Source organism: Dysosmobacter sp., from assembly GCF_052306735.1.
Taxonomy (GTDB): Bacteria; Bacillota; Clostridia; order Oscillospirales; family Oscillospiraceae; genus Oscillibacter.
Genome location: NZ_DAWBAJ010000008.1, coordinates 1 through 45290 on the forward strand (window position 1 = coordinate 1; position 45290 = coordinate 45290).

The following is a 45290-nucleotide window of genomic DNA, read 5'->3' on the forward strand; positions in this document are numbered from 1 at the left end:
AGCTCCGTGGACCACTCGCAGTTGTAGCACTCATCCTCCGCCAGGATGCAGGGGCGGTTGATGCAGGCGGCCAGGTCCGCGCCGTCCATCTTCTGGACGGTTTTCAGCTCGAAGAACCGGGCACCGCCGAAGTAGCTGGCGATGATGTTCTGGGCCAGCTGGGTGTTGGGACCGGCGGCGGGGCCGAAGGGGGTCTCGATGGTTTCGCCGAAGATGGGCAGCTTCTTGACGCCCGCCTTATAGGGACGGTGGACACCGAAAACGGAGCCCTCACGCTGGTACTCGGTGGTGACCCAGGTCATCAATTCCCGGAAGGGAATGGGGATCATCAGTTCAGACATACGCTTTTTTCCTCCTCAAAAATACTCCTTGTATGGGACGGCGCATGACGACTCGCCGTCTGGTTTTTCGGTTCGTTCCTGCCGGAGACTGCCGAGCTTCTCTCAATCCGGTCGGTAGCCGTAGCCCTCGACGGTGAAGTCCAGGGTGTCCTTGGCTTCCTGGGTGGCAAAAATCACCCAGTTGCCGTCGATGCGGACTTCCAGAGTGCCGTCGTGCAGGCCGGCCCGGTAGCCATATCCTGTGCCGAAGTTGGATTGGTCGTCCTCCGTGGGCGACTCCGATCCATCCACCTCGGAGGTAATGGTGCCCTCCGTCTGGGTATCGTCGGATGACTGACCGGGGACGGGATACCCGGTGGTGCCGTATATCGTGCCGTCCACCATCACCTGCGGGGGCAGGTCATAGACTTCTTTTTCCAGCCCGCAGCCTGTCAACAGCAGGCAGGTCAAGAGAAACAGGATCCGTTTTTTCATGGCAAGCGGTCTCCGTTCAGGGGCTGCTTAATATTCGCAGTGGTTGAGTTTGCCCCACAGCTTCTTGGAAGATTCCAGGATGTGGGCGTTGACGGCCTCTTCGTCGATCTCCGTGAGGACCCGGTCCTTCATGAGGATCTTGCCGTTGATCATGGTGGTCTGGCACTGGCGGCCGGTCATGCCGAAGAGCATATGGCCGTCGATGTTGGCGTCGGAGAAGGGAGTGAAGGGCTTGTAGTCCATGACGATGACATCCGCCGCCGCACCGGGGGCCAATACGCCCAGGGTGGGGAAGCCGGTGCGCTCCGCCATCTTGGCGTTGTTCTTAAAGAGCATATCCGTTACCTCGCACCAGCCCACATTGGGCATGCAGGCGTTGTGGCGCTGGATGATGAGGGCCACCTTGATGCTCTCCAGCATGTCGTTGGTGTAGGCGTCGGTGCCCAGGCCCACCAGGATGCCCTTCTTGTAGAGCTGCAGAATGGGGGAGCAGCCCACGGCGTTGCCCATGTTGGACTCGGGGTTGTTGACGCACATGGTGTCCGTTGCCTTGATGATGTCCATCTCGGCAGTATTCACGTGGATGCAGTGGCCCAGGATGGTCTTGGGCCCCAGGATACCGTGATCCTGAAGACGCTGCACCGGGCGGCGTCCGTAGTTCTGAAGGGAGTCGTAGACATCGTTCATGCCCTCGGAGACATGGATGTGGTAGCCCACCCGGCCGTTGTTGGCCGCCACCATCCGGTCAAAGGTCTTGTCGGAGATGGTGAAGAGGGCATGGCCGCCGAACATGGCCTTGAGCATATCAGAGGGATTCTTCTCGCAGTAGTCGATGAAGTCCTTGTTTTCCTGGACGGACTGGAGGGACTTTTCCTCGCCGTCCCGGTCGGAGACCTCGTAGCAAAGGCAGGCACGCATGCCGAACTCCTTGGTGACCTCGGCAATCTTCATCAGGGAGCCGGGAATCTCGCAGAAGGAGGCGTGGTGGTCGAAAATAGTGGTGACGCCCTGCTTGATGGAGTCGATCACCAGGGCCTGGGCGGAAGCCTTGGTCGCCTCCAGGTCCAGATTCCGGTCGATGTACCACCACTGGCCGTCCAGCACCTCGTAGAAGTTGGTGGGGTTGTAGCCGTTGATGCTGAGGCCCCGGGCCAGAGCGGAGTAAATGTGGGTATGGGCGTTGATGAGGCCCGGCATGATGACGCCGCCCTTGGCGTCCACAAACTCCGCCTGGGGGTACTTGGCCTTCAATTCCGCGGTGGTGCCCACCTCCACGATCTTGCCGCCGTCGGTGACCACACCGCCGTCGGGATAATAGCCGGTACCGTTGGGGTCCCGGGTGATCACCTTGCCGTTTGCCAGTAAGATCATAATCAAAAACCTCCTTCAAGTTTTCCAATGTTGAGAGTTGGTTTCAAGAAAAAGAAAAGGCGCTTCAAACCACCCGGATTTGAAACACCTAACATAAAGGAATGATAGGTGTCAGCCCGTGCGCGCAGCACTTCGTTGCAGCTATCATTCTTTGCTTGTACTTGTATTGTACCGAAAGCCCTGCTAAAATGCAAGCAGGCGGGCTGAAAAATTTTTAGCCTTGTTTTGTACACATTGCCAGAAACTGGCGGAACTTTTTCCGCCCGACTTCGTCTGAATGGATAGAAAAAGCAGGAGGTGGCAGCGATGAAAAGAGGATGGGCATGGATTTTGGCGGCATGTCTGCTGCTGAGCGGCTGTGGGGCCGGTCAAGAGGAGGAGCCCCAGGAGCCGGAGCAGGTGCCCCAGACGGAGGAGTCGGTGACGGCTCCGGAGGGACTGACCATGGAGATGGAGCACCCGGTCTATGATCCCTCCCTGGATACGTATACATATTTTATTTGTAATGACACGGACGAAACGGTGGACTTCGGGGAGAACTACACCCTCCAGCGCCGGGACGGGGACGACTGGACGGACCTGACGCTGCGGGAGGACGCCGCCTGGGTTTTGATTGGTTATTTCCTGGAGCCGGGACGGACCATGGCGCTGACCTGCAGTTTTGCCCTTTATGAGGAAGCGCCCCAGGCCGGGGAATACCGGTTGGTGAAAACCGTAGAGGACACACAGCTGACGGCGGAGTTCGCCCTGGGAGAGAGCATCTACACCGCCCGGACCCCTTACGGCTTCGGCCCCCTGGAGGAGCTGCCGGAACGCTACGGTGCCGCTGACGCAGCCGGCAGCGGCGCGGTGATCTTCACCGGCAGCGGTGAGGAAAACCTCCAGGCTGTGGAGGAATTCCTGGACAAGGTGTCTTTGGATGTGCCCTGCCAGCTGCGGACGGTACAGGATCAGGGGGAGGGCGTCCCTATGGTCATCGATGTGATCTATGAGGGAGGTAACTTCCTCTGGCGGATGCGCAGCGGCGGTACCGAGGTGACGGAGCGGCGGCTTTCCTACCTGGTTACCGACGGCACCGATCTCTATCTCTCCGACGGGGCCGATTGGGAGACCGGTGAGCAGTACGGCGACCAGAGGATCTTCCTGGTGCCCCCTCTGCGGGGGACAGCCTGGGTGGCGGATGTGGAAACCATGACGGCGAACCGCCTGGCGGGGAACGTCACCCGGTACAAGGCCTGGTCGGCGGACGGGCTCTGGAGCGCCTCTTTGGAGGAGGAGCCTACGGCGTTTTCCGCAGAGTACCACGGCTCCGACGGGAGCTGGTCCAGGAGCTACGACCTCAAGGTGTGGGACGGCCTGGAGACGGAGATCACCGGACTTTCCTGGGAGGAAGATGACATCTTGAAGATCAACTGTAAGACAGCGGAAGGCGACACGGCTGTTTTGACCTTCAATCTTCAGACCGAGCGGCTGACCGCTTCGCCGGACAATTTATAAAGACGGACGGAGGAGCGCAGGCTCCTCCGTTTTTTTGCCTGCAGCGAAGAATTGACAAGAACCACAGAAGTCTGGTATTCTAAAGCGACCCTGGATGAAAAAACAAGAGAGGAAACAGGCTATGTTCGCAACCGTTATCAATACGCTCAACGACTGGCTCTATACGTATATCCTGATTATTCTGCTGATCGCGGCAGGGGTGTATTTCACCTTCCGGACCCGCTTTGTCCAATTCCGGATGTTTGCCGAGTCCATCCGCGTGGTGGGGGAGAAGCCCCACAATGCCGGATCCATCTCCTCCTTTCAGGCGCTGATGGTGTCCACGGCTTCCCGGGTGGGCACCGGCAACATCATCGGAATCTCCACCGCCGTCTGTTGCGGCGGCTACGGCGCCGTGTTCTGGATGTGGGTCATTGCCCTTATCGGCGGGGCTTCCGCCTTTGTGGAGTCCACTCTGGCCCAGATCTATAAGCGCCGGGATCCCCACACCGGGGAGAGCTACGGCGGCCCCTCCTATTATATCGAGGCCGCCCTCCACAGCCGCACCCTGGCGGTGGTTTTCGCCGGGGCGCTGATCCTCACCTATGCCGGGGGCTTCAACATGCTGGCGGCCTACAACCTCCAGTCCACCTTCTCCGGCTATGCCTTCTACAATCCTGATACTACCCCCTGGATCATCGGCGCCGTTTTGGCGGCAGTGGTGGGGTACTGCGTCATGGGCGGCGGCAAGCGCATCATCCGCTTCACCTCCACCCTGGTGCCCTTTATGGGCGGGCTCTACGTGCTGGTGGCCATTGTGATGGTGGTGCTCAACTGGCGGATGCTGCCCCAGGTGTTCGGCCATATCTTCGCCGGGGCCTTTGATTTCCAGGCCATCTTTGGTGGCTTTACCGGCTCGGCCATGATGTACGGCATCAAGCGGGGCCTCTTTTCCAACGAGGCGGGCGTGGGCTCCGCCCCCAACGCCGCCGCTTCCGCCGACGTCAGCCATCCCGTCAAGCAGGGGCTGGTGCAGATGCTCTCCGTGTTCATCGACACGCTCCTCATCTGCTCCGCCACCGCCTTCATGCTGTTGTGCTCCGGCGTTGCCCCGGAGGAGGCTCTCCAGGGTGCTCCCTATGTGCAGTCCGCCCTCCAGGCCCAGTTCGGTGCCGCCGGGCCCATCTTCATCACCGTGGCCATGGTGCTCTTTGCCTTTACCACCCTCATCGGCAATCTCTACTATGTGGATAACTGCCTGAACTATATTGTGGGGAAGATCCCCGCCAAGGAGTTCATGGTCCTCTTCCGCATCGACGCCATGGTACTGATCTTCATCGGCGCAGGCATGGAGATCAACATGGTGTGGAACCTGGCGGATGTGCTGATGGGCGTTATGGCTCTCATCAACCTGCCGGTGATCGTGATTTTGGCCCGGCCCGCTCTGACGGCGTTGAAGGACTATACCCGCCAGCGCAAAGCCGGCAACAATCCGGTGTTCCGCGCCGCGGACATCGGCCTTGCGGGAAAAACGGAATACTGGCAATGACAAATGGGCTGCCCCTCCGGGGCGGCCCGTTTTTTTGATACTCAGAAAATGTTTCTTGACAATAACGATATTCGATAATATACTGACGGTAGAAATAGCGATATTCGATATTTGAAAGGAGAGAGACCATGCCCCGGGAGAAATTCCAGACCCTGACGGAGCAGATGTTTTACATCCTGCTGTGCCTGCGGCAGGAGCAGTGCGGCACCGATATCATGGGGCAGGTGAATGCCATGACGGGAGGACGGGTATCCGTGGGGCCCGGCACCCTCTATAACCTTTTGGAGCAGTTCGTCTCCGCCGGGATGATCGTGGAGACGAAGGTGGAGGGCCGCCGCCGCAGCTATCTGCTGACGGACAAGGGGCGGCAGACCCTGGCGGAGGAGTACCGCCGCCTGTGTGCGCAGACAGCGGACTACCGCCGCTGCTTTGGAGAGGAGGAACAGCCGTGAGAGATGTGAAGTACCGCCTGGAGACCTTTACCCTCTATGATTACCGGGGAGTGGAGCGCCATCTGGAGGCGATGGAGGCCAAGGGCTGGCGTCTGGAGAAAACGGGCAACCTGTGGAAATACCGCCGGACGGAGCCGAAGAAGGTACATTACGCCGTCACCTATGTGCCGGAGGCGTCCGAGTTCAACCCGGCCCCCACGGCGGGGCAGGAGAATCTGGCGGAGCTGTGTGCTGCCGCCGGATGGGAGAAGGCGGCGGACTGGTTCCAGATGCAGATCTTCCGCTCGGAGCAGCCGGATCCCATGCCCCTGGAGACAGAGGAGACCGTGCGGCTGGAGGTGCTGCAGCGGTCCATCCGGAAGAACTTCCTGCCCAGCAGCCTGCTGCTGACAGTGCTGGGGGCGGTGATGCTGGCCCAGCAGATCTGGTCCATCCGGCAGGACCCCATTGGGACCCTGAGCCGGACCAGCAGGCTGTTCCCGATTTTATTGTGGCTGTTGGTGGTCTTCTCCGCCGGGGGGAATCTTCTGGACTACGCCCTGTGGCTGCGCCGGTCCAAGAAGTCCGTGGCCCAGGGAGGACCCTGCGCTCCCGGCGGCGGGTACCGGTGGCTGGCTAAAGTCAGCTGGGCGGTGCTGGGCGTCCTGCTGGTGGGATATGCCGCGTCTATGCTGGGGGAGAGCAGCCCTCAAATGCTGGCCTTCGTGGGTGTGTATTTTGCCCTGACACTTCTGCTGATCGCGCTGGTGCGGGGGACCCAGAAGGGGCTCCGGCGGGCGGGAGCCTCTAAGCACTTGAACATGGGGCTGACCCTGGCGGTGGATGTGGTGGGGGCCCTGGTGCTCATCGGCGGCCTCATGGCGGTGGTCACCTTGGGGATCTTCCGGTATCACTGGTTTCAAAGGACGCCGGTGGATACCTACGACACTGGAAACTATGTCTTTCACATCTATCATGACGAATTGCCGCTGACCATTGAAGATCTCACAGGGGAAACGTACAGCGGTTATTCCTACGAACGGACCGAGGATGCCTCCTTTTTGCTGGGGCGTCTGGAGGGGGAGCAGTGGCATGTTCCAGACGGCACCGACGCCCCGGAGCTGGACTATGAGATTTTGGACGTGAAAGTGGGGTTCCTGTATGACTGGTGCCTGGAGCAGTATCTGGAGGAGTACGCAGACGATCAGGAGAGGGAGTACCGCCCGGAGGATCCGTCGCCCTGGGGAGCGGAGGCGGCCTACCGCCTGTGGTGGGACGAAGAAGGCTACCACCGCTGGATCCTCTGCTTTGATGGGCGCATTGTGAAGCTGGATCCCGACTGGACGCTGACACCGGAACAGATGGCCCTGGCGGGAGAGCGGCTGTCCGGCTGACAGAAAATTTTCACGCATAGGTGAAAAAATTGTGCATAAACTACTTGCAATGAAAAATCAAACCGTGTAATATAGTATTGCAAACTAGATTATATGGTTTTCGGACGGCTTAGCCGGTTTTTGCAAGGAGCGATCATACATGCGCAAATTCTTTTCCTATGCTCAGGACCCTGTCAGCTGCGAGACTCATGCCATTGGGGCCGCAGCGGCCTTTGCGGGAGGATTCCTGTTTTTGATTCGGGCTCTGAAGGTGGGGGCGCCCACCCTGGCCCTGGCGGCGGCCATGTGCTTCTGCCTTTCCATGATGGCGCTGTACTCCGCCAGCGCCATTTACCATTTCTATCCCGGCACCGCCCAGTCCGGCGGCGTCAAGCGCTTTTTGCGCAAGATGGATCATGGGATGATCTATGTGCTGATCGCCGGCAGCTACACACCCTTCTGCCTGGTGCTGCTGCCCCAGCCCAAGGGGACCCGGTTCTGCCTGATCCTGTGGGCGGTGGCCATCGCGGGCATCCTGGCAAAGCTGCTGTGGATCAATGCCCCCCGGATCCTCTCCACCATGGTGTATCTCATCATGGGCTGGGCCGTGGTGTTCGTGGCCAAGGATTTCGCAGTGCTGGGCCAGCCCTGCCTGACCCTGGTGGCCCTGGGCGGGGTGTGCTACTCCGTGGGCGCGGTGTTCTACGCCATCAAGAAGCCCAACATCTCTCCCCGGTGGACGTTCCATGAGATCTTCCACCTGCTGATCCTGGCGGGCTCTCTCTTCCACTATCTGGCGGTGTACTTCTACGTGCTGTGAGTGTCCGGAAGACGTAAAAAAGGAAAGGATCGTATGATCCTTTCCTTTTTTGTATATGGGGATTTATTCCGCCCGGAGGGCATTCCAGGCGGCGGTGTATTCCGCCGCAACGTCCGACGGGGTGCCGCTTTCGGTCAGTACCAGGTAGCGATACGTCTCATCCTGGTACAGCTGGATCACCACGGCGGAGAAGTCCTCCCGGAAGTCAAAGCTGTTCTGGGTATAAGGGCCCAACGCCAGCGTGGAGTGGCCACCTTGATCCAGGGCGGGGAAGTGGAAGGTCCAGCCAGCGGCGGTCACATCGTCCGGATCCCGGATCCAGAGGGTATGGGAACCGTCCAAGCCGGCTCCTTCCAGGGTGATGGTTCCGGTCATCTCGCTGGCATGGGAGCGCAGCAGGTAGCGGGTGCGGACTGCTTCCATGGAAGCGGTTACCTCCGCCCCCATGGTACTGCTTTCCGGATCCCAAATCCCGCCGGAATAGGTGCGGGACACATTGGAGCGCAGGGGAACATAGGGAATAGTCAGCAGCAGGAAGAGCAGGAACACCACAATCACAAAGGCGGTTTTCCAAAGGTTGGGAACGGATTTTGCCTGGGCCATGCCGCACCGCTCCTTTCCCTTTGATTATTTGGTGCCGAAGATCCGGTCGCCGGCGTCGCCCAGGCCCGGGACGATATAGCCGTGCTCATTGAGATGGTCGTCCACGGCGCCGCAGTAGATATCCACGTCCGGATGGGTCTCCTGAATGCGCTGGATGCCCTCCGGCGCCGCCAGGAGCACCATGAGCTTGATGTTCTTGCAGCCCCGCTTCTTCATCTCGGAGATGGCGGCCTCAGCGCTGCCGCCGGTGGCCAGCATGGGATCCACAATCATGATGTCACGGTCGGCAATGTCCTTGGGCATCTTGCAGAAGTAGACGTGGGGCTCCAGGGTCTCCTCATCCCGGAACATGCCAATGTGGCCAACCCGGGCAGAGGGCACCATGCGCAAAACACCGTCCACCAGGCCAAGGCCTGCCCGCAGAATGGGTACCACGGCAAACTTCTTGCCCTTGAGGGTGGGAGCCACCGTCTTGCAGATGGGGGTCTCCACCTCTTTTTCCGTCAGGGGCAGATCCCGGGTGGCCTCGTAGGTGATGAGCATGCCAATCTCACTGACCAGCTCCCGGAAGTCCTTGACGCTGGTGTGCTTGTCCCGCAGGATGGTCAGCTTGTGGGCCACCAGAGGATGATCCATCACGTGTACTTTCCCGTTCATTTGCGCTTCTCCTTTATATTGAAATGTTGTTTTGGAAACCCTTAGGAATGGCTCTTTGCCTTTTGCTGGCGGTCCCGCAGCCGCTCCGCCTGGGGCGGGCGCAGATAGACCGGCTGGAGAGCCTGGGCGGTGATGAGGCCGCCGTTACGGGCGATCTCCTCCGCTGCCAGGGCCACCGAGGCAGCGCTTTGCATCACCAAATGGGGAGGGGCCAGACGGCAGGCGATGCCCGCAGATTGCAAAGCCTCATAGCACATGGCGCCGCCGTCTCCCACCACGGTCTTGGGCCGGGGATCGTCCCGGAGTTCCTCCGCCAGATCCGTAAGGGAGATGGCCCGGTCCGGCGTCAGCCGGGTAAGACGGCCGTTTTCCGCGGCAAACAGGGCGTTGTAGACCTGGCTGCGCCGGGCGTCCATGGCGCACACCACCAGCCCGTCGGCGTGGGAGACATTTCGGGCCATGGCCTCCAGGGTGGAGACTGCGGCTACGGGCTTCTCCGCCGCCACTGCCAGCCCCTTGGCGGCGGCCACGCCGATGCGGATGCCGGTAAAGGAACCGGGGCCCGCCGCCACGGCGATAGCGTCACAGCTTTGCAGGGTGAGATCCGCGTTTTTCAAAATAAATTCCACAATGGGCATCAGGGTGCGGCTGTGGGTCAGGCCTGTGTCCTGGAAGCCCAGGGCCAGCAGCCGCCCGTCCTCTGTCACGGCGGCGGACACCGCCTTGGCGGAGGTCTCCAGAGCCAGGATCCTCATGGGGCTTCGCCTCCTTCTATTTCGATGATCCGCCAGTTGTCGTGATCCGGATGGCGGGAGATGGTGACATAGATGGTGTCCTCCGGCAGGGCGTCGTCCACCTGCTCGCTCCATTCCACGGCGCATACCCCGCCCCGGTCCAGGTAGTCGTCCCAGCCGATGTCGAACAGGGCATCGGAGTCCGGCAGACGGTACATATCAAAATGAAACAGCGGGATGCGGCCCTCATATTCATTGACGATGGTGAATGTGGGACTGGTGACCCGGCCTGTACAGCCAAGGCCCCGGGCCAGGCCCCGGGTGAAGGCAGTCTTGCCCATACCCAAACCGCCCCGGTAGGCCAGTACGGTCCCCGGCGACAGCGACGCGCCCAGCCGCTCCCCGGCGGCTTCCGTCTCCGCTTCGCTGTGGGAGAGAATTTCCATGGGGCGCTCCTCCTTTTCGATGCTTTTTTACCGTAGCAAATATATCACATCCCGGCCGGTTTGTAAAAACAAATTTGCGGCGTTTACACCGGCGGGCGGCTGTGGTATACTGCATTCGTTGAATTTTGCCTATATACCGGAAACGGAGAGTTTCATGCTGAACCGACTCAAAGCCATTCTGGCGGATTTTTTCCAGCAGGCGGATCTGGTGCTGCTGGGCCTTTGCTGCACTGCCAGCATCTACGGTCTCGTGCTGATTTTCAGCGCCACCAATTTCATGTCCGAGGACCGCTACCGCTATATCATCGTCCAGGGGGCCGCCATGCTCATCGGCATTGTGGCCTATATCGCCATGTCCATGGTGGATCTGGAGATTTTGATGAAGCGGTGGAAATGGATCCTGGCGTTCAATATTCTGATGTTTCTGCTGCTGATCCCCTTCGGCGTCAGCGTCAGCGGAAACCGGGCCTGGCTGAAATTTCCCGGCATGCCGGTGAATATCGGCCCGGCGGAGATCGTGAAGATCTCCTTTACGCTGCTGCTGGCCAAGCAGCTCTCGTGGCTCCGGGAGGAGAAGCAGGACCTCAAGTCTTTCCGCGCCGCCGCGTTTGTGGGGGGCCATACCTTGTTCCTGATGGGGCTCTATGTGGTGATCTCCGGGGACATGGGCAACTCCCTCTCCTTTTTCTTCATCTTCCTGGCCATGGCCTTTGTGGCGGGTTTCGCTCTGCGGTGGTTTGCCCTGGTGATCTTCGGCGGCGTCGGCGCGGTGGCGGCGGCCTTCTGGCTGGATCTGGTGCCGTCCTATGTGCGGGATCGCTTCGCCGTCCTCTTTGACCATTCCTATGACACCATGAAGGCCGGATGGCAGCAGACCCGCAGCCTCCTGACCCTGGGCGGCGGCGGATTGTTCGGACAGGGTTACCTGAACGGAACCCAGTCCCAGGCGGGGGAGGGGTCCATCCCCGCCCGATGGACGGACTTCATCTTCGCCGTCTGCGGCGAGGAGCTGGGCCTGGTGGGCTGCGCGCTGGTGATGGCGCTGCTGACTGCCATCATCATCCGGATCCTGCTGGTGGCCCGGAACGCCCAGTCGCCTTTCCACTGCTATATCTGCGTGGGCATGGCTGCCATGCTGATCTTCCAGAGCATCACCAACATCGGCATGTGCCTCTTCGTGATGCCCGTCATCGGACTGACGCTGCCTTTCTTCAGCTACGGCGGATCCTCTCTGGTGACGGTGTTTGCCGCCATGGGGGTGGTGTCCGGCATCAAAAAGCGGACGCCTACCATGCGCCGGCCCGGCAAGCCCATCCAGTAAACCGGAGGTTTGCTCCCGGGGATCTTTTGGGATCCCCGGGATTTTTTCCGTATATTTTCACCGGCGGCGGCGGACACTAGCTTTGCAAGATATTGTGAGGAGGTCCGTTGCACGTGAATATCCGTATTTTCAGACGCACTGCCGCCCTGGCGCTGGCGGCGGCGGGACTGCTGACCATCGGCGCCGGAGCGCTTTTTGGAAAGAGCAAGGAGGCGTCACAGCCGCCGGAGGGAGCGCCGGTGGCCAAGGCATTGGAGATCACCACCTACCGGGGCGTTCCCTACCGGGCCCAGTTCCTCGCCACGGACGCGGAGGGGGACGCGGTCACGTATGCCGTGGATCAGCCGCCCCAGAAGGGCACCGTGGTGGTGGATGGCGCCGACTTCACCTACACGCCGGATGAGGGTGTCACAGGTTCCGACAGCTTCACCTATACGGCCACCGACGCTGCCGGGAACACCTCCGCTCCCGCAGAGGTGACAGTGACCATTGAGAAGATCCGCTCCGGCGTCACCTACGCCGACATGGGAGACAGCGCTGCGGCTGCTGCCGCCCAATACCTGGCGGAGGAGGGGATCTTCGTGGGACAGAAGATCGGAGACCAGTACTGCTTTGAACCGGACCGCTCCGTCTCCCGCAGTGAGTTTTTGGCCATGGTGATGGAGACCGCCGACGCGGACGTCACATCCGTCACCATGACGGGTTTCTCCGATGACGATGCCATTCCTACCTGGGCCAAAGCCTACGCCGCCGCAGGCGTGGCAGAGGGCGTGGTGCAGGGCAGCGCCACACCGGAGGGAGCCGCCTTCCGGGGCGGGGATCCCATTACCTTCAGCCAGGCGGCCACCGTTTTGAACCGGGTGCTCTCCGTGGCGGATGTGGATCTTGCCGCCTGGTATGCCGACCGGGAGGCCGTTCCCTCCTGGGCTGCCCAGGCGGTGGGAAATATGGAGTCCGTCAGCGTCCTGGCAGCGGGGAGCTTTGGCAGCTCCTCCCTGGAAGAACCCGTCACCCGGGCGGATGCAGCCCAGATGCTCTGCGCCGCAGGAACGCTGCTGGCGGGAGAGGAGCCGGGCCTTCTGGACTGGCTGGGTTAAGCGCCCAGAGAATACGCCCCCGGGAAAGCCGCGGCTTTCCCGGGGGCTTTCTCCCGTTGTTTCGGAGGCAGGGGGGAGAGAAAAAACGCCCATTTTTGGCGGTTGTATTCGCAAACAGGATGTGGTAAACTAATTAAATTATAATAGCCTTTTTATGTGCATATGGATCAGTTAGAAGCTGCCGCCTGTAGGCGGGTTCAAGAAAAGAGGTACCAGTTGGGTATGAAAATCGTTGTATTGGCAGGCGGCCTTTCCACGGAGCGGGCCGTTTCTCTGGTGACGGGCACCAGCGTGTGCCGGGCGCTGCGGGAGGATGGACACCGGGCTATCCTGGTGGATGTGTTTTTGGGCGTGGAGACGCTGCCGGAGGATCCCGAGACCCTCTTTGACGCGCCGGACGGCCTGTGTCCCCACGCCAGCATCGAGACGGCAGCGCCGGATCTGGACGCCGTGCGCAAGAGCCGCCCGGACGGGGAGACGCGTCTGCTGGGGCCCAACGTGCTGGAGCTTTGCGCCCTGGCGGATATCGTGTTCTTGGGCCTCCACGGCCAGGACGGCGAGGACGGCCGCATCCAGGCGGCCCTGGACATCCTGGGCGTGCCCTACACCGGCTCCGGGTATCTGGGCAGCGGCATGGCCATGGATAAGTCCCTCACCAAGTACATGATGGAAAAGGCAGGCATTCCCACGGCGCCCTGGCGGGATATCCCCTCCTATACGGAAGCAGACATCCCCGCTCTGGCGGCGGAGCTGGAGGTGCCCTGCGCGGTGAAGATCGTCAACGGCGGATCTTCCATCGGCGTGGCTCTGCCGGATACCCGGGAGGAGCTGGAGACGGCGCTGCGGGAGCTGCTGCGCTACGGCAGCCACGTCATCGTGGAAAAGAAGATCCAGGGCCGGGAGCTGACGGTGGGCGTTCTGGGCGAGGACTATCTCCCGGCGGTGGAGATCGTGGCCAAGTCCGGCAACTTCGACTACGAGGCCAAGTACCAGACCGGGGGCTCCGAGGAGATCTGCCCGGCCCCCATCACGGCGGAACAGCAGCGCCAAATGGGCGAGTATGCCCTGCGGCTCCACCGGGCTCTGGGATTGCAGGTCTACTCCCGGACGGACTTTTTGCTGGACGAGAGGGGGCAGCCCTGGTGCCTGGAGGTCAACTCCCTGCCGGGATTGACTCCCGCCAGCCTGGTGCCCAAGGAGGCTGCCGCCGTGGGGCTGAGCTACAACCAGCTTTGTGAGAAGATCATCCAGCTGTCCCTGCCCATCAAGCGGCGGGGATGAGCGCTCCGGCATCAAAGAGAAAAGAAATTTAGAAATGCGCGATCTGCGCGTGGAGGTTTCTATGCAGCCAATGACGATCCGTGAGATCGAAGCCGCAGTAGGCGGCCGTTTGCTGACGCCGGGGGAGACGTTTCCCCCGGTGTCCGCGGTGGGCACCGACAGCCGTCAGGTGGAGCCGGGATCCCTGTTCGTCCCCTGGAAGGGGGAGAAGTACGACGGCCACCGCTTTATCGACGCGGCCCTGGAGGCAGGGGCCGCCGGGTGTTTGTGCGCCCAAGTACCGGAGCAGCTGTTGCCCGGAAAGTTTTACATCCAGGTGCCGGATACCCGTCTGGCATTGCGGGCTCTGGCAGCTTCCTGCCGGAACCGCTATGATATCCCGGTGATCCAGATCACCGGCTCCGTGGGCAAGACCACCACCAAGGAGATGATGGCCGCTGTTCTGGGGGCAAAGCTCCGGGTGCTCAAGACCCAGGGGAATTTCAACAACGACATCGGCACTCCGCTGACGCTGCTGAATCTGGGGCCCGAGCATCAGGCCGCCGTGGTGGAGACGGGGATGAACCACTTCGGGGAGATCCGCTACTTGGGCCAGATGGTGCGGCCCACCATTGCCGTCATCTCTAACATCGGCGATGCCCATGTGGAATTTCTGGGCAGCCGGGAGGGCATCCTCAAGGCCAAGTGCGAGATCTTTGAAAACCTCCAGGAGGGGGGCGTGGCGGTCCTGAACGGCGACGACGCCCTGCTCAACACCGTAGAGCTTCCCTTCCGCACGCTGCGCTGCGGCCAGTCCGAACACTGCAACGTCCGCATCAGCGATCTGGCGGATCACGGAGTGGAGGGCATCACCTGCACCGTTACCACGGAGCGGCAGACCTATCATCTGACCATTCCGGCGCCCGGCGAGCACATGGCCTATTCTGCCTCCATGGCAGTGGCGGTAGGCGAGGAGCTGGGCCTTACGGAGGAGGAGATCGTCCGGGGCGTGGCTTCCTACCAGCCCTCCGGGTCCCGGATGCGGATCCTGCGGCTGCGGGAGGACCGGCTGCTGCTGGACGACTGCTACAACGCCAATCCCCAGTCCGTCACCGCAGCGCTGGAGATTTTGGCCAAGACCGAGAGCGACCAGAAGATCGCCGTACTGGGCGACATGGGCGAGCTGGGGGAGCTGACGGAGCAGGCCCACTATAATGTGGGAGCCCTGGCCGCTATGCTGGGCGTGGATTTTGTGGCGGCCGTCGGCGAAAAAGCCGAGCTCATCGCCGAAGGGTGCATGGAAAGCGGCGGTACCGCCCTGCACTTCGACAGCCGGGAGAGCGCCCTGCGCACCCTCACTGCCCAGTTTACCCCCCATACCGCCATGCTGGTGAAGGCCTCTCACGCCATGCGCTTTGGGGAAATCGTGGAGGAGCTGCGCAAGACCTATGATTGAGATACAAGTGGAAAACCTGGTCAAATCCTTTGAGGTGGGGAACAATATCCTGGATGGCCTCTCCTTTCAGATCGACCAGGGGGAGCGGGTGGGCCTTTTGGGCAAAAACGGCGCCGGAAAGACGACCCTTTTCAAGATCCTCACCGGAGAACTGGACTATGACGAGGGGGAAGTCCATATCGGACAGGGGCGGCGCATCGGGCTCATTTCCCAGATCCCCGTCTATCCCGCCGGCTATACGGTGGAGGATGTACTGCGCACCGCCTTTTCCCGGGTGCAGGCCCTGGCGAAGGAGATGGAATCCCTGGCCGCCAAAATGGCGGCGGGAGAGAACGACCCCGCCCTGCTGCGCCGCTACGGCTCCCTCAGTGAGCGCTTCGAGGTCTTCGGCGGCTACGATACTGACGTGGCCGTCAACAAGGTGGCAAACGGCCTCTCCATCTCCCAGGCCATGCGCGCCCAGCTTTTTGACAGTCTCTCCGGCGGAGAAAAGACCCGGGTGAACCTGGGCCGCCTCATTCTGGAGGACACGGACATCCTGCTGCTGGACGAGCCTACCAACCACCTGGACCTCCACGCCACGGAGTGGCTGGAGGAGTATATCCGCTCCTTCCGGGGCACGGTGGTGGCCATCTCCCATGACCGCTATTTCCTGGACCGGGTGGTGACCCGGGTCATTGAGATCCAGGACGGCAAGGCGGAGTTTTACAGCGGCAACTACAGCTTCTACGCCGTGGAGAAGGAGCGGCGTTATCAGGAGCGCATGAAGCAGTATCAGAAGGAGCAGGCCAAGATTGCCCAGCTGGAGAAATCCGCCGAGCAACTGCGATTGTGGGCCTTCCAGGGCATGGACAAGACCTATCGCCGGGCCATCTCCATGGAAAAGCGCATCGAGCGCATGCGCACTACCGCAAAGCCCACCAAGGCCAAGAAGATGGACGCCCGGTTCAATACCGCTGAGTTCCACGGCGACGAGGTGCTCTCATTGCGGGGCGTGGCCAAGAGCTTTGGCGACAAGAAACTCTTTGACGGCATTACGTTGAAGGTGGAGGGGGGCGAGCGCATCGCCCTCATTGGAGACAACGGAACCGGAAAATCCACCCTTATCAAAATGATCATGGGGGAGCTGTACCCGGACGACGGACGTATCCGCACCGGCCCGCAGGTGAAGGCGGCGTATCTTCCTCAGATCATCCATTTTGATCACCCGGACTGGAATCTGGTGGAGAATATGATGGCGGCCAAGCGGGGCCTCTCCGCCCAGTCCGCCCGCAACCGGCTGGCCGCCTATGAGTTCCGGGGAGAGGATGTGATGAAGCCCGTCAGCGTCCTCTCCGGCGGAGAGCAGAGCCGCCTGCGGCTGTGCATGCTGATGGATGACGAGATCAACTTCCTGATCCTGGACGAGCCTACCAACCATCTGGACATCGCCTCCCGGGAGTGGATCGAGGAGGCGGTGGAGGCCTACGACGGGACGCTGCTGTTCGTCAGCCACGACCGCTATTTCATCAACCGCTTTGCTACCCGCATCTGGGAGTTGGCGGATCAGACCATCACCGACTATCCCATGGGCTTTGCCCAGTACCGGCAGGTGAAGGCCCAGGAGGAAGCGGAAAAAGTGGAGCCTCCCAAGCCCCAGAAGGAAAAGCCCGTTACCGAGCGTCCCCAGCGGGGCAACAAGGCCCAGCAGGCCGCCCGGCGGCAGCTGACCATTTGCGAGCGGGATATTGCAAAGGCTGAGGAGCATATTGCCGCCCTGGACGCAGAGATGGAGGCAGCTGCCTGTGACTATGAGAAGCTCAATGAACTGGTAAAAGAGAAAGAGGCGGCCCAGACGGAGCTGGACGCCCTGTACGAAAGGTGGGAGCAGCTCAGTGAGGAGGCAGAGGGCTAAGCACGCCCCGGTGCCTGAGGTAGCATCCTATCGGGGCCGCAGACTGCCCGGCGCTATGACGGCTGCTGCGGCAGTGCTGGTTTTTGTGGGGTTGGTGCTGATCCTGGTCCGGCCTCTGGGTATGCGCTTTTCCGGCTTTTTGCTGCTGGGGCTGACGGCCTTGCTGGTGCTGGAGCAGTTGCTGAATCAGTGGGCCCGCGGGTCCCGAAGGGGCTGGTGGTGCCGCCTGGGGTTCCGGGCGGCAGTGGCCCTGGTTTTGATCCCCTTGATCCTGATTGAGGGCGTTGTCATTGCCGAGGGACATCAGGAGCCCTCCGGCCAGGAGCCGGATGCGGTGATCGTGCTGGGAGCCGGGGTCAACGGTACCCAGCCGTCCTTGTCCCTGCAGACCCGGCTGGACGCGGCGCTGGTGTACCTGGAAGCGTATCCGGAGATCCCGGTGGTGCTCACCGGCGGGCAGGGCTACGGAGAGGAAATCACCGAGGCCCAGTGCATGTACGATTATCTGACGGAGCGGGGGGTGGACGCCCGACGGCTGATCCTGGAGGAGAATGCCACCAACACGGCGGAGAACTTCGACTTCTCCAGGGAGCTGCTGCGGCAGGCGGGCATCGATCCCGTGATGGATACCGTGGCTGTGGTGACCAACGACTTCCATATCGCCCGGGCCCGGCTCCTGGCGGCCAAGAAAGGCTATGGCTTTACTGTGGGCGTTCCGGCGGAGCTGCCCTGGCTTCACCTGGAGGTCAACTACTATCTGCGGGAGGCCTTTGCCGTGGTGAAGAGCGCGCTGTTTGACTGAGAAGATCCTGCGCCTGAGGGCAGGCGCTGAGAAAACCGGAAACGGAGGAATCCATGAAGGACGTATTATGTATCTATTACTCCCGGACGGGAAATACCAAGAAGGCCATGGAGGAGATCGCCCAGGACCTGGACGCCGAGTTGGCGGAACTCCATGACGATGTGGACCGCAGCGGTTTGGGGGGCTGGCTCCGGAGCGGCCTGGACGCTATGCGCCGTACTACCCGGCCGGTGACGGTGGAGACCCAGCGGCCTCTGAAGGACTACCGACTGGTGATTTTGGGCACCCCGGTGTGGGCCGGGCGGTGCAGCTCCGTCATGCGGGGCTTCCTCAAGTCCCGGGGACAGGAGCTGAAAAACGTTGCTTATGTGGTCACCCGCAGCAGCAACGGCCGGTTTGAGGAGGTCTATGACCAGATGGATCTGTATGTGCCCGGCGGGCGGCGTTTTGCCGTCTCCCTGCGCAGCGGCGCTGTGGGCTACGAGTTCTGGCAGGAGGATTTCCTGCGGCAGGCACGGGAGTTTTTGACTGCCGAAAAATAGGGCGGGCCATCCTTTCATCTTGATTCGGAAAGGAGAAGCCCATGGAGGAAAAACTCAAGGAGATCGTGCTGCGCTTTGACGATCTGCAGGCCCAGCTGGGAGACACGGCGGTCTATTCCGACGCGGAGCGGCTGCGGAAGGTGAATCGGGAGCTCAAAGAACTCACTCCTGTGGCGGAAGCATCTTCGGCCTATTTCCAGGCCCGGAAAGAGGCGTCCGAGGCGGAAGCCCTGCTCTCCGACCCGGATTTCCGGGAGCTTGCCAGGGAAGAGCTGGAGCGGGCCAACCGGGAACTCCGCCGCCTGGAGGAGGAGCTGCGGGTGCTGCTGACGCCCCGGGATCCCCACGATGGCCGCAGCGTGGTGATGGAACTGCGCAGCGGCGTGGGCGGCGAGGAGGGCGCCCTCTTCGCCGCGGCCTTGCTGCGGATGTACAGCATGTATGCGCAGCGCCGGGGCTGGCACACCGACATCGTCAGCCTCAATGAGACGGAGCTGGGCGGCGTGAAGGAGTGCAGCGTCCTCATTGAGGGGGACGACGCCTACTCCCGGCTGAAGTTCGAGTCCGGTGTCCACCGGGTGCAGCGGGTGCCGGAGACGGAGTCCGGCGGCCGCATCCACACCAGCGCCGCCACCGTGGCGGTGCTGCCGGAGGCGGAGGACGTGGAGCTGGAGATCGATCCCAAGGATCTGCAGATCGACACGTACCGCTCCTCCGGCGCAGGCGGGCAGCATGTCAACAAGACGGAGTCCGCCATCCGTATCACCCACCTGCCTACGGGCACGGTGGTGGAGTGCCAGGATGAGCGCAGCCAGTATAAAAACAAGGATAAGGCCATGAAGGTGCTGCGGGCACGCCTCTATGAAGCGGAGCGTGCCCGGCAGGCGGCTGCCGAGGCGGCGGAGCGCAAGAGCCAGGTGGGCAGCGGAGACCGCAGCGAGCGCATCCGCACCTATAATTTTCCCCAGGGACGGGTGACAGACCACCGCATCGGATTGACGCTTTACAAGTTGGATGATATTATGGACGGCGACCTGGATGAGCTCATCAACGCACTGACCACCGCCCACACGGCCCAAAAGCTGGGCGAGGGACAGGCGTGAGCGCCAAATGAAAACGTAAGGTACGGGCACTGCCCGGCCAAGAGAGATAGAGGCGAAGCAAATGCAGACATTATATTTTGATTTGCGGGATACCAAGGGCCAGCAGAAGGAGATCGAGGACAAAATCTCCGCTGCGGCAAAGCTTCTGCGGGAGGGCGGTCTGGTGGCTGTTCCCACGGAGACCGTGTACGGCCTGGGAGCCAACGGCCTGGACGGCGAGGCGGTGAAGAAGATATTCGCCGCCAAGGGACGTCCCCAGGACAATCCCCTCATTATCCACGTGACGGGCCCCCAGTGGCTGCCCCGGTACTGTGCGGAGGTGCCGCCCCTGGCCTATGTGCTGGCCCGGAAGTTCTGGCCGGGCCCCCTGACCATGATCCTCAAGCGCCGGGAGATCGTTCCCGATGAGACCACTGCCGGGCTGGATACCGTGGGCGTCCGCTGCCCCAACCATCCCGTGACCCTGGCTATCATCCGGGAGGCGGGCGTGCCTATTGCGGCCCCCAGTGCCAATACCTCCGGCCGGCCCAGCTGCACCACGGCTCAGGACGTGCTGGAGGATATGGACGGCAAGATCGACGGCATCGTGGACGGCGGCCCCTGTACCGTGGGCGTGGAGTCCACCATCCTGGACCTCACCTGCGATCCGCCCCGGCTGCTGCGTCCCGGCGGACTGCCCCTGGAGGATCTGGAGCGGCTCATCGGCCACATTGACGTGGACAAGGCGGTGACCCAGGCCCTGGGAGAGGGGGAAAAGCCCAAGGCCCCCGGCATGAAGTACCGTCACTATGCTCCCAAGGCCCCGGTGACGGTGGTGACCGGCGCGCCGGAGAAGTCTGCCCGGGAGATCCAGCGCCGGGCCTCCCCCCAGGCGGGCATCATCTGTTTTGACGAATACGCCCACCTCTTTGCAGGCCACGAGGTTCACACCCTGGGCCCCAGCAACGATAAGCTCACTCAGGCCCAGCGGGTGTTCGACGCCCTGCGGACCTTTGACAACAGCTCCGTGCCGGAGATCTTTGCCCAGTGCCCGGATAACCGCGGGCTGGGCCTGGCCATCGGCAACCGGTTGAAAAAGGCCGCCGGCTTCCATGTGGTGGAGGCCGACAGTGAGCGGGTGGTCCTGGGCATCACCGGCGGCACCGGCGCCGGCAAGACCAGCGCTCTGCGGGCCATCGAATCCCTGGGAGGCACTGTCATCGACTGCGACGCCCTCTACCATGAGATGCTTCAGACCAGCCACACCCTCCGGCAGGAGATCCACGCCGCCTTCCCCGGAGCCTTCGGCAGCGACGGAAAGTTGGATCGCAAAAAGCTGGGCCAGGAGGTCTTTACCAGCAAGGAGCGGCTGGACCGCCTCAATGACATCGTGTTCCGCAATCTGGTGCCGGAGCTGGAAAAACGGCTGAACTCCGGGGAGAATACTCTCTGGGCGGTAGATGCCATCAATTTGCTGGAGGGAGGCCTGGACGCAATGTGCGACCGCACGGTGGCCATTACCTCTCCCCTGGAGCTGCGGGTGCGGCGGATCATGGCCCGGGACAACATCACCGAGCAGTATGCCCGGCTGCGGATCGCCGCCCAGAAGCCCGACGAATATTACCGGAGCAAGTGCGACGTGGAGCTCAACAACGGCGCCGATTCCGCCGAGGCGTTCCAGGCGGAGGCCCGGGACTTCTTTGAGCATTTGATTGACAATGTCAAGGAGGAAAAGTCACATGGAATCCAATGAGTACAAGGAGCTGAAAAAGAAGCTCCTCTCCGGCCGTAAAAACGGCTATGACCGCGTGGGCGGAGACTATCAGGCCCGGATGGAGGCATACTGCGCCGGGTATATGGCCTATCTGGACGCCGGCAAGACGGAGCGGCTGTGTGCCGCGGAGACTGTGCGCCTGGCGGAGGAGAAGGGCTACCGCCCCTATGTCCGGGGCATGGAACTCAAGCCCGGAGACAAGGTCTATCTCAACAACCGGGGCAAGTCCGTGCTGTTGGCCCATATCGGGGAGCAGTCCCTGGCGGAGGGCGTTCAGATCGCTGCCGCCCACATCGACTCTCCCCGCCTGGACCTCAAGCCCACCCCCCTCTATGAGGACGGGGAGCTGGCCTATTTCAAGACCCACTATTATGGCGGTTTGCGCAAGTACCAGTGGGTCACGATCCCTCTGGAACTCCACGGTGTGGTGGCGCTGAAGGATCACAGCAAGGTGTCCGTTTCCATCGGCACCGAGCCCGGAGATCCCCGGCTGGTGATCACGGATCTGCTGCCCCATCTGGGTGCCGAGCAGAGCAAGAAGCCCCTGGGCGAGGCCGTTGCCGGCGAGACGCTGAACCTGCTGCTGGGCAGCTGCCCCATCGGCGGGGAGGAGGAGTCCGGCCGGGTGAAGCTGGCGGTGATGCAGCTGCTTAACGAGAAGTACGGCATTACCGAGGACGACTTTGCCTCCGCGGAGCTGGAGGCCGTTCCAGCGGGGAAGGCCTGCCACATCGGACTGGACCGCTCCATGATCGGCGCCTACGGACACGACGACCGGGTGTGCGCTTACGCCGCCCTGAAGGCGCTGCTGGATCTGGACAAGACCCCCGGCAAGACCGCTGTTTGTGTCCTGGCGGACAAGGAGGAGATCGGCTCCGACGGCGTCACGGGCATGCAGTCCGCCGCCTTCGATACCTTCCTGGAGGATCTGTGCGAGAGCCAGGGCGTGCCCGTCCGGGTGTGCTTTGAGCGCTCCTTCTGCCTCAGCGCCGACGTCACCGCCGCCTTCGACCCCAACTACTCCGATGTCTATGAAAAGCGCAACGCCGCCTATCTCAACTACGGCGTGGGCCTTTGCAAGTATACCGGGGCCCGGGGCAAGTCCGGCGCCTCCGACGCCGATGCTGAGACGGTGGCCTATATCCGCCGGATCTTCGATGACGCGGACGTCATCTGGCAGATCGCGGAGCTGGGCAAGGTGGACGCCGGCGGCGGCGGCACCGTGGCCGTGTATATGGCCAACCGCAACATCACCACGTTGGACGCAGGCGTGCCGGTTTTGAGCATGCACGCCCCCTTTGAGGTGGTCTCCAAGCTGGATTGCTACGAGACCTACCGGGGTATGAAAGCCGTCTACGAGGCTGTGTGACCCATGCAAGACCCGCTGTGGGAGATTCCCACGGCGGGTTTTGCCGTTCTGTCAGGAACGGATTAAAAATGGGAGACATGCCTTGACAGAATATACCCATAGGGGTATCATGTACACATACCCCTATGGGTATAAAGGAGGGCGACATGAAATACTTGGAAGCATTTCTGGAGTGGGGCGGCATCAAGCGGGATGTAGTATGCCTGGTTTTAGGCGGTCTTGCCTTGCTGGGGAGCATTCTGCAGGTGCCGGGGCTGCCCTTTGACCCCGCCTGGGTGGCCATCATCCTGTGCGGCATCCCCATTATCCTGGAGGCGGTCATCGGCCTGGTGACGGCCTTTGACATCAAGGCGGATGTCCTAGTGTCCATGGCATTGGTGGCCTCCGTGGTGATTGGAGAGGACTTTGCCGCAGGCGAGGTGGCCTTCATCATGCAGCTGGGGGCGTTGCTGGAGGATCTGACAGTGGCCCGGGCCCGGGCTGGCATCGAGCGGTTGGTGCGGCTGACGCCCCGGACTGCCCGGCGGCTCACCGACCGGGGAGAGGAGACCATTCCGGCGGATCAGGTGCAGGTGGGAGACCGGCTGCGGGTGCTGCCTGGGGAGACCGTGCCGGTGGACGGCGTCATCACCGCCGGTGAGACCTCCATCAACCAGGCGGTGATGACCGGGGAATCCCTCCCGGTGGACAAGGGGCCGGGAGATGAGGTTTCCAGCGGTACCGTGAATCAGTTCGGTTCCTTCGATATGGAGGCGCTGCGGGTGGGGGAGGACAGCTCCATCCAGCGGATGATCCGCCTGGTGCAGTCGGCGGATGCGGGAAAGGCCAAGATCGTGGGCTTGGCGGACCGCTGGGCCACCTGGGTGGTGGTGGTGGCGCTGGCTGCCGCGGCCATCACCTGGCTGGTGACCGGGGAAGTCATCCGGGCGGTGACCATTCTGGTGGTGTTCTGCCCCTGTGCCCTGGTGCTGGCTACCCCCACCGCCATCATGGCTGCCATCGGCAACGCCACCCGCCACGGCTTCCTGGTACGGGAGGGAGATGCCCTGGAGCGGCTGGCATCCGTGGAATATGTGACCTTTGACAAGACCGGGACCCTGACCTACGGGACCCCCCGGGTGGCGGCGGTAGAGAGTGTGGAGCCCAATCTTTCCCGGGAAAACCTCTACGCCCTGGCGGCAGGGGCGGAGGATCGCTCCGAGCATCCCCTGGGCAAGGCCATCGTGCAGGGCTACCGGGAGGAGACGGCTGGTGCCGCGCCCCAGGCGGCATCCTTTTCCATGCTGCCGGGCCGGGGGGTGGAGGCCGCCGTGGACGGCCGTCAGGTGTTGGCCGGGAATCCGGAGCTGCTGGCGGAGCACGGGATTTCCGGTGAAACCCTGCGGACTGCCGCCCAGCCCTGGCTGGATCGGGGGTGCACCCTGACGTATGTGGCGGTAGACGGGGTTCCGGCGGGCTTTCTGGCCCTCTCTGATACGGTGCGGCCAGATGCGGCGCAGACCATCCGGCAGGTGAGAGAAGTCGGGGTGACGCCGGTTCTGCTGACAGGGGACCACGCCAATGCCGCCCGGAGCATTGCCGCCCAGTTGGGGATCCGGGAAGTACAGGCCGGATGTCTGCCGGAGGACAAGCTGGAGTGGATCGGCCGCTCCCAGAGGGAAGGGCAAATGGTGTGCATGGTGGGCGACGGCATCAACGATGCGCCCGCCCTGAAAAAGGCCCACGTGGGCATCGCCATGGGCGGCATCGGCAGCGACATCGCTGTGGATGCCGCGGACATCGCCCTGGTCAACGACGAGATCCGGGAGCTGCCCCACCTGCTGCGGCTCTCCCGCCGGATGATGGTGACCATCAAGTGCAATCTCACCTTCTCCATGTCCCTGAACTTCCTGGCCATCGCCCTGGCCATCACCGGGATCCTGAATCCGGTGGTGGGGGCCCTGGTACATAATGCCGGGTCTGTCCTGGTGATTTTGAATTCGGCGCTGCTGCTGACCTGGAAAAAGCGGGATCGCGGATAAAGAACGGCTCCAGACGGTAAGAATACGGTCTGGAGCCGTTTTGCAGATCCCGCCTGGGAAGCATGGGGAGGTTTTGGAAAGCGCGGTATTTCTTTATGTGCTTTTGATTGCATTCCCATATGCGGCGTGCTATAATAGCCGTGAAGTGCCCGTATCGGACGGGCGGGGCCGGATTCCGGCCGGAGAAGAGAGATTCTACCATCTTTGCGTTGGATCCTGGGGATCTGCAAGGTATGCGCTTATTTTTTTGCCGTTTGAGGGGGAGACCATGAACCGGCGACGTTTTCGATTGAATGCCGTGCAGAATCTGGTGGTGAGCTTTGCCTGCCTGATCCTGGCTGGGGCGCTGCTGCTGATGCTGCCCATTTCGTCCCGGGACGGGCAGTGCCTGCCTTTTTTGGACGCGCTGTTTACGTCAGCTTCTGCGTCCTGTGTGACGGGACTGACGCTGTACGATACCATGACCCAGTTCACCTTGTTCGGGCAGGCGGTGCTGATGGTGCTCATCCAGATCGGCGGGTTGAGCTTTATGACGGTGTCCATTCTGGTGGCGCTGCTGCTGCACCGGCGCATCGGGCTGCACCGGCGCTCGGTGCTGATGGATTCCGTGGGAGCGCTGCAGATGGGCGGCGTGGTGCGGCTCACCCGCCGGGCTCTGCTGGTAACGGCTGCCTGTGAGGGAACCGGTGCCGTGCTGATGTCGTTGTGGTTTTGCCCGCGGTACGGTTTGCTGCAGGGGCTGTGGATGTCATTGTTCCACGCGGTGTCCGCCTTCTGCAATGCGGGATTTGACCTGCTGGGAGGCGGTACGTCCCTGATCCCCATTGCCGGGGAGCCTCTGCCCAATATCGTCATTATGGCGCTGATCACCTGCGGCGGACTGGGCTTTCTGGTGTGGGACGACATCCTGACCAACGGACGGCATCTGCGGCGTTACCGCCTGCACAGCAAGATCATGCTGACAGTGACAGCGGTGCTCATCGTGGGCGGTGCAGCGGGCTTCTATGTGCTGGAGCGGGAGAACGCCTTTGCGGGGGCCTCTGCGGGAGACCGGGTGCTGATGTCCTTTTTCCAGTCCGTCACCACCCGGACGGCGGGGTTCTTCTCTGTGGATCAGGCGTCCTTGAGTGAGAGCGGGACCCTTCTGACTATGGTGCTGATGTTCATTGGTGCGGGTTCCGGCTCCACCGGAGGCGGCATCAAGGTCAACACGTTCACGGTGATTTTGCTCAGCGCCTTTGCCCTGACCTTCCGCCGGGAGGACGTGAATATCTATCACCGGCGGCTGGATCAGGAGGATATCCGCAAGGCGTTTACCTCGGTCTGCGCGTATTTTACCACCTGTATCGTGGGCTGCATGGTTTTGTGTGTGGAGGGGATCGCCCTGGACGATGCCTTGTTTGAGAGCATTTCCGCCATCGGGACGGTGGGATTGAGCCGGGGCGTGACGGCCTCGCTGCCGGATCTTTCCAAAGTCGTCATTACCCTGCTGATGTTTGCCGGGCGGGTGGGCAGCATGTCGGTGGCCATGGCCATCACACCGGATCACCCCCGCCCCAAGCTGCGCAATGTCAGCGAGAAGATCCTGATCGGTTGAGAGAGGAGCATATGGGATGAAATCTTTTTTGGTAATCGGCCTTGGGCGCTTCGGCCGGCATTTGACGGATAAACTGGTGGATCTGGGCAATGAGGTCATGGTTCTGGATCAGGATGAGGAGCGGGTGGCCCGGATCTCCAATGTGGCCACCGCTGCCTGCGTGGGAGACTGCCAGGATGAACAGGTGCTGGCATCCCTGGGCGTGCGGAATTTTGACGCCTGCTTTGTGTGCATCAGCGACGATTTCCAGGCTTCCCTGGAGGCTACCGCCACCCTGAAAGACCTGGGGGCAAAGTGCGTGGTGGCCCGGGCGGACCGGGAAAAACAGATCAAATTCCTCAAGAAGATCGGCGCCGACTATGTGATCCATACGGAGATGGATATGGCTACCCGGGTGGCCATGCGATTCTCTGCTCAGAATCTCTTTGATTATTTTGAACTGACGCCACGCTATGCCGTCTTTGAGATGGAAGTCCCCAATGACTGGGAGGGCAAGACCGTAGCCCAGATGGATGTCCGCCGCCGCTACAATGTCAACATTCTGGGGCTCCGCACGGGAGATGAGATCGTTCCTTTGCTGGATCCGGAGTATGTTTTTACCCCGGATACCCATCTGATCATTGCCGGAGACAAGGAGGCGGGCCTGCGTCTGATGGGACAGGGCTGAAAAATCATCTTGTTTCCGCATGATTCGCCAAAAACTGCGCACCCTGAGACCGGGGGTGATCTTCATGCGGAAAAAGCACCGCGAGATGCCGGTGCTGCGGGTGGAGCTGGAAAAACGGCTTTGTCCACAGTTTGACCGGGATGGGATCGCGTTGTTTCCGGTGGCGGAGCCTGATGAAATGGGCTTCCGTGTGCTGGACGACTGCTGCGAGGAGCACATCCAATAAAAAAATTCCCCCTCATCTGAGGGGGAATTTTTTTGCTTTATCTCAGAGCTTCCAGACAGGAAAGGGGAACGGTCCGGCATTCCCGGTCCCGCAGAAGAAGCAGCACTTCCTCCAGTGTGGGAAGGGAGGGCATGGCCCCCATTCGGGAGACGGTAATGGCGGCGGTATGGCTGGCAAAGGCCATGGCCGACTCCAGGGACAGCCCGGTGGTCAATCCCACCGCCAGCGCTCCCACATAGGAGTCTCCTGCGGCGGTGGGATCCGCCACATGGGGCATCTGGACAATGGGGATGTACTGAATGCCGTCGGCCTTCACCACGGCGGAACCGTGGCCGCCCAGGGTAATGATGACATGTTCCACACCATAGCTGCAAAGCTTGGCGGCAATGGCCTCCAGATCCTCCTGCCGCAGGGCGCCGCCCTCTGTCCGCAGGGGGAGTCCCGTTTCCACAGAGGCCTCCTGCTCGTTGGGGATCATATAGGTCACAGACTGGAGCAGATGCTCATCCAGATCCGTGGCAGGAGCCGGGTTGAGCATCACCGGGACACCGGCCGCATGGGCCCATCCGGCCACAGCCCGGTTTACCTCCAGGGGGATCTCCAGCTGCAGCAGCACCATGTCATATGTATGGATGGTATCCCGGATCCAGGCCACATCCTCCAGGGTCAATGCGGCGTTGGCGCCCCGAATCACCACGATGCGATTTTGCGCCGTATGATCCGTTACCTCCAGCGTCACATGTCCTACGCCGGAGGAGATGCCGGGACGCACCACCACGTGGCTTACATCCACCCCGGACTTCCGGGGCGTTTCCAGCAGGTGCTGGCCGAAAAGGTCATCTCCCACGCAGCCCATCATGGTGACATCCGCTCCCAGCCGGGCGCATTGCAGGGCCTGGTTGGCACCCTTTCCACCGGGGGCCATGTGGAAGGATTTACCATAAACGGTCTGCCCGGAGGCAGGGACGCGCTCCGTGGTGGCGATGACATCCATCACGAAGCTGCCGACAACAAGAATTTTGGGTTTTCTGTGCATGTCTGATAACTCCTATGCGAAAGTAAACGATTAAGTTAATGAGACTATTATAAGACTTTACAAAAAAAATACAAGCCTTTTCGGAAAAGTTGTACCCCAAAAATGTTTGGGGGGACAGGTGCGCAGGCTCCACAATGCTGAAAAAATATGCCTTCCGGGAAAACCTTTCCCGGAAGGCATGGAACGTTGAAAGATCAGCTGCGGTTGCCGGAATTGGTGGTGTCCTTGAGCAGCACGTCGTGAGCGCCGCCCTCCACAATGGAGACGGAGGAGACCAGGGTCAGCTTGGCCTTGTCCCGCAGCTCCGGGATGGTCAGCGCGCCGCAGTTGCACATGGTGGAGCGGATCTTGGAGAGGGTGGTGGCCATGCCGTCCGCCAGGGCACCGGCATAGGGAACATAGGAGTCCACACCCTCTTCAAAGCTCAGCTTGGCGGCGCCGCCCAGATCGTAGCGCTGCCAGTTCCGGGCCCGGGCGCTGCCCTCGCCCCAGTATTCCTTCATATAGCTGCCGCCGATGAGGACCTTGCTGGTGGGGGATTCGTCAAACCGGGAGAAGTACCGGCCCAGCATGCAGAAGTCCGCGCCCATGGCCAGAGCCAGGGTGATGTGATAGTCCTGGACAATGCCGCCGTCGGCGCAGATGGGGACATAGATGCCGGTCTCCTCAAAATACTTGTCCCGCTCTGCCGCCACGTCGATGACCGCCGTGGCCTGGCCCCGGCCAATGCCCTTGGTCTCCCGGGTGATGCAGATGGAGCCGCCGCCGATGCCGATCTTCACAAAGTCAGCCCCGGCGTCTGCCAGGAAGCGGAAGCCCTCGCCGTCCACCACGTTGCCGGCGCCCACCTTCACGGTGTCGCCGTAGTGGTCCCGGATCCATTTGAGGGTACGCAGCTGCCACTCGGAATAGCCCTCGGAGGAGTCGATGACCAGCACGTCTACGCCGGCTTCCACCAGGGCGGGAACACGCTCGGCATAGTCCCGGGTGTTGATGCCGGCACCTACCACATAGCGCTTCTGGGAGTCCAGCAGTTCCAGGGGGTTGCCCTTGTGGGAGTCGTAGTCCTTGCGGAAGACGAAACTCACCAGGTGGCCGTCCGCCGTCAGGATGGGCAGGGCGTTGAGCTTGTGATCCCAGATGATGTCGTTGGCCTCCTTGAGGCTGGTGCCCTCAGGCGCGGAAACGATCTTGTCAATGGGGGTCATGAACTCCGAAACGGGCGCGGAGGGATCCATACGGCTGACACGGTAGTCACGGCTGGTGACAAGGCCCAGCATCTTGCCGGTGCCGGTACCGTCGTCGGTGACCGCCATAGTGGAGTGGCCGGTGCGCTCCTTCAGTGCCAGTACGTCTGCCAGGGTGTCCCCGATGCGCAGGTTGGAGTCGCTGGTGACAAAGCCCGCCTTGTAGGTTTTCACCTTGCGGACCATTTCCGCCTGCTCTTCAATGGGCTGGGAGACGTAGATAAAGGCGATGCCGCCCTCACGGGCCAGGGCAATGCCCATCTTCTCCCCGGAGACTGCCTGCATGACGGCGGAGACCATGGGGACATTCATGGTGAGGGAGGGTTCCTCGCCCCGCTTGAACTTTACCACCGGCGTCTTGAGAGAGACGTTGGCGGGGATGCACTCCGAGGAGGAGTAGCCGGGAACCAGCAGATATTCACTGAAGGTGCGGGAGGGTTCCTTGAAAAAATATGCCATGAGGCCACCTCGTTTCTATGATTTTTGTGGATTTGCATTAGGATACCACAAATTTAGGGAAAAGCAACGTCAAAGAGAGAAATAATCCTTGGCGGAATCGAACAAATGCAGATCGTACTGGCCGGGGACGTTCTGGTAGAGGCCCGGGCCGACGCGCTCGGAGTGGCCCATCTTGCCCAGAATCCGACCGTCGGGGGAGGTGATGCCCTCCACGGCCCAGGCGGAGCCGTTGGGATTGAAGGCGACGTCCATGGTGGGCATGCCCTCCAGGTCCACATACTGGGTGGCGATCTGGCCGTTTTCCGCCAGCTGGTTCAAAAGCTCGGGATTGCACAGGAAGCGGCCCTCACCATGGGAGATGGGGACGCTCACCACATCGCCCACCTGGACACGGCTGAGCCAGGGAGAGCGGTTGGAGGCCACCCGGGTGCGGACGATCTTGGACTGATGGCGGCCGATGACGTTATAGCTGAGGGTGGGGCAGGTGTCGTCGGTGTCCCGGATCTCGCCATAGGGCACCAGGCCCAGCTTGATGAGGGCCTGGAAGCCGTTGCAGATGCCCAGCATCAAGCCATCCCGGTTTTTCAGCAGATCCATAGTGGCGTCGGCAACCGCGCCGTTGCGGAAGAAGGCAGTGATGAACTTGCCGGAGCCGTCGGGCTCGTCGCCGCCGGAGAAGCCGCCGGGGACGAAGATGATCTGGCTTTCCCGAGCCGCCTTGGCAAAGCGGGCGGCAGAGTCTGCCACGTCGGCGGCGGAGCGGTTATTCAGCACCAGGATCTCCGGTACCAGGCCTGCACGCTCCACGGCCCGGGCGCTGTCGTACTCACAGTTGGTGCCGGGGAAGACGGGAATCAGCACCTTGGGGGCGGCGCAGCCCATCTTGGGGGCGCAGCGGGTGAAGGCGGGAGCCTCCAGCACCGGGATGGTCTCCGGCACCGTGGCGGTGCGCATGGGGAAGATGGCCTCCAGCGTCTCATCGTAGGGGCCGGAGAGCTCGGAAAGGGTCACGGACTCGCACTCGCAGCAGATGGAGCCGCTGGCGTTGGTGACACCCACGCAGACGCCGGTATCCAGATCCTCCGCCGTTTCCAGCAGTATGGCTGCCGGGCGGCGGGCAAAGAGATCCGCCGGCAGGAAGGCGTCGGTAAAGGAGAAGCCCAGGCCGTTGCCCATACAGCTTTTCATGACGGACACGGCGATGCCGCCAAAGCCCACCACGCTGGCGCTGAGGACCTTGCCTGCGGCGATGAGATCCTGAGCGGTATCCAGCACGCTGCGCAGGCTCTCGGGATTCAGGGCGCCGTCAGCTTCCGTCTCCGGGGCAAGCAGGTAGACCTTGTGGCCGGAGGCCTTGAACTCATTGGAGAGGATACGGTCCGTCTTGCCAACGGACACAGCGAAGGACACCAAGGTGGGAGGCACATCCAGGTCGTTGAAGGAGCCGGACATGGAGTCCTTGCCGCCGATGGCGGCGCACTGGAGATCCAGCTGCGCCGAGAGGGCACCCAGCAAGGCGGCCACGGGCTTGCCCCAGCGGCTGGGCTCTGTACCCAGCTTTTCAAAGTACTCCTGGAAAGACAGCCAGCACTGCTTGCGGTCACCGCCTGCGGCAATGACCTTGGCAACGGATTCCGCCACCGCCAGATAGGCGCCCCGGTAGGGGGAGGCGTCCATGACATGGGGGTCGCCGCCCCAGGCCATGATGGAGCAGGTGGTGGTCTCGTGGCCCAGCACCGGCAGTTTGGCTGCCATGGCCTGGGTGGGGGTCTTCTGGTACTTGCCGCCGAAGGGCATCAGCACGGAAGAGGCGCCGATGGTGGAGTCAAACCGCTCGCAAAGGCCCTGGCGGGAGCAGATATTGAGGTCCCCGGCCAGGGAGAGGAGGGTATCATGGAAGTTGGTGACGGGGACGGACTTGGGGGTAGTCGGTGCTTCCACCAGGGCGGAGGCCTCCTTGGCCGCGCCGTTGGTATCCAGGAAGGCGCGGCTCAGGTCTGCCACCACCTGGCCGTTCCAGCGCATGACCATGCGCCCGGTGTCGGTGACAGTGGCCACGATGGTGGATTCCAGGTTCTCCTCCCCGGCGATCTCCATGAAACGGGGCGCGTCCTTGGCCTCCACCACCACGGCCATGCGCTCCTGGGATTCGGAGATGGCCAGCTCTGTGGCGTCCAGGCCTTCGTACTTCTTGGGCACGGCGGAGAGGTCGATATCCAGGGAATCCGCCAGCTCGCCCACGGCCACGGACACGCCGCCGGCACCGAAGTCGTTGCAGCGCTTGATAAGGCGTACGGCCTCCGCATGGCGGAAGAGCCGCTGGAGCTTGCGCTCCTCCGGGGCGTTGCCCTTCTGCACTTCCGCGGAGCAGGTGGCCACGGACTTGGAGTCATGGCTCTTGGAGGAGCCGGTGGCGCCGCCGATGCCGTCCCGTCCGGTGCGGCCGCCCAGCAGAATTACCACGTCGCCGGGCTGGGGTACCTCCCGCCGCACACTGCCGGCAGGGACCGCGCCCACCACGGCGCCGATCTCCAGGCGCTTGGCGGCGTAGCCCTTGTGGTAGATCTCGTCCACCAGGCCCGTGGCAAGGCCGATCTGGTTGCCGTAGGAGCTGTAGCCGTTGGCGGCGGACTGGACGATCTTGCGCTGGGGGAGCTTGCCGGGAATGGTGTCGGCAATGGGGGTGCGGGGGTCCGCTGCGCCGGTGACCCGCATGGCCTGGTAGACATAGCCACGGCCTGCCAGAGGATCCCGGATAGCGCCGCCGATGCAGGTGGCTGCGCCGCCGAAGGGCTCGATCTCCGTGGGATGGTTGTGGGTCTCGTTTTTGAACAGCAGCAGCCAGGGCTTGTCCTCCCCGTCCTCGTCCACGTTGATCTTCACCGTGCAGGCGTTGATTTCCTCGGATTCGTCCAAGGCGGTGAGGGCGCCGGACTTTTTCAGGTACTTGGCGCCCCGGGTGCCCATGTCCATGAGGGTGATGGGCTTGGTGCCGGCGTTGGTCTCCTCCCGGACAGAGAGATAGCGGTCATAGGCTGCCTGGACCCGGGGGTCTTCAAAGGCGATGTCCTTGAGAACGGTGGAGAAGGTGGTGTGGCGGCAGTGGTCGGACCAGTAGGTATCCAGGATACGGATCTCCGTAATGGTGGGGTCCCGCTGCTCCCGGGCGAAATATGCCCGGCAGCACTGGAGGTCCCCCAGGTCCATGGCCAGGCCCAAAGAGGCGATGAGCCCCTCCAAAGCGGCGTCGTCCATGGCGGTGAAGCCTTCCAGCACCGCTGGGGGCGCGGGCTGGTCGATGTCCATGGCCAGGGAGTCCACCGGCTCCAGGGATGCCTCCCGGGCCTCCACAGGGTTGATGACATAGCGGCGCACGGCATCCACATCGGCAGCGGTGAGCTCACCGGAGAGCAGGTATACCTTGGCGGAGCGCACCGTGGGACGCTCCCCCTGGGTCAGCAGCTGGATGCACTGGCTGGCGGAGTCCGCCCGCTGGTCGAACTGTCCCGGCAGATACTCCACCGCAAAGGCGGCGAAGTCCCCGGCAGGCAGGGCCTCATACACGTCGTCCACCTGGGGCTCGGAGAGTACGGTGCCCACGGCCCGGCGGAAGGCGGCCTCGTCCAGGCCCTCCACGTCATAGCGGTTGAGCAGGCGCAGTCCCGTCAGGGCGGTGACGCCCAGCAGTGTGCGCAGTTCGTTCAAAAGTCCCGCGGCCTCCTGGCGCAGAGCGGGCTTTTTTTCCACATAGATCCTTCGTACCATGTTATTCCTCCGTCAGGCGCAGCGCCCGCTGACCGATGTCGCGGCGCAGGTATTTGCCTTCAAACTCAATGGTGTCCGCAGCGGCGTAGGCGTCAGAGAGGGCCTGCCGCAAGGTGGGAGCCGTGGCGGTGACGCCCAGCACCCGGCCGCCGGAGGTTACCAGGCGGCCGTTTTCCAATTTGTCTCCGGCGTGATAGACCGTGACGTTCTCCGGTACTGCATCAGGGAGTGTAATGACCTTGCCCTTTTCATAGTGGGCGGGATAGCCGCCGGAGGCCAGAATCACGCAGGCGGCAGCTCCATCGGACCACTCCACAGAGAGGTCTGCCAGGGTCTCGTTTTCCACAGCCTGCATGATAGTCAGCAGGTCCGTTTTCAGAAGGGGCAGCACTACCTGGGTCTCGGGGTCGCCGAAGCGGCAGTTGTATTCGATGACCTTGGGGCCGTCGGGAGTGAGCATCAGCCCGAAGTAGAGGCAGCCTTTGAAGGGGCAGCCCTCCGCCCTCATGGCTGCCAGGGTGGGCAGGAAGATGGTGTCCATGCAGCGCTGAGCCATCTCCGGGGTGTAGCAGGGGTTGGGGGCGATGGTGCCCATGCCGCCGGTGTTGAGGCCGGTGTCTCCTTCTCCTGCCCGCTTGTGGTCCATGGAGGAGACCATGGGGGCGATGGCGGTGCCGTCGGTAAAGGCCAGGACGCTGACCTCGGGACCGGTGAGGAACTCTTCCACCACGATCTCATTGCCGGAGGCGCCGAAAACCTTATCCTCCATGATGGACTTGACGGCCTCCTCCGCCTCAGCGAGGTTCTGAGGGATCAGCACACCCTTGCCCAGAGCCAGGCCGTCGGCCTTTACCACAATGGGGAAGGAGGCAGTGCGCAAATAGGCCAGGGCATCGTCAGGGTTGTCAAAGACCTCATAGCGGGCGGTGGGGATGCCGTACTTTTTCATCAGGTTCTTGGAGAAGACCTTGCTGGCTTCAATGCGGGCGGCCTTGGCGTCCGGGCCGAAGCAGGGGATGCCCACGGTGTGGAGGGCGTCCACACAGCCCAGGGCCAGGGGATCATCCGGGGCCACCACGGCAAAGCCGATGTCGTGGGACTTGGCAAAGTCCACGATGGCGGGGATATCCTTGGCGCCGATCTCCGGCACGCAGACAGCGTCGGCGGCGATGCCGCCGTTGCCCGGCAGGGCGTAGATGGTCTCTACCTCCGGGTTTTCCCGGAGTTTTTTGATAATGGCGTGCTCGCGGCCTCCGCCGCCCACCACCAGAAGATTCATGGCAACCTCCCAAATCAATCAAAGGTTAAGGGGTATTTCAAAAAAAGGTTTGCTGTGAGTGAGCTTTCGGGCTTCGCCCGGAAGCAGGGGATACGGAGTTTGCACGTCTCCCATCCTCCTCCCCGGGCAAACCAGCAAAGCGTTTGTCCGGGGAAAACGAGGAGCAGCGGAGTGAGTGCGCTTTCGGGTCTTGCCCGGAAGCAAAGGATACGGAGCTTGCGACGAGTTAATGGTGGAACAGCCGCATCCCCGTAAAGCACATGGTCATGCCGTATTTGTTGGCGGTTTCGATGACGTGGTCATCCCGGATGGAGCCGCCGGGCTCGGCGATGTACTGCACGCCGGACTTGCGGGCACGCTCCACATTGTCACCGAAGGGGAAGAAGGCATCGGACCCGCAGGTGACGCCGGACTGGGTGGCGATCCAGGCCTTTTTCTCCTCCTCTGTCAGCACCTCGGGCTTGACGGTGAAGGTCTGCTGCCACACGCCGTCCGCCAGAATGTCCTCATACTCGTCGGAGGTGTAGATATCGATGGCGTTGTCCCGGTCCGGGCGGCGGATACCCTCCACAAACTGGAGCCCCAGGACCTTGGGGTGCTGGCGCAGGTACCAGTTGTCGGCCTTGTTGCCGGCAAGACGTGTGCAGTGGATGCGGCTCTGCTGGCCGGCTCCCACGCCGATGGCCTGGCCGTCCTTCACATAGCACACGGAGTTGGACTGGGTATACTTGAGGGTGATGAGGGCCACGATCATGTCGATCTTGGCCTGCTGGGGCAGGTCCTTGTTCTCCGTGACGATGTTGGTGAGCAGGTCCTCGTCGATCTTGAAGTTGTTGCGGCCCTGCTGGAAGGTGACACCGAAGACGTCCTTGTACTCCTGGGGAGCGGGGACATAGTCCGGGTCGATCTGCACTACATTGTAGTTGCCCTTCTTCTTGGTCTTCAGGATTTCCAGGGCCTCGTCCGTGTAGCCGGGGGCAATGATGCCGTCGGAGACCTCGTACTTCAGGTACCGGGCGGTGGCGGCGTCGCACACGTCGGAGAGGGCTGCCCAGTCGCCGTAAGAGCACAGGCGGTCGGCGCCCCGGGCACGGATGTAGGCACAGGCGATGGGGGTGAGCTCTGCCGTTTCGTCGACGAAGTAGATTTTCTTATCCACATCGGAGAGGGGCAGGCCCACGGCAGCGCCGGCAGGGGAGACATGCTTGAAGGACGCGGCGGCAGGGAGGCCCGTGGCGGCCTTGAGCTCCTTGACCAGCTGCCAGGAGTTCAGGGCGTCCAGAAAGTTGATATAGCCGGGCTTGCCGTTGAGGACGGTAATGGGCAGGTCGCCGCCGTCACGCATAAAGATGCGGGAGGGCTTTTGATTGGGGTTGCAGCCGTATTTGAGTTCCAGTTCGTTCATGTGTCCCGCTCCTTTTACTGATTTTTGTTGAGAATGCGCTGGGTATAGGTGTTGGTCTCCAGATCCGTGAAGCGGACGAACAGGGAGATCTTGTTGTCGGGGTTCAGGTTTTCCCACACAGCGGCGGTGAAAGCGTCGATATCGCCGGTGATGGCTACCCGCTCCGGCTCACCCTGGAAGGTGGGGATGGGGTTGCCGTCGGTGACGTAGGTATGGAGGAAGTGGCCCACGCCTGCCTGGCCGGGATACTCGAAGGTCTGGCGCACGCAGGCGGAGCCCTCCGGGTCGGCAGATTTCAAAATGGAGAGCTTGTAGCTGCCGTCGGGGCTCAGCAGGCCGGAGATCCGGGGGGTCCAGTTGGGGCCGTCCGGCTCGAATTCCCGGGTGCGCAGGGCCTGCTCCATGGGGAGGCCCCGCTCCAGGAACTCCAGAATGGTGTCCGTCTGGTCGCCGTTGGTGACGATGAGGCCCCGGCCCATCTGACGGACGGGATGGTAGATGATGAGGCTGGGGTCCTCCAGCTTGGAGGGATCATAGGCCTCGGTGCGGATGCCGTCGGGCTCCTCCACAAAGACGCGGTTGCGGCTGTTGACGCTGCGGCCCATGATGAAGTAGGCGGCCACGGACTGCTTGCCGTCCGCCGTCTTGCCCAGCACGATGCCCCGGCCGGGGTAGGGATTGGTGTTCAGCAGGGTATTCAGATCGTTGATGGCGTAGATATCCATATACTCATTCCCTCTCTTTCACAAGTTCCGCGCTGAGCTGTTCCGCCGCCTGGGGCAGCAGCACCCATTCTGCCTGCTCCATCACCCGCCGCTGCAGCACCTCCGGCGTGTCACCGGGGAGAATCTCCACGGCCTTTTGCAGCAGGATGCGGCCGCCGTCGGGGATCTCGTTGACCAGGTGCACGGTGGCGCCGGTGACCTTCACGCCCCGGCTCAATGCCGCCTCATGGACCTTGAGCCCGTAGAAGCCCTTTCCGCAGAAGGAGGGGATCAGGGAGGGGTGGACGTTGAGGATCCGCTCCGGCCAGCGGGAGACGAAGTCTGCAGACAAAATGGACAAGAAGCCAGCCAGGATGATGATGTCAGCCTGGTACTCCGTGAGCTTTTCCTCCAGTGCCGTCTCAAATTCTGCCTGGGTCATGGCCTTGCGGGGGACGGCGAAGCCGGGGACGCCGTGGTTTTTTGCCCGCTCCAGGGCGTAGGCCCCCTCTGCACTGGAGAGCACCACCACGATCTCCCCGTGGGGGATGGAGCCGGATTCCTGGGCCTTGAGCAGAGCCTCCAGATTGGTGCCGCCGCCGGAGACCAGAACGGCGATACGGGCCTTTTTCAGCATAACACCACCCGCTCCTCGCCGGAGACGATCTCGCCCATGACGTAGGCGTCGCAGCCCTGTGCATGCAGGGTGGTCAAAGCTGTGGCGGAGTCGGCCTGAGAAACCACCAGCACCATGCCCACGCCCATGTTGTAGGTGTTGAACATGTCCCGCTCCGGGATCTCTCCCTTGCTCTGGAGCATGGAGAAGATGGGAGGCGTCCGCAGGGAAGCCTTGTCGATCTTAGCGGTGAGGCCATCCGGCAGGCACCGGGGGAGGTTTTCATAGAAGCCGCCGCCGGTGATGTGGCTGACGCCCTTGACGGTGACAGCCTCCATGCAGGCGAGGACCGGCTTGACATAGATGCGGGTGGGGGTCAGCAGTGCCTCACCGATGGTGCAGCCCAGCTCTCCGGAGTAGAGGCCCAGGTCCGCGTGCTCCACGTCGAAGACCTTACGCACCAGGGAATAGCCGTTGGAGTGGATGCCGGAGGAGGGCAGGGCGATGAGCACGTCGCCGGGGACCATGGCGGAGTGGTCGATGACCTTGGCCTTGTCCACCACGCCCACGGAGAAGCCCGCCAGATCATAGTCGTCAGCGGCCATCATGCCCGGGTGCTCGGCGGTCTCGCCGCCGATGAGGGCGCAGCCTGCCTGGACGCAGCCCTCCGCCACGCCGGAGACGATGTCCGCCACCTTCTCCGGGATGTTCTTGCCGATGGCGATGTAGTCCAGGAAGAAAATGGGCTTGGCGCCGCAGCAGATGATGTCGTTGACGCACATGGCCACGCAGTCGATGCCCACGGTGTCATGCTTGTCCAGCAGCTGGGCGATGCGCAGCTTGGTGCCCACGCCGTCGGTGCTGGAGACCAGCACCGGCTCTTTCATACCGGTAAAGTCCGGGGCGAAGAGTCCGCCGAAGCCTCCAATGTCGGAGACCACGCCGGGGATCAGCGTGCGCTCCACGTGCTTGCGCATGAGCTTGACGCCCTGATAGCCTGCTTCAATATCAACGCCGGCGGCGGCGTAGGACGCGGAGTGGGAGTTTTCCATGTCGATGCCCTCCAGTTCTTGAAAATAGGGGACCGGGGAAGGAGACCCCAAAGGGGTCATTCCTTCCCGGTCCAGCAATAGGTGCAGATCTTGTCGCGGTCGATGCCGATAGCCTCCAGCAGTCCGTCCAGGGACTGATAGCCCAGAGAGTCGAAGCCCAGCTTCTGGCAGATGCTCTTGAGCAGGCACCCTCCACGCTCCGTGGTGGCATCCGCATACTCCTCCAGGTGCTGCTGGCCCTCGTCACCCTCCAGTTCCTGCACGGTGCGCCGGGCCAGCAAATCCATATCGGAGTTGCTGCGGGAGAAGTTCAGGTACTTGCAGCCGTACATGACCGGGGGACAGGCGGAGCGCATGTGGACCTCCTCGGCGCCGCTGGCGTAGAGGAATTCCACCGTTTCCCGCAGCTGGGTGCCCCGGACGATAGAATCGTCCACAAAGAGGAGCTTCTTCCCTTCAATGAGCTCGGGCACGGGGATCTGCTTCATTTTGGCCACCTGGTTGCGGACCTCCTGACTGGTGGGCATGAAGGAACGGGGCCAGGTGGGGGTGTATTTCACAAAGGGACGGGCAAAGGGTTTGCCGCTGCGGTTGGCAAAGCCGATGGCGTGGGGCACGCCGGAGTCCGGTACGCCCGCCACGTAATCCACCTTGGGCAGCATCCCCCGGGCCACCTCGTCCCGGGCCATGATCTCGCCGTTGCGGTAGCGCATGACCTCCACGTTGACTCCCTCGTAATTGGAGTTGGGATAGCCGTAATAGGTCCAGAGGAAGGCGCAGATGCGCATTTTGTCTCCGGCGGGAACCAGGGACTCGCAGCCCTCCGCCGTGATCTTCACGATCTCCCGGGGGCCCAGTTCATAGGCGGTGTGGTAGCCCAGCTTCTGGTAGGCGAAAGACTCGAAGGAGACGCAGTAACCGTCATCATTCTGGCCTACCAGCACCGGAAGGCGGCCCAGCTTGTCCCGGGCGGCGATGATGCCCTCCGGCGTCAGGATCAAAATGGTGGCGGAGCCGTTGATGACCTCCTGGGCATGTTGGATGCCCTCCACCAGGGAGTCGCATTGGTTGATGAGAGCGGCAATGAGCTCCGTCTCGTTGATCTTGCCGCTGCTCATGGCCATGAATTGATGGCCCTTTTCTGAAAAATACTTGTCTACCAGATCCTGGGCGTTGGTGATGATGCCCACGGTGGTGATGGCATACAGGCCCAGATGGGAGCGCACCAGCAGAGGCTGGGGGTCTGTGTCGGAGATGCAGCCGATGCCGCTGCAGCCGTGGAACTCCGCCAGGTCCGACTCGAACTTGGTGCGGAAGGGAGTGTTTTCAATGTTATGGATCTGCCGCTGGAAGCCAGTGTTGGCATCGTAAATGGCCATGCCGCCCCGGCGGGTGCCTAGGTGGGAGTGGTAATCCACACCGAAGAAGATGTCCAGCACGCAGTCCCGCTTGGAGATCGCGCCAAAAAATCCGCCCATGCCTTACTTGTCCCCCATGAGACGGCGCATGACCTCTTCGTAGGCCTCCTCGGCGCCGCCCAGATCCCGGCGGAAACGGTCCTTGTCCAGCTTCTCGTGGGTCTTTTCATCCCACAGACGGCAGGTGTCGGGGCTGATCTCGTCGGCCAGGACGATGGTTCCGTCGCTGGTCTTGCCGAACTCCAGCTTGAAGTCCACCAGGTCGATGCCGATCTCCTTCATGAAGCCCTTGAGCAGATCGTTGACGGCAAAGGCGTACTGCTTGATGAGGTCGATCTCCTCACGGGTGGCCAGCTTCAGGGCCAGGGCGTGATACTCGTTGAGCAGGGGGTCGCCCAGATCGTCGTTCTTGTAGGAGAATTCAATGGTGGGGGCGTCGAACACGATGCCCTCTTCCACGCCGTAACGCTTGGCGAAGGAGCCGGCGGAGATGTTGCGGATGATGACCTCCAGCGGCACGATGGAGACCTTCTTCACCACCGTTTCCCGGTCGCTGAGCTCCTCCACAAAGTGGGTGGGGATGCCCTGCTCCTCCAGACGGCGCATGAGGTTGTTGGTCATGCGGTTGTTGATGGCGCCCTTGCCGGTGATGGTGCCCTTTTTGAGCCCGTTGAAGGCGGTGGCGTCATCCTTGTAGGAGACAATGAGCAGGTTGGGATCATCGGTGGCGAAAACCTTCTTGGCCTTTCCTTCGTAAAGCTGTTCGCGCTTTTCCATGGTGAATCTCTCCTTGTTTTTATATAAAATTTAAGAGCTTGCGCAATGGGAATCCGGGAGCTTATTTCTTCAGCTCGTTTTGCAGGGCTTGTTCCTTCTGGGCAATCTGGGATGCCATCTTCTGCCGGGTGATCTCCAGCTTGGCGGCCAGCGTGTCGTCAGAGACAGCCAGGATCTCCGCCGCCAGGATGGCGGCGTTCTTTGCACCGTTGATGGCCACGGTGGCCACGGGGATCCCGCTGGGCATTTGCACGGTGGAGAGCAGGGCGTCCAGCCCGTCCATGGCTCCGCCCCGCAGGGGGATACCGATAATGGGCAGCGTGGTGTTGGCGGCAAAGGCCCCCGCCAGGTGGGCGGCCATGCCGGCAGCGCAGATCAGTACGCCAAAACCGTTGGCCCGGGCATTTTTGGAAAAGTCCGCAGCCTGGGCGGGAGTGCGGTGGGCGCTGAGAATATGGGCCTCAAAGGGAATGTCCAGAGCGTCCAGCTGGGCGCAGGTCTGCTGAACGACGGGCCAGTCCGAGTCGGAGCCCAGGATAACGGCGACTTTTTTCATGATCGAATCTCCTTTTCCGTTAAAGCTTTTTGCGCATCACCGTGTGCCGGAAGATGCCGTCGGCAAAGTATTCACTGGAACAAAACACCGGCTTGCCGTCGATGTCGAAATCCACCTCTTCCATATTCAAAAGAGGAGCGCCCACAGGCACCTGAAAGACCTCGCTGAGGGCGGCGTCCGCCACGGTGGGACGCACATCCGTCAGGTCCATATAGGGGTTGACGCCGCAGAAACGCTGCAGAAAGTGGAAAATGGGAAGCTTGAAATCCTTGATGGTGTAATTGCCCCGGGCCAGTGCCTTTTCCACCACGTCCTCACAGTAGATGGCGGGACGGCCGTCGGCCGTGCACAGGCGGGCGACCCGGATAATGGGGGTCCCCTCCGGAATCTGGAGCTGCTGGGCGATCCGCTTGTCCGCCGTGCCGTCGGATACCCGGACGTAGGCTACCGCCGCCTCGTGGCCGTTCTGGCGGATCATGTCCAGAAACTCCACCTCAATATCCATACGGGTCTGGGCGTTGAGCACGTGACGGTTGATGATGGTGCCCACGCCGTGGCGGCGGGTGATAAAGCCCTCCCGTTCCAGGGAGGCCAGGATGTCCCGCAGCTGTGTGCGGCTGATACCCAGCTTCTCTGCCAGAACGCTCTCCCGGGGAAGCCGGGCGCAGTCGGCGTACTCGCCGCTTCTCATGGCGGAGAGCAGCTGGGAGCGGATGGTTTTTGCCTGGGAAGGCTGACTGCTCATGATTCTTCACCTCGTTCGATTCTTCTCAAAAGGTACTACCACAAGAAAGGTCGTACCTATTGTATCGGATTTGGACCCGCCCCGCAATAGACAAATTCGACAGTTTCCCCCAGAGGATTCTGTCAGGGACTTGTATAGGGTGCCGCGGAGTGGGAAGAACAGGGAATCCGGCGGAGGAAAGGCGTGTTTTCGTGAAATCTGCGTCTGGATATTTCACGGACGCATGATATAATGGATACAAAATTTTGTGGGTTGTACCATGGAAAGAAGGAACCGGTATGAAAATCTTGATCCTGGGGGCTCAAGCCCGGTACGAGCGCTATATGCCGCACCTGCCGTTTATCCGGCAGCAGGAACTGGTGTTTATGGATAAGGAGAGCAGCGAGGCCCAGATTCTGGCTGCGGCGGCAGACGCAGATATTTTGTTTGTGGATGCAATTACCCCCGTTTCCGGTACGCTGATGGCGCAGATGCCGGGCTTGAAGCTGGTACACTCCGAAGGCGTGGCTTACGATAAGATCGACCTTGCCGCCGCCCGGGCCCGGGGCATCGATGTGTGCAACAACCGGGGCTGCAACGCCGGCGCCGTGGCGGAGCAGGCCGTTTTGCTGATGCTGATGCTGCTGCGTCAGGAGCTGGAAGGAGACCGGGCTGTCCGGGAGGGACGGCAGATGGAGATGAAGGAGCGCTGCATGCGTGAGGGCCTGCGGGAGCTGTCGGAGTGCCGGGTAGGCCTCATCGGCTTCGGAGATATCGCCAAGGCCACGGCCCAGCGGCTGGCCCCCTTTGGATGCGAGGTGTTCTACAACTCCCGGCATCGCCGCAGCCGGGACGAGGAGGAGACGTTCGGTGTCACCTACCTCTCCCAGGAGGAACTGGTGTCTTCCTGCGACATCGTGAGCCTCCACTGCGCCGTGACGGACCAGACCCGGAACATGGTGAACACGGCCTTTTTGCAGCGGATGAAGTCCACGGCGTATCTCATCAACACCGCCCGGGGTGATCTGGTGGACAACCAGGCCCTGCGGGAGGCCCTGATGGCCGGGACCATCGCCGGCGCGGGCTTGGACACTGTGGCGCCGGAGCCGGTGGCGGCGGATCATCCCCTGGTGACCATGCCCGCCCCCGGCCGGGATCGCCTGGTGTTCTCTCCCCATCTGGGGGGCATCACCGAGGGCAGCTTCCGCCGGGCACACCTGCACATGTGGCGCAACGCCGAGCGGGTGGCTGACGGCCACCGCCCGGACAACATTGTAAACGGAGAACAGTAAGTTATGAAGAACATTGTCCTGATCGGCATGCCCGGCACGGGAAAGAGCGTGGTGGGCCGGGCCCTGGCCCAGCGGCTGGACTACACCTTCGTGGATGTGGATGACCTGATCGTGGAAAAGACGGGGAAGACCCTGCCGGAGATTTTACGCACCCAGGGCCTGGAGGCCTTCCTGGCCATTGAGGAGCAGGTGGGACAATCCCTGGAGTGTTCCAACACGGTGGTGGCTACCGGAGGCAGCATGGTGCTCTCGGAAAAGGCCATGGAGCATCTCCGCTCCAACGGCGTGGCGGTCTGGCTGGAGACGCCCCTCTCCCGCATCGACAGCCGTATGCCCCAGGATCTGGTGGATCGGGGCATCGCCGCTCCTGCGGGCCTCACCATCCGGGAGATCTACTGCCAGCGGGAGCCCCTTTATGCCCGGTACGCGGATCTCATCGTGGCCAGCCGGGAAGGGGAGGACGATACCGCCCGGATGGTGGAAGAGGTCATGCGGACGGTGGGTGTAGCGCTGTAAAAAAGTCCGCCGTATGCAACAAACGCAGGGCTCTTTTCGTCTTTTGTGTTATGAGGATTCATTTTACAGAAATGGAGACAAAGCATATGAAAAGAAGAATGGGAGTTTGGAAACGGATTCTGGTATGTGTGTGCGCCGCTGCGCTGCTGGGCGGCGCGGCTTCCGCCGTGGAGGGGACGGCTGCAGCATCTTCCGGGGTAACCCGGGGAGCCTTTATCCAGGCCCTGTACCGGGCCCATGTGACCAATGGCGGCGCAGCGGTAGAGAGCGCCGGGAATCCCGCGCCCTTTTCTGATGTGGGGGTATGGTCGCAGTATTTTGAGGCGCTGTGCTGGGCCAAGGGCGCAGGGATCGCCGGGGGGTATGCCGGCGGTACGTTCCGACCGGAGCAGACCATCACCCGGGAACAGGCAGCAGTGATGCTTTACCGCTACGGCAAGGCGGCGGATCGCCCGCTGCAGCCTGCGTCCTCCCAGGCTCTGGAGGGATACGCAGACGCTGCAACGATTCCCCCATGGAGCAAAGAGGCAGTGGAGTGGGCCGTGGGCAACGGCCTGTGGTACTCCGGCAGCGCCACCCTGCTCAAGTGTTCCGGCACGGTGACCAAGGATGAGTTGACGGCCCTGATGGAGCGGCTTTTCCGGAGCGGGATCTATCCGGCGTTTACCGTGGTATCCACGGTTCCCGGGCTGACCATGACGGCACAGGAGAGCTCTGCCAAAGGAGCGACGTTGTTCCTTACCAATCAGACAGACAAGAATGCCTTTTACGGGGAGGATTACAGCCTTCTCCGGCGGATCAACGGAGGATGGTACCAGGTCAGCGGGGAGATGGACGTGACCGCCGTTGCCCATGAGCTGCTGGCGGGACAGAGCGGAACAGTTACCGTCAGCTGGGGCGAAATGCCCTGGGGCGGCAGCCTTTCTGCCGGAACCTACCGGGTGGTGAAAAGTGTGACACTGGGAGGAGAAGATCTGACCCTGGGAGCGGATTTTACCGTGTCATAAGAGGAGCGGCCCAAGAAAAAGCAAAAGCGGGGAGCCGGATCCTGGGATCCGGCT

At 62.0% G+C, this 45290-nt stretch carries 40 protein-coding genes and 1 pseudogene; 22 read left to right on the top strand and 19 right to left on the bottom strand.

Going from position 1 to position 45290, the window contains the following annotated elements:
- From ACT67G_RS03550 to ssnA, 3 genes and pseudogenes are all read right to left on the bottom strand, one after another.
- A pseudogene (locus ACT67G_RS03550) lies at positions 1-341 on the bottom strand (putative selenate reductase subunit YgfK); the annotation flags it as partial.
- Positions 342-443: 102 nt separating this feature from the next.
- Positions 444-815, bottom strand: coding sequence for a hypothetical protein (locus ACT67G_RS03555; protein ID WP_443663022.1), 372 nt, complete (start codon positions 813-815; stop codon positions 444-446).
- Between the two features lie 27 nt (positions 816-842).
- Entirely contained in the window at positions 843-2186 is a 1344-nt protein-coding gene (gene ssnA, locus ACT67G_RS03560) for a putative aminohydrolase SsnA (protein WP_326215726.1), read from the bottom strand.
- Positions 2187-2492: 306 nt separating this feature from the next.
- Between ssnA and ACT67G_RS03565 the strand changes: the two genes are divergently transcribed.
- The 5 genes from ACT67G_RS03565 to trhA all read left to right on the top strand — a co-directional run bounded on the left by ACT67G_RS03565 (position 2493) and on the right by trhA (position 7835).
- Positions 2493-3683, top strand: a complete 1191-nt coding sequence (locus ACT67G_RS03565; protein WP_443663023.1) for an immunoglobulin-like domain-containing protein — start codon at positions 2493-2495, stop codon at positions 3681-3683.
- A gap of 121 nt (positions 3684-3804) precedes the next feature.
- The gene (locus tag ACT67G_RS03570; RefSeq protein WP_443663024.1) at positions 3805-5211 is read left to right on the top strand and encodes an alanine/glycine:cation symporter family protein; all 1407 of its coding nucleotides are present in this window, start codon (positions 3805-3807) and stop codon (positions 5209-5211) included.
- A gap of 128 nt (positions 5212-5339) precedes the next feature.
- The gene (locus ACT67G_RS03575; RefSeq protein WP_325246346.1) at positions 5340-5663 is read left to right on the top strand and encodes a PadR family transcriptional regulator; all 324 of its coding nucleotides are present in this window, start codon (positions 5340-5342) and stop codon (positions 5661-5663) included.
- Positions 5660-7036: a DUF2812 domain-containing protein gene (locus ACT67G_RS03580; RefSeq protein WP_443663025.1), complete on the top strand. Its 1377-nt coding sequence runs from the start codon at positions 5660-5662 to the stop codon at positions 7034-7036. Before ACT67G_RS03575 ends, ACT67G_RS03580 begins: the two co-directional genes overlap by 4 nt.
- Positions 7037-7175: 139 nt before the next feature.
- Positions 7176-7835 (top strand): PAQR family membrane homeostasis protein TrhA, encoded by a 660-nt coding sequence (gene trhA / locus ACT67G_RS03585; protein ID WP_325246350.1) that lies wholly within the window; start codon positions 7176-7178, stop codon positions 7833-7835.
- A 63-nt stretch (positions 7836-7898) separates the two neighbouring features.
- On the opposite strand, the gene ACT67G_RS03590 is transcribed toward trhA, so the two are convergent.
- Genes ACT67G_RS03590 through tsaE form a run of 4 tightly spaced genes read right to left on the bottom strand, consistent with a single transcriptional unit; the run spans position 7899 to position 10275 of the window.
- Positions 7899-8438 carry a hypothetical protein gene (locus ACT67G_RS03590; RefSeq protein WP_326215721.1) on the bottom strand — a complete coding sequence of 180 codons (540 nt, stop codon included), beginning with the start codon at positions 8436-8438 and terminating at the stop codon, positions 7899-7901.
- Positions 8439-8462: 24 nt separating this feature from the next.
- Entirely contained in the window at positions 8463-9095 is a 633-nt protein-coding gene (upp, locus tag ACT67G_RS03595) for a uracil phosphoribosyltransferase (RefSeq protein WP_325246354.1), read from the bottom strand.
- Between the two features lie 41 nt (positions 9096-9136).
- Positions 9137-9850, bottom strand: coding sequence for a tRNA (adenosine(37)-N6)-threonylcarbamoyltransferase complex dimerization subunit type 1 TsaB (gene tsaB / locus ACT67G_RS03600; RefSeq protein ID WP_325246356.1), 714 nt, complete (start codon positions 9848-9850; stop codon positions 9137-9139).
- The gene (tsaE, locus tag ACT67G_RS03605) at positions 9847-10275 is read right to left on the bottom strand and encodes a tRNA (adenosine(37)-N6)-threonylcarbamoyltransferase complex ATPase subunit type 1 TsaE (RefSeq protein WP_325246358.1); all 429 of its coding nucleotides are present in this window, start codon (positions 10273-10275) and stop codon (positions 9847-9849) included. The genes tsaB and tsaE overlap by 4 nt, the downstream gene beginning before the upstream one ends.
- A gap of 154 nt (positions 10276-10429) precedes the next feature.
- Between tsaE and ACT67G_RS03610 the strand changes: the two genes are divergently transcribed.
- From ACT67G_RS03610 to ACT67G_RS03675, 14 genes are all read left to right on the top strand, one after another.
- A complete protein-coding gene (locus ACT67G_RS03610; protein ID WP_325246360.1) occupies positions 10430-11596 on the top strand; it encodes an FtsW/RodA/SpoVE family cell cycle protein in 1167 nt (388 codons plus the stop codon).
- A 113-nt stretch (positions 11597-11709) separates the two neighbouring features.
- Entirely contained in the window at positions 11710-12693 is a 984-nt protein-coding gene (locus tag ACT67G_RS03615) for an Ig-like domain-containing protein (RefSeq protein ID WP_443663026.1), read from the top strand.
- A gap of 222 nt (positions 12694-12915) precedes the next feature.
- Positions 12916-13974 carry a D-alanine--D-alanine ligase family protein gene (locus ACT67G_RS03620; protein ID WP_443663027.1) on the top strand — a complete coding sequence of 353 codons (1059 nt, stop codon included), beginning with the start codon at positions 12916-12918 and terminating at the stop codon, positions 13972-13974.
- 61 nt (positions 13975-14035) lie between these two features.
- Positions 14036-15409 carry a UDP-N-acetylmuramoyl-tripeptide--D-alanyl-D-alanine ligase gene (locus tag ACT67G_RS03625; protein ID WP_443663028.1) on the top strand — a complete coding sequence of 458 codons (1374 nt, stop codon included), beginning with the start codon at positions 14036-14038 and terminating at the stop codon, positions 15407-15409.
- The gene (gene abc-f / locus ACT67G_RS03630) at positions 15402-17303 is read left to right on the top strand and encodes a ribosomal protection-like ABC-F family protein (RefSeq protein WP_443663029.1); all 1902 of its coding nucleotides are present in this window, start codon (positions 15402-15404) and stop codon (positions 17301-17303) included. Before ACT67G_RS03625 ends, abc-f begins: the two co-directional genes overlap by 8 nt.
- Positions 17284-18105 carry a YdcF family protein gene (locus ACT67G_RS03635; RefSeq protein ID WP_443663030.1) on the top strand — a complete coding sequence of 274 codons (822 nt, stop codon included), beginning with the start codon at positions 17284-17286 and terminating at the stop codon, positions 18103-18105. The genes abc-f and ACT67G_RS03635 overlap by 20 nt, the downstream gene beginning before the upstream one ends.
- A gap of 53 nt (positions 18106-18158) precedes the next feature.
- Positions 18159-18647 (top strand): flavodoxin family protein, encoded by a 489-nt coding sequence (locus ACT67G_RS03640; protein ID WP_325244176.1) that lies wholly within the window; start codon positions 18159-18161, stop codon positions 18645-18647.
- Positions 18648-18688: 41 nt separating this feature from the next.
- Positions 18689-19750: a peptide chain release factor 1 gene (gene prfA, locus ACT67G_RS03645; RefSeq protein WP_443663031.1), complete on the top strand. Its 1062-nt coding sequence runs from the start codon at positions 18689-18691 to the stop codon at positions 19748-19750.
- 61 nt (positions 19751-19811) lie between these two features.
- Positions 19812-21482 (top strand): L-threonylcarbamoyladenylate synthase, encoded by a 1671-nt coding sequence (locus tag ACT67G_RS03650; RefSeq protein ID WP_443663032.1) that lies wholly within the window; start codon positions 19812-19814, stop codon positions 21480-21482.
- On the top strand, positions 21469-22872 hold the full coding sequence (locus ACT67G_RS03655; protein WP_443663033.1) for an aminopeptidase: 1404 nt from the start codon (positions 21469-21471) through the stop codon (positions 22870-22872). Before ACT67G_RS03650 ends, ACT67G_RS03655 begins: the two co-directional genes overlap by 14 nt.
- A gap of 146 nt (positions 22873-23018) precedes the next feature.
- The gene (locus ACT67G_RS03660; RefSeq protein ID WP_443663034.1) at positions 23019-24893 is read left to right on the top strand and encodes a heavy metal translocating P-type ATPase; all 1875 of its coding nucleotides are present in this window, start codon (positions 23019-23021) and stop codon (positions 24891-24893) included.
- A 268-nt stretch (positions 24894-25161) separates the two neighbouring features.
- Positions 25162-26490 carry a TrkH family potassium uptake protein gene (locus ACT67G_RS03665; RefSeq protein ID WP_443663035.1) on the top strand — a complete coding sequence of 443 codons (1329 nt, stop codon included), beginning with the start codon at positions 25162-25164 and terminating at the stop codon, positions 26488-26490.
- A gap of 16 nt (positions 26491-26506) precedes the next feature.
- The gene (locus tag ACT67G_RS03670; protein ID WP_325244164.1) at positions 26507-27157 is read left to right on the top strand and encodes a potassium channel family protein; all 651 of its coding nucleotides are present in this window, start codon (positions 26507-26509) and stop codon (positions 27155-27157) included.
- 64 nt (positions 27158-27221) lie between these two features.
- Positions 27222-27383: a hypothetical protein gene (locus ACT67G_RS03675; protein ID WP_443663036.1), complete on the top strand. Its 162-nt coding sequence runs from the start codon at positions 27222-27224 to the stop codon at positions 27381-27383.
- 37 nt (positions 27384-27420) lie between these two features.
- Here ACT67G_RS03675 and ACT67G_RS03680 read toward each other — a convergent pair whose 3' ends face one another.
- The 12 genes from ACT67G_RS03680 to ACT67G_RS03735 all read right to left on the bottom strand — a co-directional run bounded on the left by ACT67G_RS03680 (position 27421) and on the right by ACT67G_RS03735 (position 42442).
- Positions 27421-28419 (bottom strand): ribokinase, encoded by a 999-nt coding sequence (locus ACT67G_RS03680; protein ID WP_325244160.1) that lies wholly within the window; start codon positions 28417-28419, stop codon positions 27421-27423.
- Between the two features lie 194 nt (positions 28420-28613).
- Entirely contained in the window at positions 28614-30125 is a 1512-nt protein-coding gene (locus ACT67G_RS03685) for an IMP dehydrogenase (protein WP_443663037.1), read from the bottom strand.
- 69 nt (positions 30126-30194) lie between these two features.
- The gene (locus ACT67G_RS03690) at positions 30195-33890 is read right to left on the bottom strand and encodes a phosphoribosylformylglycinamidine synthase (protein WP_443663038.1); all 3696 of its coding nucleotides are present in this window, start codon (positions 33888-33890) and stop codon (positions 30195-30197) included.
- A 1-nt stretch (position 33891) separates the two neighbouring features.
- Positions 33892-35169, bottom strand: coding sequence for a phosphoribosylamine--glycine ligase (purD, locus tag ACT67G_RS03695; protein WP_443663039.1), 1278 nt, complete (start codon positions 35167-35169; stop codon positions 33892-33894).
- 226 nt (positions 35170-35395) lie between these two features.
- On the bottom strand, positions 35396-36574 hold the full coding sequence (locus ACT67G_RS03700; RefSeq protein WP_443663040.1) for a phosphoribosylaminoimidazolecarboxamide formyltransferase: 1179 nt from the start codon (positions 36572-36574) through the stop codon (positions 35396-35398).
- A gap of 14 nt (positions 36575-36588) precedes the next feature.
- Positions 36589-37299 carry an IMP cyclohydrolase gene (locus ACT67G_RS03705; protein ID WP_443663041.1) on the bottom strand — a complete coding sequence of 237 codons (711 nt, stop codon included), beginning with the start codon at positions 37297-37299 and terminating at the stop codon, positions 36589-36591.
- A gap of 4 nt (positions 37300-37303) precedes the next feature.
- A complete protein-coding gene (purN, locus tag ACT67G_RS03710; protein ID WP_443663042.1) occupies positions 37304-37915 on the bottom strand; it encodes a phosphoribosylglycinamide formyltransferase in 612 nt (203 codons plus the stop codon).
- A complete protein-coding gene (gene purM, locus ACT67G_RS03715) occupies positions 37909-38946 on the bottom strand; it encodes a phosphoribosylformylglycinamidine cyclo-ligase (RefSeq protein WP_443663043.1) in 1038 nt (345 codons plus the stop codon). The genes purN and purM overlap by 7 nt, the downstream gene beginning before the upstream one ends.
- A 56-nt stretch (positions 38947-39002) precedes the next feature.
- The gene (locus tag ACT67G_RS03720) at positions 39003-40424 is read right to left on the bottom strand and encodes an amidophosphoribosyltransferase (RefSeq protein ID WP_443663044.1); all 1422 of its coding nucleotides are present in this window, start codon (positions 40422-40424) and stop codon (positions 39003-39005) included.
- A 3-nt stretch (positions 40425-40427) separates the two neighbouring features.
- A complete protein-coding gene (gene purC / locus ACT67G_RS03725) occupies positions 40428-41141 on the bottom strand; it encodes a phosphoribosylaminoimidazolesuccinocarboxamide synthase (RefSeq protein WP_443663045.1) in 714 nt (237 codons plus the stop codon).
- A 61-nt stretch (positions 41142-41202) separates the two neighbouring features.
- Positions 41203-41700: a 5-(carboxyamino)imidazole ribonucleotide mutase gene (purE, locus tag ACT67G_RS03730; RefSeq protein ID WP_325247672.1), complete on the bottom strand. Its 498-nt coding sequence runs from the start codon at positions 41698-41700 to the stop codon at positions 41203-41205.
- Positions 41701-41716: 16 nt separating this feature from the next.
- Positions 41717-42442, bottom strand: a complete 726-nt coding sequence (locus ACT67G_RS03735) for a GntR family transcriptional regulator (protein WP_443663046.1) — start codon at positions 42440-42442, stop codon at positions 41717-41719.
- A gap of 278 nt (positions 42443-42720) precedes the next feature.
- On the opposite strand from ACT67G_RS03735, the gene ACT67G_RS03740 reads away from it, so the two are divergent.
- From ACT67G_RS03740 to ACT67G_RS03750, 3 genes are all read left to right on the top strand, one after another.
- On the top strand, positions 42721-43713 hold the full coding sequence (locus ACT67G_RS03740) for a 2-hydroxyacid dehydrogenase (RefSeq protein ID WP_325247669.1): 993 nt from the start codon (positions 42721-42723) through the stop codon (positions 43711-43713).
- 3 nt (positions 43714-43716) lie between these two features.
- Positions 43717-44229: a shikimate kinase gene (locus ACT67G_RS03745; RefSeq protein WP_443663047.1), complete on the top strand. Its 513-nt coding sequence runs from the start codon at positions 43717-43719 to the stop codon at positions 44227-44229.
- Positions 44230-44315: 86 nt separating this feature from the next.
- Positions 44316-45236: an immunoglobulin-like domain-containing protein gene (locus tag ACT67G_RS03750; RefSeq protein ID WP_325247671.1), complete on the top strand. Its 921-nt coding sequence runs from the start codon at positions 44316-44318 to the stop codon at positions 45234-45236.
- Positions 45237-45290: the final 54 nt, after the last annotated feature.

Bases quoted from the DNA above. Each gene is read 5' to 3' on its own strand.
- ACT67G_RS03670 (WP_325244164.1), top strand. From the start codon at position 26,507: ATGAAATCTTTTTTGGTAATCGGCCTTGGGCGCTTCGGCCGGCATTTG.
- ACT67G_RS03660 (WP_443663034.1), top strand. From the start codon at position 23,019: ATGAAATACTTGGAAGCATTTCTGGAGTGGGGCGGCATCAAGCGGGAT.
- ACT67G_RS03565 (WP_443663023.1), top strand. From the start codon at position 2,493: ATGAAAAGAGGATGGGCATGGATTTTGGCGGCATGTCTGCTGCTGAGC.
- ACT67G_RS03650 (WP_443663032.1), top strand. From the start codon at position 19,812: ATGCAGACATTATATTTTGATTTGCGGGATACCAAGGGCCAGCAGAAG.
- ACT67G_RS03640 (WP_325244176.1), top strand. From the start codon at position 18,159: ATGAAGGACGTATTATGTATCTATTACTCCCGGACGGGAAATACCAAG.
- tsaE (WP_325246358.1), bottom strand. From the start codon at position 10,275: ATGGAAATTCTCTCCCACAGCGAAGCGGAGACGGAAGCCGCCGGGGAG.
- ACT67G_RS03655 (WP_443663033.1), top strand. From the start codon at position 21,469: ATGGAATCCAATGAGTACAAGGAGCTGAAAAAGAAGCTCCTCTCCGGC.
- ACT67G_RS03720 (WP_443663044.1), bottom strand. From the start codon at position 40,424: ATGGGCGGATTTTTTGGCGCGATCTCCAAGCGGGACTGCGTGCTGGAC.
- purN (WP_443663042.1), bottom strand. From the start codon at position 37,915: ATGCTGAAAAAGGCCCGTATCGCCGTTCTGGTCTCCGGCGGCGGCACC.
- purM (WP_443663043.1), bottom strand. From the start codon at position 38,946: ATGGAAAACTCCCACTCCGCGTCCTACGCCGCCGCCGGCGTTGATATT.
- ACT67G_RS03610 (WP_325246360.1), top strand. From the start codon at position 10,430: ATGCTGAACCGACTCAAAGCCATTCTGGCGGATTTTTTCCAGCAGGCG.
- ACT67G_RS03705 (WP_443663041.1), bottom strand. From the start codon at position 37,299: ATGGATATCTACGCCATCAACGATCTGAATACCCTGCTGAACACCAAT.
- ACT67G_RS03665 (WP_443663035.1), top strand. From the start codon at position 25,162: ATGAACCGGCGACGTTTTCGATTGAATGCCGTGCAGAATCTGGTGGTG.
- ACT67G_RS03625 (WP_443663028.1), top strand. From the start codon at position 14,036: ATGCAGCCAATGACGATCCGTGAGATCGAAGCCGCAGTAGGCGGCCGT.
- upp (WP_325246354.1), bottom strand. From the start codon at position 9,095: ATGAACGGGAAAGTACACGTGATGGATCATCCTCTGGTGGCCCACAAG.
- trhA (WP_325246350.1), top strand. From the start codon at position 7,176: ATGCGCAAATTCTTTTCCTATGCTCAGGACCCTGTCAGCTGCGAGACT.
- ACT67G_RS03675 (WP_443663036.1), top strand. From the start codon at position 27,222: ATGCGGAAAAAGCACCGCGAGATGCCGGTGCTGCGGGTGGAGCTGGAA.
- ssnA (WP_326215726.1), bottom strand. From the start codon at position 2,186: ATGATCTTACTGGCAAACGGCAAGGTGATCACCCGGGACCCCAACGGT.
- ACT67G_RS03700 (WP_443663040.1), bottom strand. From the start codon at position 36,574: ATGAACGAACTGGAACTCAAATACGGCTGCAACCCCAATCAAAAGCCC.
- ACT67G_RS03740 (WP_325247669.1), top strand. From the start codon at position 42,721: ATGAAAATCTTGATCCTGGGGGCTCAAGCCCGGTACGAGCGCTATATG.
- ACT67G_RS03745 (WP_443663047.1), top strand. From the start codon at position 43,717: ATGAAGAACATTGTCCTGATCGGCATGCCCGGCACGGGAAAGAGCGTG.
- ACT67G_RS03555 (WP_443663022.1), bottom strand. From the start codon at position 815: ATGAAAAAACGGATCCTGTTTCTCTTGACCTGCCTGCTGTTGACAGGC.
- purD (WP_443663039.1), bottom strand. From the start codon at position 35,169: ATGAATCTTCTGGTGGTGGGCGGCGGAGGCCGCGAGCACGCCATTATC.
- ACT67G_RS03570 (WP_443663024.1), top strand. From the start codon at position 3,805: ATGTTCGCAACCGTTATCAATACGCTCAACGACTGGCTCTATACGTAT.
- ACT67G_RS03575 (WP_325246346.1), top strand. From the start codon at position 5,340: ATGCCCCGGGAGAAATTCCAGACCCTGACGGAGCAGATGTTTTACATC.
- ACT67G_RS03685 (WP_443663037.1), bottom strand. From the start codon at position 30,125: ATGGCATATTTTTTCAAGGAACCCTCCCGCACCTTCAGTGAATATCTG.
- purC (WP_443663045.1), bottom strand. From the start codon at position 41,141: ATGGAAAAGCGCGAACAGCTTTACGAAGGAAAGGCCAAGAAGGTTTTC.
- ACT67G_RS03620 (WP_443663027.1), top strand. From the start codon at position 12,916: ATGAAAATCGTTGTATTGGCAGGCGGCCTTTCCACGGAGCGGGCCGTT.
- ACT67G_RS03750 (WP_325247671.1), top strand. From the start codon at position 44,316: ATGAAAAGAAGAATGGGAGTTTGGAAACGGATTCTGGTATGTGTGTGC.
- abc-f (WP_443663029.1), top strand. From the start codon at position 15,402: ATGATTGAGATACAAGTGGAAAACCTGGTCAAATCCTTTGAGGTGGGG.
- ACT67G_RS03680 (WP_325244160.1), bottom strand. From the start codon at position 28,419: ATGCACAGAAAACCCAAAATTCTTGTTGTCGGCAGCTTCGTGATGGAT.
- ACT67G_RS03735 (WP_443663046.1), bottom strand. From the start codon at position 42,442: ATGAGCAGTCAGCCTTCCCAGGCAAAAACCATCCGCTCCCAGCTGCTC.
- ACT67G_RS03590 (WP_326215721.1), bottom strand. From the start codon at position 8,438: ATGGCCCAGGCAAAATCCGTTCCCAACCTTTGGAAAACCGCCTTTGTG.
- prfA (WP_443663031.1), top strand. From the start codon at position 18,689: ATGGAGGAAAAACTCAAGGAGATCGTGCTGCGCTTTGACGATCTGCAG.
- tsaB (WP_325246356.1), bottom strand. From the start codon at position 9,850: ATGAGGATCCTGGCTCTGGAGACCTCCGCCAAGGCGGTGTCCGCCGCC.
- ACT67G_RS03690 (WP_443663038.1), bottom strand. From the start codon at position 33,890: ATGGTACGAAGGATCTATGTGGAAAAAAAGCCCGCTCTGCGCCAGGAG.